At 62.4% G+C, this 55,505-nt stretch carries 60 protein-coding genes (2 of these 60 running past the window's edge); 40 read left to right on the top strand and 20 right to left on the bottom strand.

Going from position 1 to position 55,505, the window contains the following annotated elements:
• Positions 1-861, top strand: partial view of a porin gene (locus tag M3P21_RS06270; protein WP_249707748.1) — the 3' portion only. Its footprint begins 267 nt before the window's first position; the window shows 861 of its 1,128 coding nt (coding positions 268-1,128); its start codon lies beyond the left edge, outside the window; its stop codon occupies positions 859-861.
• Positions 862-1,043: 182 nt separating this feature from the next.
• Positions 1,044-2,375 carry a trigger factor gene (gene tig / locus M3P21_RS06265; RefSeq protein WP_249707747.1) on the top strand — a complete coding sequence of 444 codons (1,332 nt, stop codon included), beginning with the start codon at positions 1,044-1,046 and terminating at the stop codon, positions 2,373-2,375.
• A 91-nt stretch (positions 2,376-2,466) separates the two neighbouring features.
• On the opposite strand, the gene M3P21_RS06260 is transcribed toward tig, so the two are convergent.
• From M3P21_RS06260 to M3P21_RS06250, 3 genes are all read right to left on the bottom strand, one after another.
• Positions 2,467-3,339 (bottom strand): acyl-homoserine-lactone synthase, encoded by an 873-nt coding sequence (locus M3P21_RS06260; protein WP_249707746.1) that lies wholly within the window; start codon positions 3,337-3,339, stop codon positions 2,467-2,469.
• A 116-nt stretch (positions 3,340-3,455) separates the two neighbouring features.
• Entirely contained in the window at positions 3,456-4,157 is a 702-nt protein-coding gene (locus M3P21_RS06255; RefSeq protein WP_308445920.1) for a LuxR family transcriptional regulator, read from the bottom strand.
• A 38-nt stretch (positions 4,158-4,195) separates the two neighbouring features.
• Entirely contained in the window at positions 4,196-4,672 is a 477-nt protein-coding gene (locus M3P21_RS06250; protein ID WP_308445919.1) for a helix-turn-helix domain-containing protein, read from the bottom strand.
• A 152-nt stretch (positions 4,673-4,824) separates the two neighbouring features.
• Here M3P21_RS06250 and aqpZ point away from each other — a divergent pair, with 152 nt between their 5' ends.
• The gene (aqpZ, locus tag M3P21_RS06245; protein ID WP_249707745.1) at positions 4,825-5,514 is read left to right on the top strand and encodes an aquaporin Z; all 690 of its coding nucleotides are present in this window, start codon (positions 4,825-4,827) and stop codon (positions 5,512-5,514) included.
• Positions 5,515-5,556: 42 nt separating this feature from the next.
• On the opposite strand, the gene M3P21_RS06240 is transcribed toward aqpZ, so the two are convergent.
• The 4 genes from M3P21_RS06240 to rpsF form a co-directional block, all read right to left on the bottom strand.
• Entirely contained in the window at positions 5,557-6,036 is a 480-nt protein-coding gene (locus M3P21_RS06240; protein WP_249707761.1) for a lytic transglycosylase domain-containing protein, read from the bottom strand.
• Positions 6,037-6,215: 179 nt separating this feature from the next.
• The gene (gene rplI, locus M3P21_RS06235) at positions 6,216-6,836 is read right to left on the bottom strand and encodes a 50S ribosomal protein L9 (RefSeq protein WP_249707744.1); all 621 of its coding nucleotides are present in this window, start codon (positions 6,834-6,836) and stop codon (positions 6,216-6,218) included.
• Between the two features lie 12 nt (positions 6,837-6,848).
• Complete coding sequence (rpsR, locus tag M3P21_RS06230; RefSeq protein ID WP_005982441.1) at positions 6,849-7,076, bottom strand: 30S ribosomal protein S18; 228 nt, start codon at positions 7,074-7,076, stop codon at positions 6,849-6,851.
• 26 nt (positions 7,077-7,102) lie between these two features.
• The gene (gene rpsF / locus M3P21_RS06225) at positions 7,103-7,456 is read right to left on the bottom strand and encodes a 30S ribosomal protein S6 (protein ID WP_249707743.1); all 354 of its coding nucleotides are present in this window, start codon (positions 7,454-7,456) and stop codon (positions 7,103-7,105) included.
• 290 nt (positions 7,457-7,746) lie between these two features.
• Here rpsF and M3P21_RS06220 point away from each other — a divergent pair, with 290 nt between their 5' ends.
• From M3P21_RS06220 to M3P21_RS06210, 3 genes are all read left to right on the top strand, one after another.
• Entirely contained in the window at positions 7,747-8,265 is a 519-nt protein-coding gene (locus M3P21_RS06220) for a hypothetical protein (protein WP_249707741.1), read from the top strand.
• Between the two features lie 141 nt (positions 8,266-8,406).
• Positions 8,407-8,979: a YceI family protein gene (locus M3P21_RS06215; protein WP_249707739.1), complete on the top strand. Its 573-nt coding sequence runs from the start codon at positions 8,407-8,409 to the stop codon at positions 8,977-8,979.
• A 179-nt stretch (positions 8,980-9,158) separates the two neighbouring features.
• Positions 9,159-9,569, top strand: a complete 411-nt coding sequence (locus M3P21_RS06210) for a GNAT family N-acetyltransferase (RefSeq protein ID WP_249707738.1) — start codon at positions 9,159-9,161, stop codon at positions 9,567-9,569.
• Between the two features lie 18 nt (positions 9,570-9,587).
• Here the strand turns inward: M3P21_RS06210 and M3P21_RS06205 are convergent, their stop codons facing one another.
• Positions 9,588-10,817: a cytochrome b/b6 domain-containing protein gene (locus tag M3P21_RS06205; protein WP_249707737.1), complete on the bottom strand. Its 1,230-nt coding sequence runs from the start codon at positions 10,815-10,817 to the stop codon at positions 9,588-9,590.
• Between the two features lie 159 nt (positions 10,818-10,976).
• Between M3P21_RS06205 and fabD the strand changes: the two genes are divergently transcribed.
• The 26 genes from fabD (at position 10,977) to cysE (ending at position 32,842) form a co-directional block, all read left to right on the top strand.
• Positions 10,977-11,909, top strand: coding sequence for an ACP S-malonyltransferase (fabD, locus tag M3P21_RS06200; RefSeq protein ID WP_249707736.1), 933 nt, complete (start codon positions 10,977-10,979; stop codon positions 11,907-11,909).
• A gap of 84 nt (positions 11,910-11,993) precedes the next feature.
• A complete protein-coding gene (gene fabG / locus M3P21_RS06195) occupies positions 11,994-12,731 on the top strand; it encodes a 3-oxoacyl-[acyl-carrier-protein] reductase (protein WP_249707735.1) in 738 nt (245 codons plus the stop codon).
• A gap of 207 nt (positions 12,732-12,938) precedes the next feature.
• The gene (locus M3P21_RS06190; RefSeq protein ID WP_005982462.1) at positions 12,939-13,172 is read left to right on the top strand and encodes an acyl carrier protein; all 234 of its coding nucleotides are present in this window, start codon (positions 12,939-12,941) and stop codon (positions 13,170-13,172) included.
• A gap of 160 nt (positions 13,173-13,332) precedes the next feature.
• Positions 13,333-13,872, top strand: a complete 540-nt coding sequence (locus M3P21_RS06185) for a GNAT family N-acetyltransferase (protein WP_249707734.1) — start codon at positions 13,333-13,335, stop codon at positions 13,870-13,872.
• 109 nt (positions 13,873-13,981) lie between these two features.
• On the top strand, positions 13,982-14,725 hold the full coding sequence (locus tag M3P21_RS06180) for a 1-(5-phosphoribosyl)-5-[(5-phosphoribosylamino)methylideneamino]imidazole-4-carboxamide isomerase (RefSeq protein ID WP_249707733.1): 744 nt from the start codon (positions 13,982-13,984) through the stop codon (positions 14,723-14,725).
• Between the two features lie 195 nt (positions 14,726-14,920).
• The gene (gene fabF / locus M3P21_RS06175; RefSeq protein ID WP_249707732.1) at positions 14,921-16,186 is read left to right on the top strand and encodes a beta-ketoacyl-ACP synthase II; all 1,266 of its coding nucleotides are present in this window, start codon (positions 14,921-14,923) and stop codon (positions 16,184-16,186) included.
• Positions 16,187-17,341 carry an endolytic transglycosylase MltG gene (mltG, locus tag M3P21_RS06170; protein WP_249707729.1) on the top strand — a complete coding sequence of 385 codons (1,155 nt, stop codon included), beginning with the start codon at positions 16,187-16,189 and terminating at the stop codon, positions 17,339-17,341.
• A 236-nt stretch (positions 17,342-17,577) separates the two neighbouring features.
• Complete coding sequence (locus M3P21_RS06165) at positions 17,578-17,922, top strand: hypothetical protein (RefSeq protein WP_249707727.1); 345 nt, start codon at positions 17,578-17,580, stop codon at positions 17,920-17,922.
• The gene (locus M3P21_RS06160; RefSeq protein ID WP_249707726.1) at positions 17,858-19,201 is read left to right on the top strand and encodes a DNA-packaging protein; all 1,344 of its coding nucleotides are present in this window, start codon (positions 17,858-17,860) and stop codon (positions 19,199-19,201) included. The genes M3P21_RS06165 and M3P21_RS06160 overlap by 65 nt, the downstream gene beginning before the upstream one ends.
• 182 nt (positions 19,202-19,383) lie before the next feature.
• A complete protein-coding gene (locus M3P21_RS06155) occupies positions 19,384-20,562 on the top strand; it encodes a phage portal protein (protein WP_249707725.1) in 1,179 nt (392 codons plus the stop codon).
• Positions 20,555-20,779, top strand: a complete 225-nt coding sequence (locus tag M3P21_RS06150; protein ID WP_249707724.1) for a GTA head formation protein, RCAP_rcc01685 family — start codon at positions 20,555-20,557, stop codon at positions 20,777-20,779. The genes M3P21_RS06155 and M3P21_RS06150 overlap by 8 nt, the downstream gene beginning before the upstream one ends.
• Before the next feature lie 32 nt (positions 20,780-20,811).
• Entirely contained in the window at positions 20,812-21,363 is a 552-nt protein-coding gene (locus M3P21_RS06145) for an HK97 family phage prohead protease (RefSeq protein ID WP_249707723.1), read from the top strand.
• Positions 21,364-21,397: 34 nt separating this feature from the next.
• The gene (locus M3P21_RS06140) at positions 21,398-22,576 is read left to right on the top strand and encodes a phage major capsid protein (RefSeq protein WP_249707722.1); all 1,179 of its coding nucleotides are present in this window, start codon (positions 21,398-21,400) and stop codon (positions 22,574-22,576) included.
• 167 nt (positions 22,577-22,743) lie between these two features.
• A complete protein-coding gene (locus M3P21_RS06135) occupies positions 22,744-23,343 on the top strand; it encodes a head-tail connector protein (RefSeq protein ID WP_249707721.1) in 600 nt (199 codons plus the stop codon).
• Entirely contained in the window at positions 23,340-23,678 is a 339-nt protein-coding gene (locus tag M3P21_RS06130) for a phage head closure protein (RefSeq protein ID WP_249707720.1), read from the top strand. The genes M3P21_RS06135 and M3P21_RS06130 overlap by 4 nt, the downstream gene beginning before the upstream one ends.
• Positions 23,675-24,088, top strand: a complete 414-nt coding sequence (locus M3P21_RS06125; protein WP_249707718.1) for a DUF3168 domain-containing protein — start codon at positions 23,675-23,677, stop codon at positions 24,086-24,088. Before M3P21_RS06130 ends, M3P21_RS06125 begins: the two co-directional genes overlap by 4 nt.
• Positions 24,089-24,111: 23 nt before the next feature.
• Complete coding sequence (locus M3P21_RS06120) at positions 24,112-24,525, top strand: phage major tail protein, TP901-1 family (RefSeq protein ID WP_249707716.1); 414 nt, start codon at positions 24,112-24,114, stop codon at positions 24,523-24,525.
• A 3-nt stretch (positions 24,526-24,528) separates the two neighbouring features.
• A complete protein-coding gene (locus M3P21_RS06115) occupies positions 24,529-24,849 on the top strand; it encodes a gene transfer agent family protein (protein WP_249707715.1) in 321 nt (106 codons plus the stop codon).
• Positions 24,846-25,052, top strand: a complete 207-nt coding sequence (locus M3P21_RS06110; RefSeq protein WP_249707714.1) for a rcc01693 family protein — start codon at positions 24,846-24,848, stop codon at positions 25,050-25,052. The genes M3P21_RS06115 and M3P21_RS06110 overlap by 4 nt, the downstream gene beginning before the upstream one ends.
• The gene (locus tag M3P21_RS06105; protein WP_249707713.1) at positions 25,042-25,704 is read left to right on the top strand and encodes an RcGTA-type gene transfer agent tail tape measure protein; all 663 of its coding nucleotides are present in this window, start codon (positions 25,042-25,044) and stop codon (positions 25,702-25,704) included. The genes M3P21_RS06110 and M3P21_RS06105 overlap by 11 nt, the downstream gene beginning before the upstream one ends.
• A gap of 12 nt (positions 25,705-25,716) precedes the next feature.
• Positions 25,717-26,352 carry a DUF2460 domain-containing protein gene (locus tag M3P21_RS06100; RefSeq protein WP_249707712.1) on the top strand — a complete coding sequence of 212 codons (636 nt, stop codon included), beginning with the start codon at positions 25,717-25,719 and terminating at the stop codon, positions 26,350-26,352.
• A complete protein-coding gene (locus M3P21_RS06095; protein WP_249707711.1) occupies positions 26,352-27,239 on the top strand; it encodes a phage/gene transfer agent baseplate hub protein in 888 nt (295 codons plus the stop codon). Before M3P21_RS06100 ends, M3P21_RS06095 begins: the two co-directional genes overlap by 1 nt.
• Entirely contained in the window at positions 27,236-27,682 is a 447-nt protein-coding gene (locus M3P21_RS06090; RefSeq protein WP_249707710.1) for an NlpC/P60 family protein, read from the top strand. Before M3P21_RS06095 ends, M3P21_RS06090 begins: the two co-directional genes overlap by 4 nt.
• Entirely contained in the window at positions 27,682-31,623 is a 3,942-nt protein-coding gene (locus M3P21_RS06085) for a baseplate multidomain protein megatron (RefSeq protein WP_249707709.1), read from the top strand. The genes M3P21_RS06090 and M3P21_RS06085 overlap by 1 nt, the downstream gene beginning before the upstream one ends.
• A gap of 4 nt (positions 31,624-31,627) precedes the next feature.
• Positions 31,628-31,924: a DUF7742 family protein gene (locus M3P21_RS06080; RefSeq protein WP_249707708.1), complete on the top strand. Its 297-nt coding sequence runs from the start codon at positions 31,628-31,630 to the stop codon at positions 31,922-31,924.
• Positions 31,925-32,032: 108 nt separating this feature from the next.
• Positions 32,033-32,842, top strand: a complete 810-nt coding sequence (gene cysE, locus M3P21_RS06075; RefSeq protein ID WP_249707707.1) for a serine O-acetyltransferase — start codon at positions 32,033-32,035, stop codon at positions 32,840-32,842.
• 80 nt (positions 32,843-32,922) lie between these two features.
• Here the strand turns inward: cysE and M3P21_RS06070 are convergent, their stop codons facing one another.
• From M3P21_RS06070 to M3P21_RS06050, 5 genes are all read right to left on the bottom strand, one after another.
• Positions 32,923-34,230 carry a pyruvate dehydrogenase complex dihydrolipoamide acetyltransferase gene (locus tag M3P21_RS06070; protein ID WP_249707706.1) on the bottom strand — a complete coding sequence of 436 codons (1,308 nt, stop codon included), beginning with the start codon at positions 34,228-34,230 and terminating at the stop codon, positions 32,923-32,925.
• A 1-nt stretch (position 34,231) separates the two neighbouring features.
• Entirely contained in the window at positions 34,232-34,492 is a 261-nt protein-coding gene (locus M3P21_RS06065) for a hypothetical protein (protein ID WP_249707705.1), read from the bottom strand.
• A gap of 11 nt (positions 34,493-34,503) precedes the next feature.
• Positions 34,504-35,880 (bottom strand): pyruvate dehydrogenase complex E1 component subunit beta, encoded by a 1,377-nt coding sequence (locus M3P21_RS06060; protein ID WP_249707704.1) that lies wholly within the window; start codon positions 35,878-35,880, stop codon positions 34,504-34,506.
• Positions 35,881-35,895: 15 nt separating this feature from the next.
• Positions 35,896-36,885 carry a pyruvate dehydrogenase (acetyl-transferring) E1 component subunit alpha gene (gene pdhA / locus M3P21_RS06055; RefSeq protein WP_249707703.1) on the bottom strand — a complete coding sequence of 330 codons (990 nt, stop codon included), beginning with the start codon at positions 36,883-36,885 and terminating at the stop codon, positions 35,896-35,898.
• Between the two features lie 127 nt (positions 36,886-37,012).
• On the bottom strand, positions 37,013-37,312 hold the full coding sequence (locus tag M3P21_RS06050) for an FtsB family cell division protein (protein WP_249707701.1): 300 nt from the start codon (positions 37,310-37,312) through the stop codon (positions 37,013-37,015).
• Between the two features lie 215 nt (positions 37,313-37,527).
• Here M3P21_RS06050 and M3P21_RS06045 point away from each other — a divergent pair, with 215 nt between their 5' ends.
• Positions 37,528-37,959 carry a hypothetical protein gene (locus tag M3P21_RS06045; protein WP_249707699.1) on the top strand — a complete coding sequence of 144 codons (432 nt, stop codon included), beginning with the start codon at positions 37,528-37,530 and terminating at the stop codon, positions 37,957-37,959.
• Positions 37,960-38,016: 57 nt separating this feature from the next.
• Here the strand turns inward: M3P21_RS06045 and M3P21_RS06040 are convergent, their stop codons facing one another.
• The gene (locus M3P21_RS06040; protein WP_249707697.1) at positions 38,017-39,207 is read right to left on the bottom strand and encodes a lectin-like protein; all 1,191 of its coding nucleotides are present in this window, start codon (positions 39,205-39,207) and stop codon (positions 38,017-38,019) included.
• Between the two features lie 110 nt (positions 39,208-39,317).
• Complete coding sequence (locus M3P21_RS06035) at positions 39,318-40,229, bottom strand: LysR family transcriptional regulator (protein WP_249707696.1); 912 nt, start codon at positions 40,227-40,229, stop codon at positions 39,318-39,320.
• A 93-nt stretch (positions 40,230-40,322) separates the two neighbouring features.
• Here M3P21_RS06035 and M3P21_RS06030 point away from each other — a divergent pair, with 93 nt between their 5' ends.
• Positions 40,323-41,216: a Rossmann-fold NAD(P)-binding domain-containing protein gene (locus tag M3P21_RS06030; protein ID WP_249707695.1), complete on the top strand. Its 894-nt coding sequence runs from the start codon at positions 40,323-40,325 to the stop codon at positions 41,214-41,216.
• A 74-nt stretch (positions 41,217-41,290) separates the two neighbouring features.
• On the opposite strand, the gene M3P21_RS06025 is transcribed toward M3P21_RS06030, so the two are convergent.
• From M3P21_RS06025 to M3P21_RS06015, 3 genes are all read right to left on the bottom strand, one after another.
• Complete coding sequence (locus M3P21_RS06025; RefSeq protein WP_249707694.1) at positions 41,291-41,794, bottom strand: bactofilin family protein; 504 nt, start codon at positions 41,792-41,794, stop codon at positions 41,291-41,293.
• Positions 41,784-43,109, bottom strand: a complete 1,326-nt coding sequence (locus tag M3P21_RS06020) for a DUF5930 domain-containing protein (RefSeq protein ID WP_249707693.1) — start codon at positions 43,107-43,109, stop codon at positions 41,784-41,786. Before M3P21_RS06020 ends, M3P21_RS06025 begins: the two co-directional genes overlap by 11 nt.
• A 181-nt stretch (positions 43,110-43,290) precedes the next feature.
• Positions 43,291-44,097 (bottom strand): ferritin-like domain-containing protein, encoded by an 807-nt coding sequence (locus tag M3P21_RS06015; RefSeq protein ID WP_249707759.1) that lies wholly within the window; start codon positions 44,095-44,097, stop codon positions 43,291-43,293.
• Between the two features lie 232 nt (positions 44,098-44,329).
• Here M3P21_RS06015 and M3P21_RS06010 point away from each other — a divergent pair, with 232 nt between their 5' ends.
• Entirely contained in the window at positions 44,330-47,482 is a 3,153-nt protein-coding gene (locus tag M3P21_RS06010; protein ID WP_249707692.1) for an RCC1 domain-containing protein, read from the top strand.
• A 131-nt stretch (positions 47,483-47,613) separates the two neighbouring features.
• Here M3P21_RS06010 and M3P21_RS06005 read toward each other — a convergent pair whose 3' ends face one another.
• Positions 47,614-48,075 carry a peroxiredoxin gene (locus M3P21_RS06005; RefSeq protein WP_249707691.1) on the bottom strand — a complete coding sequence of 154 codons (462 nt, stop codon included), beginning with the start codon at positions 48,073-48,075 and terminating at the stop codon, positions 47,614-47,616.
• A 70-nt stretch (positions 48,076-48,145) separates the two neighbouring features.
• Between M3P21_RS06005 and M3P21_RS22635 the strand changes: the two genes are divergently transcribed.
• From M3P21_RS22635 to M3P21_RS05985, 4 genes are all read left to right on the top strand, one after another.
• On the top strand, positions 48,146-51,514 hold the full coding sequence (locus M3P21_RS22635) for a YhdP family protein (protein ID WP_249707690.1): 3,369 nt from the start codon (positions 48,146-48,148) through the stop codon (positions 51,512-51,514).
• 36 nt (positions 51,515-51,550) lie between these two features.
• On the top strand, positions 51,551-52,597 hold the full coding sequence (queA, locus tag M3P21_RS05995) for a tRNA preQ1(34) S-adenosylmethionine ribosyltransferase-isomerase QueA (protein WP_249707688.1): 1,047 nt from the start codon (positions 51,551-51,553) through the stop codon (positions 52,595-52,597).
• A gap of 104 nt (positions 52,598-52,701) precedes the next feature.
• On the top strand, positions 52,702-53,973 hold the full coding sequence (locus M3P21_RS05990; RefSeq protein ID WP_249707686.1) for an MFS transporter: 1,272 nt from the start codon (positions 52,702-52,704) through the stop codon (positions 53,971-53,973).
• A gap of 309 nt (positions 53,974-54,282) precedes the next feature.
• Entirely contained in the window at positions 54,283-54,864 is a 582-nt protein-coding gene (locus tag M3P21_RS05985) for a DUF924 family protein (RefSeq protein ID WP_249707757.1), read from the top strand.
• Here M3P21_RS05985 and M3P21_RS05980 read toward each other — a convergent pair.
• The gene (locus M3P21_RS05980) at positions 54,861-55,289 is read right to left on the bottom strand and encodes a hypothetical protein (protein ID WP_249707685.1); all 429 of its coding nucleotides are present in this window, start codon (positions 55,287-55,289) and stop codon (positions 54,861-54,863) included. The genes M3P21_RS05985 and M3P21_RS05980 overlap by 4 nt on opposite strands.
• Positions 55,290-55,493: 204 nt before the next feature.
• On the opposite strand from M3P21_RS05980, the gene lpdA reads away from it, so the two are divergent.
• On the top strand, positions 55,494-55,505 hold the beginning of the coding sequence (gene lpdA, locus M3P21_RS05975; protein WP_249707684.1) for a dihydrolipoyl dehydrogenase. It continues 1,383 nt past the right edge of the window; the window shows 12 of its 1,395 coding nt (coding positions 1-12); the start codon lies at positions 55,494-55,496; its stop codon lies beyond the right edge, outside the window.

Raw genomic sequence — 55,505 nt, 5'->3', positions numbered from 1 at the left:
CTGGGGCTTCCGAATTCAACCGAGACCAGCCAGCTTGGCAATGACTTCAGCGGCTGGACGCGCGAAGACATCCGCCATGTCGATTTCTGGCTGGAAGGCGACTGGGGCAAGGTTTCGGCCGGTCAGGGCAGCATGGTTGCCGATGGTGCGGCCGAGCAGGACCTGTCTTATGTCGGGATAGCGCTTTATGCTTATACGGCGGATTCCAATGCCAGCTTCTTCTTCCGGGATTCTGCAGGTGCGCTGACCGGGCCGACCGTTGCAGGCACCACGGATGACTTTGATGGCTCGCGCCGGGCGCGTATCCGATATGACACCCCGTCCTTCAATGGTTTTACCCTTGGTGCCGCCTGGGGTCGCAACGTGCTGGCTGACGATGACGACCGTGACTATTACGACATCGGCGCCTATTACTCGAACCAGTTTGCGGGTGCCAAACTGGATGCCGGGCTGGCCTATCAGGTGCGCGACGGGGATGGCAGCGCCAAGCGTCAGGATGTGATCGGTTCGGCATCGGTCCTGCTGGAGAGCGGGCTGAGCTTTACCGTGGCCGCAGGTACCCGCGATGTCGATTCCGACGCGGACACCGATCCGAATTACTACTATGCCAAACTCGCCTATGAAACCGAGGATTGGCTGCCAAATGTCGGCAAGACCGGCATTGGCGTGCATTATTGGGATGGGTCCGACTTCAATGCCGATGGCTCTGATTCCAGCGTCTGGGGCCTGGGTGTGGTGCAGCGGATCGACAGTTATAATGTCGATACCTACCTGACCTATCAGAACTATGCCTACGAGGATTCGACCGACGATTATGACGACCTGTCGACCGTCGTTCTGGGCGCGCGCTGGAAATTCTGAGCCGCACCCAGATTGAACATTGTCAGGCCGCTCCGGAAAACCGGGGCGGCCTGTTCTTTTGGCGCCCCAAATCCGGGGTGATGCGCCAGATGGCTCTTGCACAGGCGGGGCAGGGCCAATAGAAGGCGTCAAATTTGCCAGGCGCGCCAGGGTTGCGCGCCCCAACCTCATGGGGATACCAGATGCAGGTCACCGAGACTCTGAACGAAGGTCTGAAACGCGGCTATAACATCGTCGTCAGCGCCGCCGAGCTGGACGACAAGGTCAACGAAAAGCTGACCGAAGCACAGCCGGAAGTCGAGATGAAAGGCTTTCGCAAGGGCAAGGTGCCGATGGCGCTGCTGAAAAAGCAGTATGGCCAGCGACTGCTGGGCGAAGCGATGCAGGAAACCATCGATGGCGCGATGAACCAGCATTTCGAGGATAGCGGCGAACGCCCCGCGCTTCAGCCCGAGGTCAAGATGACCAACGAGGATTGGAAAGAGGGCGACGACGTGCATGTCGAGATGTCCTATGAGGCGCTGCCCGAGATCCCCGAGGTTGACCTGAAAGCCGTCGAGCTGGAAAAGCTGGTGGTCAAGGCCGATGACGCCGCCGTTGACGAGGCGCTGGCCAATCTGGCCGAGAACGCGCAGGATTTCAAAGCGCGCAAGAAAGGCTCCAAGGCCAAGGATGGCGACCAGATCGTGATGGATTTCGTCGGCAAGGTCGACGGTGAAGCCTTTGAAGGCGGCTCGGCCGAGGATTATCCGCTGGCGCTGGGCTCCAACAGCTTCATTCCGGGTTTCGAAGAGCAGCTGGTCGGATCGAAAGCCGGTGAGGAAAAAGACGTCACCGTGACCTTCCCCGAAGAGTATCAGGCCGAGCATCTGGCCGGTAAGGAAGCCGTGTTCACCTGCACCATCAAAGAGGTGAAGGAACCGGTCGCCGCCGAGATCAACGACGAACTGGCAACCAAGTTCGGCGCCGAGGATCTGGCCGCGCTGAAAACCCAGATCTCGGAGCGTCTGGAAGCGGAATATAGCGGTGCCGCGCGCGCGGTGATGAAGCGTGGCCTGCTGGACAAGCTGGACACTCTGGTCGCATTCGATCTGCCGCCGACTCTGGTCGACGCCGAAGCCAAGCAGATCGCCCACCAGCTGTGGCACGAGGAAAACCCCGAGGTCGAAGGCCATGATCACGACGAGATCGAGCCGACCGACGAGCACAACAAGCTGGCCTCGCGCCGGGTGCGTCTGGGCCTGTTGCTGGCCGAGCTGGGCAAAAAGGCCGAGGTCGAGGTGACCGACGCCGAAATGAGCCAGGCGGTGATGGCGCAGGCGCGTCAGTATCCGGGGCAGGAGCGTCAGTTCTTTGAGTTCGTGCAGCAGAACCCGCAGATGCAGCAGCAACTGCGTGCGCCGATCTTCGAAGACAAGGTCGTGGACTATGTCTTTGAGCTGGCCCAGGTCAGCGACAAAGAAGTCAGCAAGGACGATCTGCAAAAGGCCGTCGAGGCGCTTGAGGACGAGTGAACCTCAACACCCCTGACCGGAAATGCAAAGAGCCGCCCCAATAATCTTGGGGCGGCTCTTTCCGTTCGCGTGTGAGTGGCGAGACGGGGGGTTAGGCGCCTTTGGCCAGAACGCGGCCCGCGCTTGAGCGCATTGCGTTCTTTTGTTCGCTGGACAAGGTGCCAGACAGAGCGTCCATCAATCTCAGGGCAGCTTGGCGTTCGCTTTCGTTGATCGCCTCATCAAGCTGCTCGAAAAGATAGTTCTCAAGCTGGCTGCGCGGCAGGTCGTCCTTGTTTGCGGCTGTGGGGGCAAATACCTTTTCGACCTCGGGGGTTTTGGCGCCGAATTTGGATAACGCCGCTTCTTCATCGATGAAGACGTCGTGGTTGATCCCCGAAAAATCGCGCACCCGGCTGATCCGGTCTTCGGAACAATCCAGCAGGGCGGCAAGTGCTGGTACCTTGCCCATGCCGACCTTCTTGCCGACATAGCCGTATGGCGCATTGTCGGACCGTTTCAGAACGCGATCCATCACCGGATCGATCACGGTCACGATGTCCTTGATCCCCGATTGCCGCGCAAATTCAAGCGAGCCGATCATCAACTCACATGTGGCATACGAGACAGAGTTGCGATCCTTGCCGCGGGTCAGGCGATTCGTATCGACGCAGAAGCGGGTCGATTCCCAGACCGACGCGCTGCGAATCGGCGGTTCACCATCAAGGATCGCGGAAAACACATCCGAAAGCATGTGCGGGCCAGTGGTCTGAAGTGCGCGCACGCACGAGACGACATTGCCATCGTCATCCAGGCCAACGACATATGCAGGGTCGAGATGATCGAAATCGTCGATCTCTTTACCGTCTTCCACATTCACTTCCCATCCCAGTCGTCCCCCAAAGACGCGTGCACGGAGTTGGTACATGTCCTCCAGGATGTTCGTGAACAGGTGTTTGTTTAAAGCATCTATTACCAGTATCATGGTTTCCCCCTTGGCGAGTGGTTATGTAAACTGATAGTTACCCAACAAAACGCCAAGCACTATTCGGGGATTCCCGTAGTGATCGAACTTTTTGGTTTAGTTGAAGAAGTTCGTTTCTAGCTGGGGTAGATTAAACCGGTTGCTATCGCCCGACCGACCGCCTGCGGTGTCGTCAGAGCGCACAGTTTCTCGCGACTGGACCGCAGGTGCACTTCAACGGTTCGGTGGGAAATCGAAAGAATGTCCCCGATATCCTGCTGCGATTTGCCTGCTGCCACCCATTGCAGGATCTCCAGTTCGCGCGAAGACAGGGACGGGTGGTAGAGGATACGGCTCAGCTCATCCGAATGCATGACCGAGTCGTGGATATGGACCGCCATGGATTGCAGGTCTCCAATGACATTGCCGACCACCTTTTTCCATTCATCCTTGCTGCAATCGCGGGTGACACTCAGCAACCCGATATCGCCAAAAGGTCCGCGCACGGGAACGGTCATCCCCTGGTCGCCAATCCCGAAATCCGACGCATCCTGGAACACATGCTGAAAATCTTTGCTGCGCTCGAGCCTGCTCCAGTCGACCGGGGCAATGCTGCGCTGGCTCATGTGCAGGGTCGGATCGATCAGTTGAAACTGTTGCTGCTCATAATGCGTTTTCCACTCGTCGCCATAGGTGACGTGACCGTGGATCGTGCCAGCGGCAGGGTTCATGCCAGCATAAGCTGCATGGTCCATTTCGAACTGGTCGCACAATTGCTGCAGAAACTCTTCGTATTGAGTTTTCACATCAGGTGCCGCCCCGAGATCGATCAGCTTCACCGCATGTCCCCTTTCAAGCGGGCGGCGGTCCCTGGTCGTCACTTGGCTTCGTCGAACCGCCTTACAGGTGCATCTTGCGTCAATGTGCGCACAAAGGACAAGACTGCATGTTTATGTGCAGGCTTTAAACTGCGATAGATCGACAGCATTTCAACCGCATCATGCTCTTTCAGGAAACAGAATTCGTCGGTTGGTGCAGTTTTGTCACCAGTTTCGGGATCCGAGGCCCGAATCCCAACAAAAAAGTGGCTTATATGCACTTCCAGCGCCTCGGCAATCGCCCAAAGGCGCGATGCGCTCACCCGGTTGGCGCCGGATTCGTATTTCTGTACCTGCTGGAATCTAACGCCAATGGATTTCCCCAAATCCGCCTGGCTGACCCCCATAGCTACACGACGGGCCCGAATCCTCTGGCCCACGACATAATCAACAGTCTCCACCTCGTCACCTACTAAACCTATTACGTTTCCCCTCAGAACCGGCACCAGCCAAAAAAACACAGCCAAACCGGTCAACGAAGGCAACTTTGCATTATTGATTGTTATCAATCAACTATTTTCAGTTTTAAGTTGTCTTTATGATAACGTAGACGTGATCCTGTGGCCCTTCGGTCGCATGTTTTGGCAACAATCGCTTTGAATGGCGGGTATTAACGAGGGAGATAGACATGATGAACAAGTTGGTGGCCGAGTTTATCGGTACATTCTGGCTGGTTTTGGGCGGTTGCGGCAGCGCCGTGCTGGCCGCCGGTGTTGCTGATGTGGGAATCGGATGGCTTGGAGTGGCCTTTGCCTTCGGCCTTACCGTCCTGACGATGGCCTATACGGTCGGTCACATATCGGGTGGTCATTTCAACCCGGCGGTGACTCTGGGCCTGGTGTTGGGCGGACGGCATGAGGGCAAGGAACTGCTGCCTTATTGGGTCGCGCAGGTGCTGGGTGGGATCGTTGCGGCGCTGGTCCTCTACATCATCGCTTCCGGCCAGGCCGGATTCGAGGGTGTCGGCGGATTTGCGTCGAACGGCTATGGCGAGGCCTCGCCGCAGGGCTATGGGCTGATGGCCGCATTGGTCACAGAGATTGTGATGACCGCATTTTTTCTGATCATCATTCTGGGTGTCACTTCCAAGGGCGCATCGGTGGGCTTCGCGCCGCTCGCCATTGGATTGGGGCTGACACTGATCCACCTGATCTCGATCCCGGTGACCAACACATCGGTCAACCCGGCGCGATCCACCGGCGTGGCCCTGTTTGCAGACGGCCCGGCGCTGGCGCAGCTCTGGCTGTTCTGGGTGGCGCCGCTGATCGGGGCGGTCATCGGCGCGGTGATCTGGAAGATCATGTCGCCCGACGACTGAAACAAAACGCGCGCCGGGTCCTTTGCGGCCCGGCGCCTGCAGCTATTTGGGCTGCACCAGCCCGGTTTCCACCAGCATTCCGGCACGTTTGGCCTCGGGCCAGTAACCCTTGGCATATAGACGGATCGCATAGGCCTGATTGCCATTCGACAACAGCCACGCGCCGCGCAGGTATTTTCCGGCAAATTCCAGATTGGTATCCGCGTCCAGCAATCCGTCCGCCGAGCCTTTGTATCCCATCGAGCGGGCGGTCGCGGGCAGGATCTGCAACAACCCGTAATAGGGCCGGTTCACGGCCCAGGGTCGGTGGGTGCTTTCGCGAATGGCCAACTTGTGCACCAGTTCGCGCGGGATCTCATAGTGATCGGCCCATGTGTTGATCGACGCGCGCAGCTCGGGAGTCTCATTGGGGTAGAGCGGCGGATCGAAAGGCTCGGGGCGCTCGGTGCTGCGGGCCCGGTCGCCGCAGGCGGTCAGCAGAGCGGATGCCGCGAGCATCGCGAAGGTGGTTCGGCGGGTCATCTGTGGCATTGCGGTCTCCTGTTCGGGATCAGAGTAGCGCCGGTTCGGGACGGGGGGAACTCCGACCAAGGCGGTCTTCGCTGATTTTCGCCGGTATTGGGGCAGGGAAGGTGACCAAACACAAAATGCCGCGCAGGTTTGAACCCGCGCGGCATTGAGATCTGTCAAAGCCCAAAGGATCAGCTGGCGCTGTCATCCTCGGCGGGCGCTTCGGTGTCGGCAACCAGGTCATCATCGTCCGAGGCGGCAGAGCCGATATCGTCGAACAACTCGGAGATCTCGAACTCGGCTTCGGCTTCTTCTTCGGCCGCCAGTTCCTGGATCGACTTGCCCGAGGCCTGCAGTTCAGCCTCTTCCTGCGAACGTGCGACGTTCAGTTGGATCGAGGCCTCGACCTCGGGGTGCAGGATCACGGCGACCGAGTGGACACCCAGTTCCTTGATTGGTGCAATCAGTGCGATCTGCTTCTTGTCGACGGAGAAGCCATCGGCAGTGGCCGCATCGGCGGCATCGCGGGGCGTAACCGAACCGTAAAGCGCACCTGCGTCAGAGGCCGAGCGGATCACGATGAATTGCTGACCGTCGAGCTTTTCGGCCAGAGCCTCGGCTTCTTTCTTGGTCTCCAGGTTGCGCGCCTCGAACTGCGCTTTCTGGGATTCGAAAGAGGCGATGTTGGCTTGCGATGCGCTCAGGGCTTTGCCCTGGGGCAGCAGGAAGTTGCGGGCAAAGCCGGGCTTGACGTCAACGACGTCGCCCATCTGGCCAAGCTTGGCAACACGTTCCAGAAGGATAACTTGCATATCAGGTTCTCCTTACTTCACGGCGTAGGGCAGCAGGGCCAGGAAACGGGCGCGTTTGATGGCACGGGCCAGCTCGCGCTGCTTCTTGGCCGAAACGGCGGTGATACGGGACGGCACGATCTTGCCACGCTCAGAGATGTAGCGTTGCAGCAGACGGGTGTCCTTATAGTCGATCTTCGGCGCATTATCACCCGAGAACGGGCAGACCTTGCGGCGGCGGAAAAACGGTTTTGCAGCCATTTTAGAAGTCCTTTCTCAAGCTAAGATCAGCGGCGCTCGCGGCGGCCTTCGCGCTCGTCGCGCTTCTGCATCTGGACCGAGGGAAGCTCGGCATGCTCGTCGACCTTGATGGTCAGAACGCGCATCACGTCATCATGCAGGCGCATCAGACGTTCCATCTCCTGCACGGCCGGTGCGGAGGCATCGGTGCGCAGGTAGGCGTAGTGGCCCTTGCGGTTCTTGTTGATCTTGTAGGCCATCGTTTTGACGCCCCAGTACTCGTGGTCGACAAGGTTGCCACCATTGTCGGACAGCACGGCACCGAAATGTTCGATGAGGCCTTCGGCTTGCGTGTTGGACAGGTCCTGACGCGCAATCATAACATGCTCATACAGCGGCATGTGAACTCCTGTTTGTGTCAAGGCGCACTTCAAAGGCGGGGCGTTTGACCTTTCGCTGCCCCACCACGAGAGGATGCGCGGTTCATAAATCCTGCGAAAGGATGGCGCTATATACACCCTCTGGCGGGCCATGCAAGGGCAGAAACCGGCAGTGACTGCCGCTCAAATTCCCTGCATGCGCCCCAATCTTTCCCGCGCGCGCCGCAATCCTGACGCTTTCTATTCACAAGCTTGCAACCAAGGGGAGAATTTCCCGCAAATGGTTCATACGCGACAAGGATGCCAGAAGGATGAAAGCAGTGCGCAAGGATATGATGGAGCAGGCGGTTGCCCTTCCCAGCTTTGAGGAGGCGATGCCTTTGATGATTGCCTTCGCGCCAAATTGGCCTGCAAGAAAGGTGCTGTTCCGGATCTTCGGCACCGCACTGATCCTGGGATCGGCGCTGATGTGGCTGTTGCCGGGGGCGGACATGACCGCCGAGGCGGCGACTTTCAAACTGGGCGCGTCGGTGTTTTTCCTGCTCTGCGGGCTGGCGTTGCTGATGATGCACCATGTGGACAATCAGCCCGACGCCTATTTCGACCCGATCCGCCGCGAAGTACGGGTGCTGCAGAAGAACAATCGGGGCCGCCCGCAGACGGTCCTGCGTCGCAGCTACGAAAGCCTCGGCGCCGCCCGCTTTACCGAAAACCTGATGGAGGTGTTCGATGTGGATGGCACCATGCTGATGCGCCTGCCGATCGAGTCGCCCGAGGTGCGCGATGCGCTGCGCGCACAGCTTGCCGGGATGGTCAACATCACCGCCTGATCGGCGGATGTTCACCTGATCACATTCATTGTGAGCGGATAGAGACTTGCCGTCGCCCCTGGGCGGCGCAATTCTGTTGTCATGGCGCCGGGTTCAACGGCCCTGTACTGATGCGCAAACAATTGACCGGAGAAGACTCCAATGAAAACCACTCTTTTTGCCGCCGCCCTGGCAACCGCCGCGACCGCCGGCTATGCCGCGCCGGAGAAATACATTTTGGATTCGAGCCACAGCCAGGTGGTGTTCGACTACAACCACCTCGGATTTTCGACCACCTATGGCATGTTCTCGGGATTTGAAGGCGAGATCATGTTCGACGCCGAAAACCCGGCCGATTCCAGCATCTCGGTTGCAATACCGGTGATGTCCATGTTCACCGGCTGGGAAAAGCGCGAGGAACATATTATGTCCGACGATTTCTTTGGCGCTAGCGAAGGGGATCTGGTGACATTCACCTCGACCGGGATCGAAGTGACCGGCGAGGACACTGCCAAGATCACCGGCGACCTGACCATGAACGGCATCACCAAATCCCTGGTTCTGGATGCCAAGCTGAACCAGGCTGCCGAACATCCGATGGCATCAAAACCCTGGCTGGGCTTTGACGCGACCACCACGCTGGTTCGGTCGGAATTCGAGGTTGGGAAAATCGCGCCATTTGTCAGTGACGAGGTGAACGTCTTCATCTCGATCGAGGCGATGAAGGCGGAATAACCCGACCGGAAACCGTCCACGATGAACGCCGGGGGCCGCCCCGGCGTTTTTTTTGTGCGTTATGGGTCTGGCTCTGCGTGCGACCTGCGGAGTTGCTGAGCAATCCCGCATGGCCTATCTGAGCGGGTATGCGCGATACACTCACAATCCGGGACGCGGAGCCAGCCGACCTTGCCAGCGTGCTGGAACTGTATACGCATCTGACGCCGAACAACGTGCCGTTTTCACTGAAAACCGCCGAGGAGATTTTCCGTAAGTTCTTGGTGTATGAAGGAAGTGCAATCCTGCTGGGCGAGGTTGATGGAAAACCGGTGTCGTCTTGTACCTTGGTGATTATTCCCAATCTGACCAGGGGCGGAACCCCCTACGCTTTGGTCGAAAATGTCGTGACACATGCGGACAGCCGCAGCCGAGGATATGGCAAACGCATTCTGGATGCGGCGTCAGAGCGCGCCTGGGATCAGGGCTGCTACAAGGTGATGCTGATGACAGGCTCGTCAGCGCGCGCAACCTTGGATTTTTACGAAAGAGCCGGGTTCAAACAAACAAAGACCGGATTTCAGAAGCGGCGGGCGCATGAGGTCAGGTGATTGAAAGCATCTGCGACCTCAGTCGTCGCCGCGCTTTGCGGTCAGGGACACGTCGACCGCTACGCCAAAGGCCACTGAACTTTCGTCGGGCAGGCTCTGACCGACACCGAAATCCAGACGGTCGAGCAGAAGAGAGCCCGACATTTCAGCCGTGTCTCCGTCAAGTTTCAGGTCGAAGGGCAAGACCACATCCACCGATTGGTCGCGGATGGTGAGGGGTCCGCGCGCCTCGTAGCCGGTTTCGGTTTTGTGGATCTCGGCCGTGAAACTGGCGGTCGGAAACTGCGCGGCGTCAAAGAAATCGGGCCCCAGCGCCTGACTGGTGACCGACCCGAGCGTCAGCGACGGGATCGAGACCACAACCTCGACATCGCCTGCCTTACCGGGGGCGTCCGGCGCGTCGAATGTGATGGCGGCGGTCCAGTCGGCGAAACTGCCATCGACCATGCTGCCCAATTGGGTCACCGAAATACCCAGCGTGCCGTTTTCGACCTGCCAGTCCGATTGCACCTCGGCCAGCGCCGCGCGGTCCGCGTTATGATCCTCGCCATGGCCGAAGGCACCGATCATCGCGCCACCGGCAATTGCTGCACCCCACGCGACGAGGGCGGCAAGGGGCGGCAGGGCCGAGCGGTGCTGTTCGGGCGGTTCCGGGGCGGTGTTTGCGCCGGGCAGCATCCGGCGCAGGGTCTGGTCATGGTCGATGATGTGATGCTTCACCGCGCCCGCGATATGCAGCACCAGCGCGCCGATCAGCACCCATTGCAGAATCCAGTGCAGCCCACCGAACAGCGCGGCCACGCCCTCGCTTTTGGGCACGAAGGGCAGGGTCTGGCCAAAGGGCCACCAGATCGGTGCAAAGCCGGTGGTTGCGGCATGGTGAATCCAGCCGCTGAGCGGCACCAGCACCAGTGAGCCATAGAGCAGCCAGTGCACCGTCTCTGCGGCGAAGGCCTCGGGCTTGTTGTCGGCATTCAGCAACCCCGGATGGGGTTGCGTCAGCGTCCAGATGATCCGCGCCAGCGCCACGAAGAAGATGGTGACACCGATGGTCTTGTGCATCGAGAACAGCAGCGCCGCCCGCGCGACCTGCGCGTCCGTGGTGGGAATGTCGGGGTTGACGATGGCCTCGGCAAGGGAATTGGCGACCAGGCCCAGCGGGATCACCGTAAAGATCAGCAGGGCGGTCAGCCAGTGAAACGACTTGGTGACACTGCCGTAGCTGCGGCTGGTATTGGCGAGGGTCATGGGCTGCTCCTGACTGCGTGCTTGCGGCAACATTATCGTGCCCGGGGGGCGGGACAAGTCATGTCTGCGCACACGCAGCGTGTCTGGATGCAGAGCTTGTGCGGCGCGGGCTGGTTGTCTAAACGGGTCCGACAGGACAGAACGCAGGAAAAGACAGCCATGACATTAGCATTCGTTTTTCCCGGGCAGGGCGCGCAGACCATCGGAATGGGCAAGGCGCTGGCCGAGACCTATCCAGCGGCGAAAGCGGTTTTCGACGAGGTGGACGCGGCGCTGGGGGAAAAGCTGAGTGATCTGATCTGGGAAGGCGACATTGCCGAGCTGACGCTGACGCAGAACGCGCAGCCGGCGCTTATGGCAACCTCGCTGGCGGCGATGCGCGCTTTGGAGGCCGAGGGCGTGTCGATTGACCGGGCGTCGTTTGTCGCCGGACATTCGCTGGGCGAATATTCCGCGCTGGCAGCTGCCGGGGCGTTGAGCGTGGCGGACACGGCGCGGCTGCTGCGGACCCGCGGGCAAGCCATGCAAAGCGCGGTGCCGGTGGGCGAGGGCGCGATGGCGGCTATTCTGGGTCTCGATCTGGAGGCTGTGCGCGCGGTGGCCGATGAGGCGGCGCAGGGCGATGTGTGCCAGGCAGCCAATGACAATGACCCGACCCAGGTTGTGGTGTCGGGCGCGAAGGCGGCGGTGGAACGCGCCGCGGTGATCGCCAAGGAAAAGGGCGCCAAGCGGGCGGTGATGCTGCCGGTCAGCGCCCCGTTCCATTGCGCGCTGATGCAGCCCGCCGCCGATGTGATGGCCGAGGCGCTGGCGGCAGTCGAGATCAAGGCCCCCGCCGTGCCGCTGGTTGCCAATGTGCGGGCCGAGGCGGTGTCGGACCCGGATATGATCCGGCAATTGCTGGTCGAGCAGGTCACCGGCTCGGTGCGTTGGCGCGAGAGCGTGCAATACATGGCGGCGCAGGGCGTGACCGGCGTGTGGGAGATCGGCGCGGGCAAGGCGCTGTCGGGCATGATCCGCAAGATCGACCGTGAGATCACCTCAAGCGCGGTTGGCGCGCCCGATGATGTGGCCGCTGTGCTGGCGCAATAGACAGCGAAATGTGAAGCGGGTCGCAGAAGACTATGACAAAAAATGAAATCCTTGTGCTGAGGGATGCAGCGGGAGACGTGAGACATGTTTGATTTGACGGGAAAAAACGCGCTTGTTACCGGAGCGTCGGGCGGCATTGGCGGCGACATTGCGCGCGCGCTGCATGGGGCCGGGGCCACGGTGGGCCTTTCTGGCACCCGGGTTGAACCGCTGCAGGCGCTGGCCGACGATCTGGGCGTGCACGCGCATGTGCTGCCCTGCAACCTGGGCGACGGCGAGGCGGTTGCCGCACTGCCAAAGCAGGCGATCGAGGCGATGGGCTCGGTCGACATTCTGGTCAACAACGCGGGCATCACCCGGGACAACCTGTTCATGCGCATGTCCGACGAAGACTGGCAGAGCGTGATTGACGTCAACATGACCGCCACCATGAAACTGTGCCGAGGCGTGATCCGCGGCATGATGAAGGCGCGCTGGGGCCGGATCGTGAATATCTCGTCGGTGGTGGGGGCGATCGGCAATCCAGGGCAGGCCAATTACGCCGCCTCGAAGGCCGGAATGGTGGGCTTTTCCAAGGCGTTGGCGCATGAAGTAGCAACCCGTGGCATCACAGTGAACGCGGTGGCCCCGGGCTTTATCACCACCGCGATGACCGAGAAGCTGACCGATGAACAGAAGGCCGGGCTGCTGCAGCAGGTTCCCGCCGGTCGCATGGGCGAACCGACAGAGATCGCGGCGGCGGTTCTGTATCTTGCCAGCCCCGAAGCGGCCTATGTTACCGGAAGCACCTTGCATGTGAATGGTGGTATGGCCATGTTGTAGGCCTGAAATGGGGCGGGCGGCGAAACCGTTTGCCTTGTGTGCCGACTATGTTATAGGCGGCGCACATCCCGGGGCGGAGATCATGCGCCCCGTCCTTTTGCCCGGCTAGCCGGGACTTAAACCGCCCGGACCGGGCAAAACCAAGCCAACCCGAGCGGGCAAGGGCAGACAATCGGGCCGCAGGCCCAATGTGAATGAGGAATTGACATGAGCGACGTCGCAGATCGCGTTAAGAAGATCGTTGTAGAGCACCTGGGTGTGGAAGAGGACAAAGTGACCGAGAATGCGTCGTTCATCGACGACCTGGGCGCAGACAGCCTCGACACCGTTGAACTGGTCATGGCGTTCGAAGAAGAGTTCGGCATCGAGATCCCGGACGATGCGGCCGAGACCATCCAGACATTTGGCGATGCGGTCAAATTCATCAGCGAAGCCTCCTGAGCCAGCGCTGAAGACTGATTGGAACGGCGTCTCCTTCGGGAGGCGCCGTTTTTTGTTGTTTGTTTGCCGCGCTTTGCCGGTAATTCGACGCTCGGCCTCTTGTCCGAATCTCCGGCAGATCGCACGGTCTGCCTGAGGCACAAGATCAGACGAGCAGGAAATGATCCGATCGGTCCCGATGATAAATACAGCCCGGCTGACGCTGAGCGGAATGCGGCCCGAAGACTTCGACCGCTATGCCGAGATCTGGGCGGATCCGGATGTGATTCGCTATACCGGCGGGCAGCCGCGGTCACGCGGTGAGGCCTGGACCGCGTTCCTGCGCAATGCCGGACACTGGCAGATGACCGGGTTCGGACAATGGGCGGTGATCGAGCAGAAGACCCGCAGGATGATCGGGCAGGCGGGTTTTTTCTTTACAGACCGCGCCTTGGGCGAAGATTTTGACGTATTCCCCGAGGTCGGTTGGCTGCTGGCGCCCGAGGCGCGCGGCAAGGGCTATGGCTATGAGGCGGCACAAGCTGCGCATGACTGGTTCGACCGGGTCATTCCGGGGCCGCTGGTGGCGATGATCGATGCCGACAACCCGGTGTCGCATCATCTTGCCGGGCGCTTGGGGTACGCGCCGCTCAGGGATGCGGTGATCCATGAAAAGAGCTTCAGTCTGCTCTGCCGCAAAGGACCGCCCGCCCGCATTTGAGGCATAGGCCGCAAATGGCACATTCAATGCCGAAACTGGGTGATTTCCCCGCCGCGCTTCGCGTTATGGTATGGTGAAGATTGCGTTGGCTCAGTGGAAGGGACCGGCCATGATAATTTATCCGACAATGGAACTTCAGAACGGGCATTGCGTGACCCTGACAAAGGGACGCCTTGAGGACCCGATGCTGTGGCATGTCGACCCTGTCGAAACTGCCCGCGGATGGGCGGCGGCCGGGGCCGAATACATGCAGATCACCGATTTCGATGCCATCGATGGCAAGGATGACAATGGAGAGTTGATCGAGGAAATCATCCGTGCGGCGGGCATCCCGGTGCAGCTTGGCGGCGGCATGCGCAGCCGTGAGGCCATCGAACGCTGGATCGACAAGGGGGCTGGCCGCGTGGTGGTTGGCACGCTGGCGGCGATCGAGCCGGATATGGTCAAGGAAATGGCCAAGCGATATCCCGATCAGATCGTGCTGTCGGTCGATGTCTGGCGCGGCCAGGTGATGACCGAAGGCTGGCGCAGCACCAGCGCCTTCACGCCTGAAAGTTTCATCGAAGCGTTTGACGGCGTGCCGCTGGCCGCGATCATCGTGACCGATATTGACAGCGATATGGAGGATTTGGAGGCGCAGCTTGGCCTGATCTCCGCGCTGGCGAGCCATTCGCGGACTCCGGTGATCGCAAGTGGCGTGGTCCGGTCGAGCGATGACATTTCGCGCCTGGCCTATATCCACAACATTTCGGGTGCGCTGGTAAGCAGGGCGCTGTTCTTCAAGACGCTGGACCTGAGCGATGCTCTGGCCGTGGCGCGTCAGGCCAATGAACCGGTCGCGGAATTCCGCTGATCTGAGTGTGATGCCCTTTCGCTCGCGCGCTGCCAAAATCCGCGCGCGGGCTTGCCTGCATGACCGGAAGATTTGTGGTCCTGTGCCCGTTTAGGTGGCGGATGGACACTTCCGTGACGTGCCGGACACTTGCCCCCGGCCCCCCGCGCAGGCTAAGAGCAATGACGAACATCAAAAGCAGGCATGAGGCACTATATGCGCAGAGTCGTTGTAACCGGTCTCGGATTGGTCACTCCGCTGGCAAGCGGCGTTGAAGAAACCTGGTCGAGATTGCTGGACGGGCAATCGGGTGCGGGCCCGATCACACGGTTTGATGCCGAGGCTTCGGGGGTTGCGACAACCTATGCCTGCGAGGTGCCGCGCGGTGACGGAACCGACGGCAGCTTCAATCCCGATGACTGGATGCCGCCCAAGGAACAGCGCAAGATCGAGGATTTCATCCTCTATTCCATCGCGGCGGCGGATATGGCCTGCCACGATGCGGGCTGGACCCCTGAGGACGAGGCCGACCGGCTGCGCACCGGCGTGCTGATCGGATCGGGTATTGGCGGGTTGGGTTCGATTGCCGAAACCGCCAACCTGATCAAGGACCGAGGCCCGCGCCGGGTGTCGCCCTTCTTCATTCCGGGCGCGCTGATCAACCTGGCCTCGGGGCAGGTGTCGATCCGGTTCGGGTTCAAGGGCCCGAACCATTCGGTCGTGACCGCCTGTTCCACCGGGGCCCATGCCATCGGTGATGCCAGCCGGATCATTCGGGCGGGCGATGCGGATGTCATGATCGCGGGTGGTGGAGAAGGCTGTATCTGCGAGATCGGGATTGCCGGTTTCAATGCTTGCAAGGCGCTATCGACCAAATATGGTGACGATCCGCAATCGGCCAGCCGCCCCTATGACGTGGATCGCGACGGGTTCGTCATGGGCGAGGGCGCGGGCATTGTTGTGTTGGAAGACTATGAGCATGCCAAGGCGCGCGGTGCCAAGATCTATGCCGAGGTGCTGGGCTATGGCATGTCGGGCGACGCCTATCATATCACTGCGCCCTCCGAAGATGGTGACGGGGCCGAGCGGTCGATGAATGCCGCGCTGGCCAGCGCCGGGTTGACGGCTGCGGATCTGGATTACATCAACGCGCATGGCACCTCGACCATGGCGGATACGATTGAGCTGGGCGCGGTTGAGCGGCTGCTGGGCGATCATGCGGGCGAGGTCACCATGTCCTCGACCAAATCCGCCACCGGGCATCTGCTGGGCGCGGCAGGCGCGATCGAGGCGATCTTCTCGATCCTGGCGATCCGAGATCAGGTGGCCCCACCAACGATCAATCTGGACAATCCGGCTGTGGATACAAAGGTCGATCTGGCCCCAAATGCCAAGCGGGAACGCAAGATTGATGTGGCTCTGTCGAATTCCTTTGGGTTTGGCGGCACCAATGCGAGCGTGATCTTCGGAAAGGCCAGCTAAATGTGGCGTTCTCTCGCCTCGAACATGCTGACGGTTCTGCTGGTTGGCCTGTTTCTGGTCGCCGGTGTGGTGCTGTGGGGGCAATCGCAATACCGCGCCGAAGGGCCGCTGGACAGCGCGATGTGCCTGCGCGTTGAATCCGGGTCGAACATGACCCGGGTCAGTAACGATCTGGCTGAACAGGGCGCGGTGACCAATGCGCGCATTTTCCGGATTGGGGCAGATTATCAGGACAAGGCGGGCGATCTGAAGGCGGGTAGCTTTCTTGTGCGTGAAGGCGCGACGATGGAACAGATCGTCGATCAGATCACCAAGGGCGGTGCCAGCACCTGCGGTACGGAGATCGTCTATCGCATCGGTGTGACGCGCAACCAGATGGAGATTCGCGAGTTGGATCCGCAGAGTCTGCAATTTGTGGAACTGGCCGAGTTCGAGCCGGGTGCTGATGCCGCCCCGGAGATCTATGGAGAGAAACGCGACCAGTCAGACACCCGTTATCGGATCGCGATGGCCGAGGGCGTTACCACGTGGCAGGTAGCCGAGGTGCTCAAGGGCTGGGATGTGTTGAGCGGCGAGGTTGGCGAATTGCCCGGTGAGGGCATGCTGGCCCCCGACAGCTACGAGGTGATACCGGGCACCGAGGTGGCTGCGGTTCTGCAAGAGATGCAGGACAAGCAGGTGCTGCGCATCAATGCGGTCTGGGAGAGCCGTCAGGACGGGTTGCCGCTGGCCTCGCCGGAAGAGATGCTGATCCTTGCCTCGATTATCGAAAAGGAAACCGGGCTGCCCGAAGAACGCGGGCAGGTTGCCAGCGTTTTTGTCAACCGGCTCAATCAAGGCATGAAGCTGCAGACCGACCCGACGGTGATCTACGGGATCACCAAGGGGCAGCGGGTGCTGGGGCGTGGGTTGCGGCGCAGTGAGCTTCGCCGTTTAACGCCCTGGAATACTTACCTGATCGACGGTTTGCCGCCATCGCCCATCGCCAATCCCGGATTGGCCAGTCTAGAGGCCGCCGTGGCCCCGGACGAGACCGGGTTCATTTTCTTCGTCGCCGATGGCACCGGCGGGCATGCTTTTGCGGAAACCCTGCAGGAGCACAATCGCAACGTTGCCAAATGGCGCGAGATCGAGGCGCAGCAACAGGCGAACTGAGCGCGGTCAAGACGATTGCAAACCGCTTGGCGCTGAAGTCAAAATTAGGAATTTCTTAACTGTGCCGGTCGGTTAGCCGTTGCGCGTGTTGCGTGATGTCTTGACTCTCCGCGCTTTATCACGTATAAGTTGTGTCATGCTAGAAGACATGGGTTTGCGGCCCCGGGACAGTCCCGGTGGCCGTTTTTTCATGTCTCTCGTGCGGAGATCACTCACGCATGAGGTCACGAGCAAACATGACTTTGATTACCCCGGAGGAGCGGATTTCGCGGACGGCAGACCTGTTGGCGTCGTTCGAGGAAACCATTCGCGGTCTGCGTAACGCGGCGGAAGACCTGCGCAAACAGATCGAGGCCGGGGAGGATGCAGATCTTGCTGGCGGAGCCAGGCAGTTGGGACATGTGAGCGGGTTAATCCGCGACTGCCAAAAAGTGGAGAAGAGTTTTGTCGAACTACATCAGGCCCAAACCGGAATTGCCCAGGGCGGGTACGCCCTCGACCTTGAGCAGGCTCGATTTGAAGTCGGGTGCCGACTGGCTCGCCTCCGCGCCTGCTGCCGTCAGGGAGGAATTCCTGAGTGACATCGGGGAGGGAGGGCTTTGTGCCCTCCCTTACTTATTCGAGTTCTGGGCGCTGCCGCATCAATTGCCCCCAGAAGGCGACTGGCGGGCCTGGGTGGTTATGGGCGGTCGTGGCGCGGGCAAGACCCGCGCGGGGGCGGAATGGGTGCGCTCGATGGTCGAAGGCGCGAGGCCACTGGATCAGGGCGCGGCGCGGCGGGTGGCGCTGGTGGGCGAGACCTATGATCAGGTGCGCGATGTGATGATATTTGGCGATAGCGGGATATTGGCCTGCTCGCCGCCCGATCGCAGGCCGAAATGGAAAGCCTCGGAACGCAGGCTGATCTGGCCGAACGGGGCGGAGGCGCAGGCGTTTTCGGCCTCGGACCCCGAAGCGCTGCGCGGGCCGCAGTTTGATGCGGCCTGGGTGGATGAACTGGCGAAATGGAAGAAGGCGGGCGAAACCTGGGACATGTTGCAGTTTGCATTGCGGTTGGGCGAGGCACCGCGGGTTTGTGTCACAACGACGCCTCGGAATGTGGCGGCGTTGCGGGATCTGCTCGCGTCGCCCTCAACGGTCATGACCCATGCGCCGACCGAGGCAAACCGGGCCAATCTTGCTGCTTCGTTCCTTGAGGAGGTGCGGGCGCGGTATGCGGGAACCCGGTTGGGACGGCAGGAGCTGGAAGGCGTTCTGATGTCCGATATCGAGGGCGCGCTCTGGACGTCTGGAATGTTGGAGGGGGCGCTGGTTGCGGTGCCGCCCGACTTGGACCGGGTTGTTGTGGCGCTGGATCCTTCGGTAAGTTCAGGCGCTTCGGCGGACGAATGCGGGATCGTGGTGGTTGGTGCCAAAGTGCAGGGGCCGCCGCAGGACTGGCGGGCCTATGTGCTGGCGGACCGGACAGTGAAAGGTGCTGGGCCTGCGGGCTGGGCACGGGCAGCGATTGCCGCGATGGAAGAGTTCGGGGCGGAGCGGCTGGTGGCCGAGGTCAATCAGGGCGGCCAGCTTGTCGAAGAGGTCTTGCGTCAGGTCGATCCTCTGGTGCCGTTCAAACCGGTCCATGCGGCGCGCGGCAAGGCGGCGCGGGCCGAGCCGGTGGCGGCGCTTTATGAGCAGGGGAAGGTGTTCCATACCCGCGGGCTAGGTGCGCTTGAGGAGCAGATGTGCCTGATGACCGCGCGCGGGTTTGAGGGGCAGGGATCGCCCGACCGGGTGGATGCGCTGGTCTGGGCCTTGCATGAGTTGATGATCGCTGCGGCGGTGCAGTACAAACGGCCGCGGTTGCGGGTTTTGTGACCTTTCTGAGATTATCAGAAGTTACATGAAAACAGGGCGCTCCGGATTGGGGCGCCTTTTTCTTTTGGCGTTGCGTGCGGGCGGAACGGTGGGTTCCGAAGCTTTCAACTTCTTTGCGGGATAACGGTGTCAACGAAGCGGTGAGGCGTCACTGGCGCGGTGGGCAATGAGGAGCATCACGGATGGTATTTGATTTCTTGCGGCGCGGGGCAAAGGCGGAGGCACCTGAGGCCAAGGCAAGTGCGGCCGGGCCGGTGGTTACATGGCACAGCGCGGGCCGCGTGGCGTGGAGCGCGCGGGACACGGCCTCGCTGACACGCACCGGGTTTGCGGGCAACCCGGTCGGGTTCCGCTCGGTCAAGCTGATCGCCGAGGCGGCCTCGGCGCTGCCGCTGGTCCTGCAGGATGCGGAGCAGCGCTATGAGACGCATCCGCTGCTGTCGCTGATCCGGCGGCCCAATGCGGCGCAGGGCAAGGCTGATCTGTTCGAGGCGCTGTTTGCGCAGTTGCTGTTGGCGGGCAATGCCTATGTCGAGGCCGTGCAGGGCGAGGGCGGTCTGCCGCTGGAGCTGCATGTGCTGCGCTCGGATCGGGTGAGCGTGGTACCGGGGCCGGATGGTTGGCCGGTGGCTTATGAATACGCCGTGGGCGGGCGAAAGCATCGGTTCGATGTATCGGGTCTCAACCCGGCGATCTGCCATATCAAGAGCTTTCACCCGCAGGACGACCATTATGGTTTTGCGCCGATGCAGGCAGCGGCGATGGCGGTGGACGTACACAATGCGGCCTCGCGCTGGTCCAAATCGCTTTTGGACAATGCGGCGCGGCCTTCGGGGGCGCTGGTCTGGAACGGGTCGGATGGCCAGGGCGTCATGGCCGAGGATCAGTTCCGCCGGTTGAGCGACGAGATCGAGGCGAATTATCAGGGCGCGCGCAATGCCGGGCGGCCGATGGTTCTGGAAGGGGGCCTTGATTGGAAGCCGATGGGGTTCTCGCCCTCGGATATGGAGTTTCAGAAGACCAAAGAAGCCGCCGCCCGCGAGATCGCGCTGGCCTTTGGGGTGCCGCCAATGTTGCTGGGCATCCAGGGGGACGCGACCTATTCGAACTATCAGGAGGCCAACCGGGCGTTTTATCGCCTGACCGTGCTGCCTCTGGTGATGCGGGTGGCGGCGGCGCTGTCGGACTGGCTGTCGGGGTTCAGCGGCGAGGCGGTCGAGCTGAAGCCGGATCTGGATCAGGTGCCGGCGCTGGCCACCGAGCGGGATGCGCAATGGGCGCGGGTGAACAACGCGGATTTCCTGAGCGGTGCAGAGAAACGCGCGCTGCTGGGGCTGCCTGTAGGAGAGGCGGATGGCTGAGGGGCCGGGATACGTGCCTTTTGACTGTGCGCCGGGGCTGCGGCTGGCGGCGCATGAGCGGGTCGCAGCGATCCAGCACGAGCATCTGTGCCAGCGGCTGGACCAGATGGAAGAGCTGATGCAGCGGCTGGAAAAGCGGTTGTGGCTGACGGTCTACGGGGTTGCAGCGGTGATCCTGGCGCAGGCGTTTCAATCGCTGGTGGTGGTTGCGCCATGATTTTCAAGGGTTTGCAAGGAGGTGTTCGCGAAATGAACACAGAGTTGGAACACAAGTTTGCCCGCTTTGGCGAAGGCCTGAGCGTTGCCGAAGACGCCACGATCGCGGGCTATGCCAGCCTGTTCGGGCAGGTGGATCAGGGCGGCGACCGGGTGATGCCGGGTGCCTATGCTAGGTCGCTGGAAAAGCTGGGCGCGGCGGGTCAGCGTGTCAAGATGCTGTGGCAGCATGATCCGGCCCAGCCGATCGGTGTCTGGGAAGAGGTGCGCGAGGATGCGAACGGCCTCTGGGTCAAGGGGCGGTTGCTGCAGGACACCCAGAAGGGGCGCGAGGCGGTGGCGCTGATCAAGGCGGGGGCGATTGATGGGCTGTCCATTGGCTATCGCACCACCAAGGCGCGCAAGGATGAGAGCGGCCATCGGCTGCTGACGGAACTGGAGCTTTGGGAGGTGTCCTTGGTGACCTTTCCGATGCTGCCCAGTGCGCGGGTGACGGCCAAGGGCGTGACGCCCGACGAGGCCGAGGCCTGGCGCGACATTGCCGATGTGCTGGATGGCGCAAGGCAGGACCTGGCGCAGCGATAGCGCCGCGACAAACAGCAGGAAAAGGGGTGTTCCCATGAGCAGGACCGATGCGTCGGCCTTGACCGGAGCGGCTGTGCCGCCGGTGCAGGAGGTGAAGCGGGCGATGGCTGGCTTTGTCAGCGAGTTCAAAGGGTTCCGGACGGAACTTGAAACCAAACTCAAACAAACAGAAGAGCGAGTGAGTATGCTGGATCGTAAATCTCAACTGGCGGGCCGTCCGCCTCTGGCGGGTTCCATCGAGGCGGGTCTGCCGCATCAGAAGGCCTTTGGCGACTATCTGCGTTCGGGCGATGATGACGCCCTGCGCGGTCTGGAGATGGAGGCAAAATCCATGTCCACGGCGGTCAGCGCCGATGGCGGTTTCCTGATCGACCCGCAGACCTCGGATGTGATCAAGTCGGTGCTGAAATCGACCGCGTCGATCCGCTCGATCGCGTCGGTGGTGAATGTCGAGGCCAACTCGTATGACGTGCTCGTCGACCATTCCGATGTCGGCGCTGGCTGGGCGGCTGAAAACACGCCTTCGGCTGAGACCGGCACGCCGAGCATCGACCGTATCTCGATTCCGTTGCATGAGCTGTCGGCCCTGCCGAAAGCTTCGCAGCGCCTGCTGGATGACAGCGCGTTTGAGATCGAAAACTGGCTGGCTGGTCGCATCGCCGACAAGTTTGCCCGCGCCGAGGCGGGGGCCTTTATCACCGGCGACGGCGTCGACAAGCCGCGCGGCATTCTGGATCACGCCAAGGTGGACAATGATGTCTGGGCCTGGGGCAATCTGGGTTATGTGCCGACCGGTGTTGATGGTGATATCGAGGCGGATGCGATTGTCGACCTCGTCTATGCGCTGGGTGCGGAGTACCGCGCCAATGGCAGCTTTGTGATGAATTCCAAGACTGCGGGCACCGCGCGCAAGCTCAAGGATGCTGATGGCCGCTTCCTGTGGTCCGATGGTCTGGCAGCGGGAGAGCCTGCGCGTCTGATGGGTTACCCGGTGGTGATCGCCGAGGACATGCCCGATCCCGGCACCGACAGCTACTCGATCGCCTTTGGTGATTTCGCGGCGGGCTACACCATTGCCGAGCGTCCAGATCTGCGCGTGCTGCGCGATCCGTTCAGCGCCAAGCCGCATGTGCTGTTCTATGCCAGCAAGCGTGTGGGCGGTGACGTGAGCGATTTTGCCGCGATCAAGCTGCTGAAATTCGGCACCGCGTAAGCGGAACCGAAGTGCGGGCCGGGGAACCGGCCCGTGTGCGGGCGTGCGCCGTGAAAGCCTTTCACGTTGTCTAGCTGCTCCCCTCCGTTCGAGCGACGTGGGGTGGTGCGCGTCCGCATCAATCAGGGAACGCGACCCGGAGGGGTCCGAGTTTGCGGAGTGAATCTATGATGTTGACCGAAGAAACCTCGATCCCGGATGCGGCGTTGCCGGTGGATCAGTTCAAGGCGCATTTGCGGTTGGGCACCGGGTTTGCCGAAGGGGATCTGCAGGATGGAGTTCTGCGCGGGTTTCTGAGGGCTGCAATCGCGGCGATCGAAACGCGCACGGGCAAGGTGCTGATCACGCGATCATTTTCGCTGGTTCTGAACCGGTGGCGCGATCCGTCCGGCGAGGTGCTGCCGGTGGCGCCGGTCACCGAATTGCGCTCGGTGGTTCTGGTGAACGCGTCGGGTGATGAGAGCATATTGAGTGCCGAAAGCTATCGGCTGGAGAAAGACAGCCAGCGGCCGCGGATGATTGCGGCCGGGGGAGCGATGCCGATGATCGTGCAGGGCGGATCGGCGCGGATCGCGCTGACTGCCGGGATGGCGGCGGATTGGGGCGGTTTGCCCGCCGATCTGGGTCAGGCGGTGTTGTTACTGGCCGCGCATTATTACGAGTACCGGCAGGAGACGGCCCTGGGTGATGGCTGCATGCCATTTGGTGTGACCAGCCTGATCCAGCGCTATTGCCGGATGCGTCTGGGGCTGGGAGCGGGGCAATGAGCGCGCCGCGTCTCAACCGCAAGCTGGTGCTGGAGGTGCCCTCGCGGGTGGCGGACGGGGCCGGTGGGTTCAGCGAGAGCTGGCTGGCGCTGGGCACGCTCTGGGGCGAGGTGAAAGCGCGCAGCGGCACGGTGCGCGCGCAGGCCGGGGCCACGGTTTCGCGGGTCAGCTACCGGATCGTGCTGCGCGCCGCGCCCCAGGGCTCGTCCATGCGGCCCGAGGCAGATCAGCGGCTGCGCGAGGGCGATCGGATCTATGCGATCCGGGCGGTGGCGGATCTGGGATCGGACGGGCGCTATCTGACCTGTTTCGCGGATGAAGAGGTATCGGCATGAGCTATGGCATGGCGGCGGCATTGCAGGTGGCGGTGTTTCAGCACCTCTCGGCGGATGCAGAGATCAGCGCGCGGGTCGGCACTGCGATCTATGACGCGCTGCCCTCTGGGACGGTGCCCGAGACCTATATTGCGCTGGGCCCGGAAGAGGCACGCGACCGCTCGGATGTGAACGGACGCGGTTCGGAGCATCGCTTCACGGTCTCGGTGGTTTCCGAAGCGGCGGGGTTTGCCGCGTCCAAGGAACTGGCGGGCCTGATCGGGGATGCGTTGGAGGATGCGCCTCTGACGCTGGGCCGGGGGCGGCTGGTGGGGCTGTGGTTCGAGCGCGCGGTGGCGCGGCGGACCGGCTCGGGCGGGGCCGTGCGGCGGATCGACCTGCGCTTTCGCGCGCGCGTCGAAGACAACTGAACTTTAGCTTTGGAGGCACGGATATGGGTGCTCAGAACGGCAAGGACCTGTTGGTCAAAGTGGATATGAATGGCGGTGGTCTGTTCGAAACGATTGCGGGGCTGCGCGCCACGCGGGTGAGTTTCAACGCCGAGAGCGTCGATGTGACCAGTCTGGAAAGCCAGGGTGGCTGGCGCGAGCTGTTGTCGGGGGCCGGAGTGAAATCGGCGGCGATCTCGGGTTCGGGCGTGTTCAAGGACGCCAATACCGATGAGCGGGCGCGGCAATTGTTTTTCGACGGTGAGACGCCCGAGTTTCAGGTGATCATCCCCGATTTTGGCATTGTCGAGGGGCCGTTTCAGGGGACCTCGATCGAATATGCCGGCAGCCATAATGGCGAGGCCACCTATGAGATGTCGATGGCCAGCGCCGGGGCGCTGAGCTTTACGGCGCTCTGAGACATGGCCAATCCGTGGGCGGGCGAAGTGGCCATTGAGATCGATGGCGAGCGGCGGGTGCTGAAGCTGACACTGGGAGCGCTGGCCGAGCTTGAGGCCACGCTGGAAAGCGGCTCGCTGGTGGATCTGGTGCAACGCTTTGAGGGCGGCGCGTTTTCAGGCCGCGATGTGCTGGCACTGATCGTGGCGGGGCTGCGCGGCGGGGGTGCGGATGTGACCTCTGCTGATCTGCTGCGGGCCGAGATCGCTGGCGGCCCCATGGGGGCGGCCAGGGCGGCGGCAGAGTTGATCGCGCGGGCCTTCATGGTGCCGGGCGAGACATGAGCGGGTTCGACTGGCCCGATCTGATGCGGGCTGGGATGCAAGGGCTGCGCCTGTCTCCGCAAGCGTTCTGGCAACTGACACCGGCGGAACTGCGGTTGATGCTGGGACAGGCGGCGGCGGGGCGACCTTTGGACAGGACGGGGTTGGATGCGCTGCTTGCGGCCTATCCGGATGCCGGGAATGGAGAGGATGATGACGGATAGCGACGGAATTTCTGATCTGCAGGAAAGCGGAGAGGCGCTGGGCGAAACGCTTGGCAGCACGGCGGCGATGGCCGCAGGTTTTGACACCGAGCTGCGGCGGGTGCGGTCTGCGCTTGCCGCGACCGGCAAGGATGTCGAAACGCTGGAGCGCGGCATGTCCAAGGGGCTGCGCCGGGCCTTTGACGGGATGGTGTTCGACGGGATGAAGCTGTCGGATGCGTTCTCGACCATCCGGGACTCGATGATCCAGACGGCCTATTCGGCAGCGATCAAGCCTGTGACCAACCATGTTGGGGGGCTGCTGGCGGATGGGGTTGGCAATATCATGTCGGGCATCTTGCCATTTGCGAATGGGGCAGGGTTCGCGCAGGGCCGGGTGATGCCTTTTGCCAATGGTGGCGTGGTGTCCGGGCCGGTTAATTTTCCGATGCGCGGTGGCATGGGGCTGATGGGCGAGGCCGGGCCTGAGGCGATCATGCCGCTGGCGCGCGGTGCCGACGGCAAGCTGGGCGTGCGCCAGTCGGGTGGCGGTCGGTCGGTGAATGTCGTCATGAACATTTCGACGCCGGATGCCCAGAGCTTCCGGCGCAGCCAGGGCCAGATCGCGGCGCAGATGGGCCGCGCACTGAGCCAGGGCAATCGCAATCGCTAGGGGAGAGCAGTCATGGTCAACTTTCACGAGGTACGGTTTCCCGCCTCGCTGAGCTTCGGCTCGGTGGGCGGGCCTGAGAGGCGGACCGATGTGGTCACGCTGGCCAACGGGTTCGAAGAGCGCAACTCGCCCTGGGCGCATTCGCGCCGGCGGTATGATGCCGGGCTGGGGATGCGGTCGCTTGACGATGTCGAGACGCTGATTGCGTTCTTCGAGGCGCGGCGTGGGCAGCTGTGCGGCTTTCGCTGGAAGGATTGGTCGGACTTCAAGTCGGCATCGTCGTCGGCAGAGGTGTCCTATGGCGATCAGGTGATTGGTGTCGGCGATGGCGCGCTGCGCACGTTCCGTCTGGCCAAGCTCTATCGCTCGGGTGAATTCACCTATGAAAGGCCCATCCTGAAACCGGTGCGCGGCAGCGTTCGGGTCGGCATCGAGCAGGACGAGCAGCGCGAGGGGGTGGATTTCGAGATCGACGAAACCTCGGGTCTGGTGAGTTTTGCTGTCGCGCCTGCGGCAGAGACGCAGATCACCGCCGGGTTCGAGTTCGACGTTCCGGTGCGGTTCGACACCGACCGTATCCAGACCAGCGTGGCGAGCTTTCAGGCAGGCGATGTGCCGAATGTACCAGTGGTGGAGGTTCGGGTGTGATGGCGGGTCTGACAGAAGAGTTGCAGGATCATCTGGAGAGTGGGCTGACCACCCTCAGCCGCTGTTGGGAGATCCGGCGCAAGGACGGCACGCGGCACGGGTTCACCGACCACGATTGCGATCTGGAGTTCGACGGGCTGCAGTTCCGGGCTGATACCGGCCTGACGGCCGCAGCCCTGCAGCAGGGCACGGGACTGTCGGTGGACAATTCCGAGGCGGTGGGCGCGTTGAGCGATGCCTCGATCCGGGCCGAGGACATCGAGGCAGGCCGCTATGACGGGGCCGAAGTGACCGCCTGGCTGGTGAACTGGGCAAATCCTCAGATGCGCTTGATGCAGTTTCGTGGCGCGCTGGGCGAGCTGCGCCAGGCAGGCGGTGCGTTTCAGGCCGAGCTGCGCGGCTTGACCGACCAGCTGAACCGTCCTTTGGGGCGGGTCTTTCAGAAGCCGTGTACGGCGGTTCTGGGGGATCGCTCTTGCGGGTTCGATCTCGACAAGGCGGGCTATGCCACCGCGTTGGAGGTGGTTGAGATAGAAGAAGGTGTGAAGTTCCGGTGGGGTGAATTGCCGGGGTTTGCCCCGGCCTGGTTTGAAAGGGGCAGGCTGGACGTTCTTGACGGCGCTGCCAAGGGGCTCTGGGGCACGATCAAGACGGACCGCATTCGCAACGGTCACCGCCAGATCGAGCTGTGGGAGCCATTGCGCGCTGCAGTGGCATCGGGCGACCGGGTGCGGCTTGTGGCGGGATGCGACAAGCGGATGGAAACATGCCGGATGAAGTTCAACAATCTGCTCAACTTTCAGGGTTTCCCGGATCTGCCGGGCGAGGACTGGTTGATGGCAGTGCCGAAACGCTCGGGCTCGAACAAGGGCGGGAGCCGCAGGTGAGTGCGCGTGGAACAGAAATCGTGCGGGTTGCGCGGGGTTGGCTGGGTACACCCTATCGGCATCAGGCCGCCGCTCGTGGTGCCGGGTGCGATTGTCTGGGGCTGATCCGCGGCGTCTGGCGCGAGTGCTATGGTGCTGAACCCGAGACAGCCCCGGCATACAGCATGGACTGGTCCGAGCCGCAGGGTGAGGAACGGATGTGGGCGGCAGCGCGCCGCCACCTGATCCCCTGTGAGACGGGGCCTTGGTTGCCCGGTGAGGTGCTGCTGTTCCGGATGCGGTCGGGGTCAGTGGCGAAACATGTGGGCATCCTGTCCGAGCTGGGGCCTGTGCCCCGCTTCATCCATTCCTATTCCGGGCATGGGGTGGTGGAGAGCGCGCTGAGCGCGCCCTGGCGGCGCAAGGTGGTGGCCCGGTTTGAATTTCCTGTGGAGGTGAAGTGATGGCGACGATCGTCCTATCTGCGGCCGGAGCGGCCATTGGCGGGTCCATCGGGGGCACCTTTGCGGGCCTGTCCTCGGTGGCGATTGGGCGCGCGGTTGGCGCGACGGTTGGCAGACTTATCGACAACCGATTGCTGGGGCAGGGCGCCGAACCGGTCGAGACCGGCAAGGTGGACCGGTTTCGTTTGACTCAATCGGGTGAGGGTGCGGTGGTTTCGCGGCTGCATGGCAGGATGCGGATCGCCGGACAGATGATCTGGGCCTCGCAGTTCCGCGAACATGTCTCAACCAGCGGTGGCGGAGGCGGCGGCAAGGGCGCGCCCAAACCACCGGAACCGAAAGTGACCGAATACAGCTACTCGGTGTCGCTGGCACTGGCGCTGTGCGAAGGAGAGATCGCGTCGGTTGGGCGCGTCTGGGTCGATGGCGAAGAAATCGAGCATGACCGGCTGAACATGCGCGTCTATACCGGCAGCGCCGATCAATTGCCTGACCCGACGATGGAGGCGGTCGAAGGCACCGGCGCGGTGCCTGCCTATCGAGGCACCGCATATGTGGTGATGGAGAACCTGCCTCTGGGCCAGTTCGGCAATCGGGTGCCGCAATTTTCGTTCGAGGTGGTGCGACCGGCGCAGGCGGAGGCCGAGGATTTTCGCGAGGACCTGGGCCAGGCCGTGCGCGCGGTGGCGATTGTGCCGGGGACCGGGGAATACTCGCTGGCCACAAGGCAGGTCAACTACAGCAAGGGTTGGGGGCAGCATTGGGCGGCAAATGTCCATTCGCCGACCGGGCGGACCGATTTCGTACAATCCATGAAAGCCTTGCGCGAAGAGGTTCCGGCATGCGGTGCCGTCTCATTGGTGGTGTCCTGGTTCGGCGGCGACCTGCGCTGCGGTGAATGCCGGGTCGAACCCAAGATCGAGCGGCGCGAGATCGACGGAGCCAACATGCCGTGGCGCGTGTCCGACACGGGCCGGTCCGGGGTGGCCGAAGTGCCGCGCAAGGATGGTGAGCCGATTTATGGCGGCACCCCGGCGGATGATTCTGTGGTTGAGGCGATTAAGCATCTGCAAGCGCAGGGAAAACGGGTGATGTTCTATCCTTTCATCCTGATGGATCAGGATGAGAGTAACGCGTTGTCCGACCCCTGGAGCGAGGCCGAAAGCCAGCCTGTTCTGCCCTGGCGCGGGCGGATCACGCTGAGCGAGGCTCCGGGCCGTGCGGGCAGCCCGGACAAGACGGCGGCGGCGGATGACGAGGTGGCTGCGTTCTTTGGAACCGCCCAAAGGTCGCATTTCCAGATCGCCTCGGGCCGTGTGTCTTACAGCGGCCCGCAGGAATGGAGCTTTCGCCGGTTCATCCTGCATTACGCGGCGCTATGTGCGGCGGCGGGGGGTGTTTCGGCGTTCTGCATCGGTTCTGAAATGCGGGGGCTGACCCAGATCCGAGGCGCGAACGGCTTTCCCGCGGTTGACGCGCTGCGGCAGTTGGCGGCGGATGCGCGCGCGATTCTGGGGCCTGATACAAAGATAAGCTATGCGGCGGACTGGTCGGAGTATTTCGGCTATCAGCCGGGCGATGCGCCCGGTGATCGGTATTTCCATCTGGACCCGCTCTGGGCGGATGAAAACATCGACTTCATCGGGATCGACAACTACATGCCGATGGCCGACTGGCGCGACGAGGATGACCACCTGGACGCGCAGGCGGGGACAAACTCGATTTATGACATCGGTTATTTGCAGTCGAATATCGAGGGCGGCGAGGGGTTTGATTGGTATTATGCCTCATCCGAGGCACGGGCGGCGCAGGTCCGCACGCCGATCACAGATGGCGATCATGACGAGCCGTGGGTCTGGCGCTACAAGGATTTGCGGAACTGGTGGTTGCAGCGCCATTTCGAGCGGATCGGCGGGGTTCGGCAGGCGCAGCCAACCGACTGGGTGCCGGGGTCAAAACCGTTCTGGTTCACCGAGCTGGGCTGCGCGGCCATCGACAAGGGTCCGAACCAACCCAACAAGTTTCTGGATCCGAAATCCTCTGAATCCAGATTGCCACACCATTCCAACGGTTTGCGCGACGACTTTGTTCAAATGCAGTATCTGAAGGCGGTTCTTGGCTATTGGGCGCAGCCTCAGCACAATCCTGTCGCAAGTGACTATGACGGGCGCATGATCGACATGGCGAATGCCTATGTCTGGGCTTGGGACGCCCGGCCATTCCCGGTCTTCCCCAATAATCGTGAGCAATGGAGCGATGGTGGCAACTATGCGCGCGGGCATTGGCTGAACGGGCGGGTGAGCAACAGGTCGCTGGCATCTGTTGTGTCCGAGATTTGTCGCGCGTCCAATCTGGTGGACGATCTGGATGTCTCGGAACTCTGGGGCGTGGTGCGCGGCTATGTGCTGGATCAGGTCGAGGACGCGCGCGCGGCGTTGCAACCTCTGATGCTGCGCTACGGCTTCGATGCGATCGAGCGCGACGGCAAGCTGGTCTTCCGACTACGCGATGGCAAGCAGGCCATCAAAATCCTGCCCGAACAGTTTGCCGCGAGCGGCGAGTTGGACGGCGATGTTGAATTGCGCCGCGAAGGTGAGGTGGACATGACCGGGCGGGTGCGGTTGCGCTTCGTGCAAGCGGGCGGCGATTTCGATGCGATCTCGGAAGAGGCGATTCTGCCCGATGATGCGACCCATGCAGTGGCGACAAGCGAGATACCGCTCGCCCTGACACGCGCCGAAGGGCGTCAGACGGTGGAACGCTGGCTGGCCGAGGCACGCGTATCGCGCGACACGGCCCGGTTTGCGTTGCCACCGTCGAAATTGGCGCTGGGCGCGGGGGATGTCGTGCAATTGCCGGCACCAGACGGCAATACGGCGCGCTACCGCGTGGACCGGGTCGAACAGACCGATCTGCAACTGATCGAGGCGGTGCGGGTCGAGCCCGGCATTTATGAGACCACCGAAATGGCCGAGGATGTGCCCGCGCTGCGCGCCTTTGCGCCGCCCTTGCCGGTCACGCCGATGTTCCTGGACCTGCCTTTGATGACCGGGGACGAGGTGCCGCATGCGCCTTATCTGGCGGTTGCGGCCGATCCCTGGCCGGGCTCGGTCGCGGTATACCGGTCGTCCAGTGACGAGGATTACGAATTGGGCGAGATCATCGCGGCGCAATCGGTGATCGGGCGGACAGAGACCCCACTGTTCCGGGCGCGGCCCGGGTTGTGGGATCGCGGCGCGGATCTGCAAGTGCGGCTGATTTCCGGGGAACTGGAGTCGCGGGGCGCAGAGGCGTTGCTGAACGGCGCGAATCTGGCGGCAATCGGCGACGGGTCGAGCGGCAATTGGGAACTGCTGCAGTTCGCGGAAGCCGAACTGATTGCACCCGAGACCTATCTGTTGCGCAACCGGCTGCGGGGGCAGTTGGGCAGTGACGCGCTGATGCGCGATGTCTGGCCCGAGGGATCGGTCTTTGTGCTGCTCGACCGCACGGTCACGCAACTGGGTCTGTCGAGTTCCGAGCGCCGGATCGCGCGTCATTTCAGGATCGGACCTGCGGGGCGTGGCTATGATGATCCCGTATACCTGTATCGGGTCGAAGCCTTTGACGGCAACGGGTTGCGGCCCTATGCGCCGGTGCATCTGCGGGCTGATCCTGTTGCCCAGGGCCACAAGCTGAATTGGATTCGCCGCACCCGGATCGATGGCGACAGTTGGGACGCGCCGGAGGTGCCATTGGGTGAGGAAAGCGAGTCCTATCTGCTGCGGGTTCTCCGGGGTGGTTCGGTGCTGCGCGAGGCGACGCTCGGCGCGCCGGAATGGGTCTATACCGCTGCCATGCAGGCGCAGGACGACACACAGAGCGGTGTGCGGATCGAGGTGGCGCAGGTTTCGGCGCGTTTCGGGTCGGGGCCATTTGCGGGCCTGAATTGGGGGCAGTAAGCCGGTGTTGCCGGTTCTGCATGGTGATGTCAGCAATGCCGCGCGCGCCTTGCTGACGGTCGCACCCGGCGCGCGCCGGCGGGCCGGTGCCCGGCTGGTGGCGGAGGCCGCCGAAGCCGCTGCCCATGTGGCGCAAACCGGGCGGCTGCACCCGCGATATGGTAACGGATCGCTGATGGCGGCGGCGCGCAAAACCCGGCTTGCGGATGAGCCGGGTTTTGACGACCCGGATTACTGCGCCTGCGTGATCGAGGTCCTGCGGGCGGTGATGCGCTATCGCGGCGCAAAAGGGGCCATGTGAAAGACTGTCACGATTACAGAGCGTTGGCAGAAAATTGAACCTGGACCGCTTTCGGCAGGCCGCATTTTGCGCTACATATAAGAACTGCGCAATTTAGGAGGCAGAGCGATGGCCGAAACGCGTGCAAATATTTCTCCTGTCGATCCGGTCTGGGATCAGATCACCAAGGAGGCAGAGGAAGCAGTGCGGGACGAACCCCTGATGGGGGGGTTGGTGCATGCCTGTATCCTGCACCACCGGTCGTTGGAAAAAGCGCTGTCTTATCGGATCGCGGCCAAACTGGCCTCAAACGAGATGTCGATGGTGATCCTGCGCGAGATCGCGGATGACGCTTATGCCAGATCTTCGGAACTGGTCGAGGCGGCGCGCGCCGATCTGGTCGCGGTGTATGAGCGTGACCCCGCCTGCCACCGTTTGCTGCAGCCAGTGCTCTATTTCAAAGGCTATCAGGCGATGCAGGGCTATCGCATCGCGCATTGGTTGTGGAACCAGGGCCAGCACGATCTGTCCTATTTCTTCCAGATGCGGATATCCGAGATTTTCGGGATCGACATTCATCCCGCCGCACGGATCGGCAAGGGGATCATGATCGACCATGCGCATTCAATCGTGATCGGTGAAACGGCTGTGGTGGGAGATAATGTCTCGATGCTGCATTCGGTCACCCTTGGGGGCACCGGCAAGGAAGAAGAGGACCGTCACCCCAAGATCGAAGACGGGGTGCTGATCGGTGCCGGCGCCAAGGTGCTGGGCAATATACGCGTGGGCCGGTGCAGCCGGATCGCCGCCGGGTCGGTGGTTCTGTCCGAAGTGCCGCCTTGCAAGACGGTTGCCGGTATCCCGGCCAAGATTGTCGGAGAAGCGGGTTGCGACCAGCCTGCGGTCAGCATGAACCAGATGTTTCGATCCGGCTTGTGATGGCACGCCACCGCTGAACCGGGCTCAAGACTTGAAAACGCCGCCGGGCTTCGGCGGCGTTTTATGTGTTTGGCGATGCTTCAGGCCAGCATCATCATCGGGTTTTCCAGATTATCGACAATGGCTTGCAGCAGTTGCGCACCAAGCGCCCCGTCGATGACCCGGTGATCGACCGACATGGTGACCGACATCACGGTGGCCACGGTCAATTCGCCGTCCTCCCCGACAACCGGTTTCTTGACGCCCGTTCCCACCGCCAGAATACCGGCATGGGGCGGGTTCACGATGGCATCGAAATTGTCGATACCGAACATGCCAAGATTGGAGATCGCAAAGCTGCCGCCCTGATATTCATGCGGCGCGAGTTTGCGGTCGCGGGCACGGGCGGCGAGGTCTTTCATTTCCGCCGAGAGCGCCGAGAGCGATTTCATGTCGGCGTCTTTCAGGACCGGCGTGAACAGGCCACCTTCGATCGCGACGGCAACGGCGACGTCGGAGGGCTTCAGCTGGAAGACACGGTCTCCGGCCCAGACCGCGTTGCATTCGGGGACTTGTTGCAGCGCGTTTGCCATCGCCTTGATGATGAAGTCGTTGACGCTGAGCTTGGTGCCGCGCGATTCCAATTGCTTGTTCAATTGGCTGCGGAACTTGAGTAGTGCATCGAGCTTGATGTCGCGGCGCAGGTAGAAATGCGGGATCGACTGTTTCGCTTCGGTGAGGCGCGCGGCAATGGTCTTGCGCATGCCGTCGAGTGCGATTTCCTCATATTCGCGGCCCTCATACATGCGGGCGACCATGTCGGTCGAGGGGCCGCTTGCCGGGGCTACAGCAGGGGCAGCAGCGGCGGGAGCGGCAGCAGGTGCAGGTTTTGTGGCCGAAGGGCTGGCCCCTTCCACATCGGCTTTCACGATGTGGCCATGCGGGCCGGAGCCGCCGATCTGGCTGAGGTCGAGGCCCTTCTGGGCGGCGATGCGGCGGGCCAGCGGTGAGGCGAAGATGCGGGTGCCATCACTTGTCTGGGACGCGGCCGGGGCAGGGGCGGGCGCCGCGGAGCCCCCTGCGGGGGCCGCCTTGTCGCCCGCGTCAGCCGCTGGCGCGGCTTCCGGTGCCTTGGCCGGGCTGGCGGCGATGTCATCAGCGCTTTCGCCCTCTTCCAGCAATACGGCGATGGCGGTGTTCACCTTCACGCCCTCGCTGCCGTCGGGGACGAGGATCTTGCCGATTATGCCTTCGTCAACCGCCTCGAACTCCATCGTGGCCTTGTCGGTTTCGATCTCGGCCAGCAGGTCGCCGGACGACACGGCATCGCCCTCCTTGACCAGCCATTTTGCCAGCGTGCCTTCCTCCATGGTCGGGGACAGGGCGGGCATCAGGATTTCGGTGGGCATCTCAGCGGTCCTCAATCAAAGTAATTTGGTCGAAAGGCGCCCTGGGGCGCCCGGTGCCGCGCGCAAGCGTTTGGATCGCGGCGGTGATTTTCCGTTTGTTCTCGGCCATCCAGACATAGGCCGTCTGGTGGGTGGGGCGGGTGCCGATCAGGCGCATATCTGCGGCCAGCCGTTCGGGCACCAGCCCGGTCACCTCACGGCCATCGACCGTGAGGCTCACCCGGTAGCATTCCGTTGCTGGATCGCGGCCCCTGATCTCCATTCCGGCCCCTCTTAGCGGTAGGTCACTTCTTTGACGGCGGCGATCACCTCGTCCGTGGTCACCAGCGCCAGTTTTTCCAGATTGGCGGCATAGGGCATCGGCACGTCCTTGCCGGTGCAGTTGATGACCGGCGCGTCGAGATAGTCGAAGGCCTGTTGCATCACCACCGAAGAGATGTAGCTGCCGACCGAGCCTTGCGGCCAGCCTTCTTCGACCGTGACCAGACGGTTGGTTTTCATCACCGAGTTGATGATGGCACCGGTATCCATCGGGCGCAGCGTACGCAGGTCGATCACCTCGGCATTGATGCCGTCCTCGGCCAGCTTGTCGGCGGCTTCGAGCGCGAATTGCATCGAGATGCCGAAGCTGACAATGGTGACATCGCTGCCTTCGCGGTAGATCCTGGCCTTGCCGAAGGGGATCGTGAAATCATCCAGCACCGGTACGTCGAAGCTGCGGCCATAGAGGATTTCGTTTTCCAGGAAGATCACCGGGTTGGGGTCACGGATCGCGGATTTCAGCAGGCCCTTGGCGTCAGCAGCCGTGTAGGGCATGGCAACCTTCAGGCCCGGAACCTGCATGAACCAGGCCGCGTAGTCCTGGCTGTGCTGGGCACCGACGCGGGCAGCAGCGCCGTTGGGACCACGGAAGACCATATGCGCGCCCATCTGGCCGCCGGACATATAGAGCGTCTTTGCTGCCGAATTGACGATATGATCCATGGCCTGCATCGAGAAGTTGAAGGTCATGAATTCGACAATCGGTTTCAACCCGCCAAAGGCCGCGCCGACGCCGATGCCGGCAAAGCCGTGTTCGGTGATCGGCGTGTCGATGACGCGTTTGGAGCCGAACTCGTCCAGTAGGCCCTGGCTGACCTTGTAGGCACCCTGATACTCGGCGACCTCTTCGCCCATCAGGAAGACATCCGGGTCGGCGCGCATTTCCTCGGCCATGGCGTCGCGCAGGGCCTCGCGCACCGTCTGCGGTTTCAGCTCGGTTCCCTCGGCCCAGTCGGGGGTCAGATCGACCTGCGGGGCGGCGGGGGCGCTGGCAGCGGGGGCGGGCGCTTCGGAGCTCCCTGCGGGAGCCGCCTCATTGCCCGCGTCAGCCGCTGGTGCGGCCTCCGGCAGGGCGGAGGCGTCTTCGCCTTCCTCGACCAGGATTGCGATGGGCGTGTTGACCTTGACCGCCTCGGTGCCTTCGGCGACCAGAATCTTGCCGACGATGCCTTCGTCGACCGCCTCGAATTCCATCGTGGCCTTGTCGGTTTCGATCTCGGCCATGATGTCGCCGGAGGAAACGGTGTCGCCCTCCTTGACCAGCCATTTCGCGAGTGTGCCTTCTTCCATCGTCGGAGAGAGGGCGGGCATGAGAATTTCGGTTGCCATGTCTGGTGTGTCCCCTCAGGCGTAGATGTCGGTCCAGAGCTCGTCGAGCGCGGGCTCGGGGCTCTCTTTCGAGAAGTCGGCGGCCTTGTTGACGATCTGCTTGATGTCCTTGTCGATCGCCTTCAGGTCGTCTTCGCTTGCGTGTTTGCCGCTGAGCAGCAACTCGCGCACATGTTCGATCGGGTCGCGTTCCTCGCGCACTTTCTGCACTTCTTCGCGGGTCCGGTATTTGGCTGGGTCCGACATCGAGTGGCCCCGGTAGCGGTAGGTTTTTACTTCGAGAATATAGGGGCCCTTGCCCGCGCGGCAGTGTGCCGTTGCCTTTTCGCCTGCCGCCTTGACGGCCAGCACATCCATGCCGTCGACAATCTCGCCCGCGATGCCGAACGCCTCGCCGCGGTGATAGATATCTTTGGTCGAGGTGGAGCGTTGTTGCGAGGTGCCCATGGCGTATTGGTTGTTCTCGATCACGAAGACCACCGGCAGGGCCCACAGCGCGGCCATGTTGAAGGTCTCATAGACCTGGCCCTGGTTGGCCGCGCCATCGCCGAAATAGGTGAAGGTGACGCGGCCGTTATCCTTGTACTTGTCGGCAAAGGCCAGCCCGGCGCCGATCGGAACCTGAGCCGCCACGATGCCGTGGCCACCGTAGAAATGTTTCTCTTTCGAGAACATGTGCATCGAGCCGCCCTTGCCCTTGGAATAGCCGCCCTCGCGTCCGGTCAACTCGGCCATCACGCCGTCGGGGTTCATGCCGCAGGCCAGCATGTGGCCGTGGTCGCGATAGGATGTGACGCGCTTGTCGCCCTCTTCGGTGGCGGCCTCGAGCCCGACCACAACCGCTTCTTGCCCGATATAGAGATGGCAGAACCCGCCGATCAGGCCCATGCCGTAAAGCTGGCCGGCCTTTTCCTCGAATCGCCGTATCAACAGCATCTCACGGTAGTATTCTTTCAGCTCTTCGGCGGAAACGTTTGGTTTCTTTGTGCTTTTACGCGCTGCCATGGCCGGCGGATCCCCTTATGCTGAGATAGTTTAGCGTTAAACTATCTTTTAGAGCATTTCTTGCGCGATGGCGAGCCATAATGTTGCCGCCGGGGAAACGCGGCTGAAACCGGCTGAAAACACTCGGTCAGCGAATGACGATCTCGTCCGAGCGGAGCAACCCGAGAACCGAGCGCGCCTGTTGATCCAGCAGGTCGAGATCGAGGTAATCGTCGGACAGGCGTCGGGTCAGGTTCTCCATCCGGTCGACCTCTGCATCCAGCGTTGCCAGATCCCGTTGCAGCATGTTGCGTTCGGCGCTGATCTCGACCCGGCGGAACAGCCCGAAATCCCCTTGCACGGCGGCAAAGGTGAAATAGGTGCCGATGGCAAAGGCAAAGGCGAAGAAGGCCAGGGCGCCGAGGCTGGGTCGATTGGATCGGGTCACGTGTAAACCGCTTATGAAAACTGCCTGTCATGCGCCCTTTGCGGGCGTCTCAGGACAGTATGGCACAGGTGATTCGCCTTGTGAATCCAAGAAATGCAGGGGGTTGGCGGTTTTTTACCCACTGTTGTCCGGCCCGAGCGCTCCGCTCAGAATTAATCTAGGCCGGTCGGCAATCATGTTAATCTGGTCGTATTTTAGTTCCCTTGGGGAAGATCATGAATTTTTATGTTGGGGGATTGCTTTTGTTCCTTGCCTTGCCCGGCATGTCCTCCGCCTGCGAGCTTGCCTGGCCGAAGGCCAGTGTTCCGGTGCCACCGCATGTTCAGTCCTATATCGTCAAAGAGTGCAGCGCATCCGATGGCGTGTCAGATGTGAGTGTGCAGGCCTGCGTGCACGGCGAACGCTTTGGCTACCGCGTGGTGGTGACCATGCTGAAGGACGCGCGTATCGGCGCGCGGGCGGCAGAACGGTACCGGCTGTGCAATGCGCGCCAAGTTGGCAATCGCGCCAGATTTCATCGCCGCATGGCGCTCTGCATCGGTGAGGTGTTCGAGTGTATCTGGTGGTTTGAGCAGGCGGGACGCCGCCCGTCAGTGATCGGGAGACGGGTGGGCGCGCTGCCAATACGGATGCTGGTTGCGGGTTGATGGCGGCATATGAGCCTGGGTTGGTGAAATCCGCGCTTGCCGTGCGGTGGTCCGGGATTACTCGAACTCGACGATATACCCTCTGGCCTGTTCCAGCCCCGACGCATCGCCCCATTGCGGTGGCCTGTCGTCGCCCCAGTGGTGGAACCGCGCGACGCCCTCGTTTCCGCCCTGATTGTCGGGTTGATGTTCGTACCAGTTGGTATAGCGCAGCGGAGCGCCATCGACCCAGATCCAGCCCTCTGCGGGGGCCTGCGCCCCGGGCTGTCGGAGCAGCCCGATCCACGGGCCGGTATAGTGGCCGGGTTTCCATTCTTCCCACAGCGCCTCTTCCTCGCGGATCAGACCGACGATGAAATCGTTCTCCTCCTGCGAGGTGATCGAGACCAGCGCGCCGCCCATGGCCCGCGCCTCGGCATCTGCTTCGGCCCAACTGCCGCCATCGGTGTGCACGACCGAATAATCATGCCCGCCAAACGCTTCGGTTCTGATGATATCGCGCTCGGCAATGGCCTTTTGCGCGGCGGCCTCAAGCGCCTGCCGGTCCAGCGCGTCCCGCGCGGCAGACACCCCGTCCGTGGGCCCGCCCTCCCAAACGTGGTGATAGACCGCAACGCCTGCCGCCGCCCCCACGCAGAGCAGCGCCGCCAGTGCCATGCCCGTTCCGCGCCCACGTAACCGGCTTTTGAGAACCGTCAGTGCCGAAAGCTGCGCACCGTTTTCCGCACCGATCTGATAGGCCCGGACCAGGCGGGGAATGTTCTTGAGCCGCTGGTTGCCCAGTGACCGGACCTGCAGAGTCAGCTTGCCCTCGATCTGGTCGCGCACGGCGCTGGACACGCAGATGCCGCCGGGGGCGGCCAGCGATTCCAGCCTTGCGGCGATGTTCACGCCGTCGCCCAGCAGATCGCCGTCGCGCTCGATCACATCGCCGACGCTGATGCCGATCCGGAAGGTGATGCGCTTGTCCTCGGGCAACGTGTCGTTGCGGTGCCGCAGCGCCTCCTGGGTTTCGAGCGCGCAGCGCACGGCCTCGACGGAACTGGCGAATTCGGCCAGCACGCTGTCGCCTGCGGTGTTCGCGATCCGACCGCCGTAATGGGCGATCAGCCCGTCCATGATCTCGCGATATTGCGCGAGGGTGGTGGTGGTGAATTCCTCATCCGCCGCCATCAGGCGACTGTAGCCCGCCACGTCGGCGGCAAAAAGGGCCGCGAGTTTTCGCTGGAGGCCTGTCTCCTGCTGCAATTGGTCCATCCCTGTTCCCGCCTGTCGTCACGACCAGTTTGAACCCCGGCCGCATGAACAGACCCTATACCAGTGGTGAGTATTTGCACCAATTCCCGTCGCCGGACCCGTCATTGCGCAGGACGCCGGTCGACAAATGCGGTCAGTTCACTCTCAAGCGCGTTCCAGACCCGGCGGATCAGCTTGTTGTTGCGGATGGCTTCGGGCGCGGTCAGCCAGATCGGCAAGCTGGGCAGCGGAAAGGACAGCGGAATCTCCTCCAGTTCCGGATCGGCGCGCCCGGCTACTGCCTGACCAAAACCCAGCCCGCATCCGGCACGGACCAGTTCCCAATAGGCCGTCTGATGATCGCATCTGGTGGCAAAAAACTCCCGGTCCACGGCGAAGCCCGCATCGCGGAAGCCCTGAATGATCTGATCGTTGCGATCATAGCCGACAAAATCATGGGCCATGATATCGGCATCTTCCACGGGGCGTCCCGCCCGGTCCAGATAATCCCTGTGCCCGAACAGACCCATCTCGACCTCGCCAATATAGCGGGTCACCACGTCAAGCTGTTCCGGGCGGATCATGCGCACGGCGATATCGGCCTCTCGGAACAGCAGGTTCTCGCTCGTGTCCGAGGCCACAAGTTCCAGCGATATCTCGGGGGCCTCGCGCCGCAGCCGCGCAAGGATCGTGGGCAGCACGTGATGGGCCATGAAGACTGACGCGGTGATGCGCACGGTGCCGGTTTCGGCATGGGCCGCGCCTGCCGCGCTCAACTCAAGCTGGCGGGCCGCCTCGTGCATCCTGCGCGCCGGGGCCAGCAGGTCATGCGCCGCCTCGGTTGGTTGCATACCAGAGACGGTGCGCGTGAAGAGATCAACGCCAAGCGTGTCTTCGAGGGTTGAGATATGCCGCCCGATGGTGGGCTGGGTCAGCCCCAGACGACGCGCGGCGGCAGAGAGCGATCCGGTATCGGCCACCGCAAGCAGCGTTTGGACATGTGCCCAGTCAAGGCGGGAGAGGGGTAGTAACATACAAAAATGTATACCAATTGGACAAATTTCCGCAATTACAAAACGTGGCTGAATATCTCATTTTATGCCTGACCCTAGCGAAGGAGTGGCGAGATGGGTGATATGGTTCTGATCCTCGGCGCAAATGGCCGCTTTGGCCGCAATGCTGCGCAAACGTTCCGGCAGGCGGGCTGGCAGGTGCGGCTGTTCGACCGCAAGACGGACGATCTGAGTGTGGCGGCAACGGGTGTGGATGTGATCGTCAACGCCTGGAACCCACCTTATGATCAATGGGCCGGCACTGTGCCGGGCCTGACGCGTCAGGTGATCGCCGCTGCCCGCGTCAGCGGCGCGATGGTGATCCTACCCGGCAATGTCTATGTGTTCGGCGAAGATGCGCCCGCGCGGCTTGACGAAAAGACGCCGCATCGGGCCACCAATCCGCTGGGCCGCGTTCGGATTGACATGGAAGCGGCCTATCGCAGATCGGGCGTCCAAACGCTGATCCTGCGGGCCGGGGATTTCATCGACACGGTGCCTTCGGGCAACTGGTTTGACAAGGTCATGCTGGCGGGGCTCGGACGGGACAGGTTCACCTATCCTGGCGATCCGGATCAGCCGCATGCCTGGGCCTTTCTGCCCGATCTGGCCCGCGCGGCGGTGGCGCTGGCCGGGATGCGCGCGCATCTGGACCGGTTCGAGGATGTGCCGTTTCCGGGCTACACGCTGACGGGCCGGTCGCTGTTTGAAGCCGTGCAAAAGGCCCATGGCGCGCGGCTGAAGCTGCACCGGTTCAACTGGTTGCCGGTCCGGTTGCTGTCCCCGGTCTGGAAGATGGGCCGCCATCTGGTCGAAATGCGCTACCTCTGGTCGAAACCCCACGCGCTGGAGGGCACCCGGTTTGCCACGCTGCTGCCGGATTTCGAGAACACGCCGCTGGATGCCGCCCTGAGCACGGCGCTGGTCCCCGCGCCAGAGGGGCAGGGCGGGTTGGCGCTGGCGTCCTGACAGGTCCCGGCCACAAAAAAACGCCGCAGAGCTTATCTGCGGCGTGATTTGAACTGGGATGTGTCCCGGTGCTTTCAGGCGGTCTCGGCCTTGGCGGCAGCCGGGTTGGCGCCGGGCTTGGTCGAGCGACCGGGGTTCAGCGGGTCGTCCTGACGCTGCACCGAGCCTTCGAAATGCGCACCGCTTTCGATCGCGATGGTCTTGTGGATGATGTCACCTTCGACCCGTGCGGTCGAGGTCAGGCGCACCTTGAGGCCACGGACACGACCCACGATGCGGCCATTGATCACCACGTCATCGGCGGTGACTTCGCCCTTGATTGTGGCCGATTCTCCGATCGTCAGCAGATGGGCGCGGATATCACCTTCGACCGTGCCTTCGACCTGGATGTCGCCGGTGGTCTTGAGGTTGCCGGTCACATGCAGGTCCGAGGACAGCACCGATGCGGGGGCCTTCGGCTTGGGGGCGGTGGGTTTGTAGTCGCTCTGTGCAGGCGCTGCCGGGGCCGCCGTGGGTGCAGCGGACGCGGGCTTGTCCGCTTCGGAGCCGGGCTCGTTGATTTTGCTCTTAGAAAACATCTCTTGCAGCCTTGATGTAAGTCATTGGGTTCGTGGGCCTGCCATTGACACGCACTTCATAGTGCAGATGCGTGCCGGTCGACCGTCCGGTGCTACCCATATCAGCTATGTGATCGCCGCGCGAGACCCTTTGGCCGACCTTTACGCGGATCTTGGAGTTATGAGCGTAAAGTGTCTCAATGCCGAATTCATGCTTGATCTTGACCAGCCGGCCAAAGCCCGATTGCCAGCCTGCATGGCTGACCACACCGTCGGCTGTGGCATAGATATCAGTGCCATGGGCGCCCGCGAAATCAGAACCGTTATGCATCCGGCGACCGCCTGTCTTGGGGTCGCGTCGGGTCCCGAAGCCGCTGGTATAGCGCACCGCAGCGCGGACCGGGCTGGCAAAGGGCGCTTTCTGGGCGGCGATGCGATAGAGGTTCAGCTGATCCATCTGCTGCAGCAGGCGATTGGCGCGAATCTCGTCGGGCGAGATCTCTTCACCGCGTGTGCTGAAGGACAAAGGGGTCAGCGGACCGCCGACACCGCTATAGCCACGCCGCACCTGCTCGATGATCCGGTCGGTGGGCATGCCGGCGCTGCGGAACATCTTGTCCAGCGGTTCGACCGAGATCACCATCGCCTCTTCCAACTGGCGGAAAATCTGCTCGTTCTGCTCGCGCATCAGCGAGATTTCCAGTTCCAGCGTGTCGCGGGCCTCAAGCGCCGATTGTGCATCAGCGATGATCTGGTCGCGCTCGGCAGCGGTCCGGCTGAGCGCGTCAGCGATCAGGTCCATCTGCGCGGGGGCGGCAGAGGCCAGTTTCTGCGCGTCGTCACTTTCGGCCTCAAGCTGCATCTGCGCCAAGGTGGCGCGCGCCGCTTCGCGTTCTTTCATCGCGGTGCGCAGGGTGGTCTGGATCACCTCGATCCCGGTTTCCAGCTCGTTGCGGCGGATTTCCGAGGTCAGCAATTCCGATTGCATCGCCGAGACCTGCGCCAGCGCCGCATTGAACCGCTCCTGCGCGGCCAAGGCTTCTTCGGCGCGGGCATTGCGTTCCTCCGACAGCGCGTTGAGCCGGTCCTGATAGGTGGCCTGATCGCGGCGCGCCTGTTCGCGGAAATTGCCCGAGCCGATGCTGTCCATCAACAGGATCGCGGTGGCGACAATGGTCCAGGCCACCAGCGCCGAGGCACCGGCAAAAGCCACAAGCTGGGTTTCGGGTCGGAGGCGGATAAAGCGGGTGTCGCTGTCGGATTTAAGGAAGACACGGCGTTCCGGGAAGCGTCGTTCCAGAAACGCATGAATTTTGATCGCCAGCTTTGTACGCACGCGTAAGTCCCTGTCTGCCCCCAAAGGCGGCCCATCGGTTTGGTCCTGCGAGCCTTGGTGCGACTGAATAGCCACATGTTAACAATTGAGCAAGCGCAACGCCTTGCGGTTGGTCTCAAAGTGGGGCTTCTCGCCTGTGGTGCGCGGAAAATTGCCGATTGTTGAGGGTTATCTGCCAGTATCAGCGCAGATAGGCCGGAAACTCTTCGGCGAGCGGCCAGTAAAAGTCAGGTGGCAAACCGGCCTCGGCGCGCTTTTCTTCGTTGAAGGGTGGTTTCAACCCGCCTTTGAAATACTGCCGGACCAATGCGTGAAACACCTCTTTGGGGTCGCAATTGTTGCGCCCGCAGCAGAAATTGAACCATTTCGAGCCATAGGCCACATGACTGACCTCTTCGGCGTAGATGGTCTTGAGGCTGTCCACCGCCGCCGCTTCACCGGCCTTCTCGAAAATGGCGATCATGCCCGGCGTAACGTCCAGCCCGCGCGCCTCAAGCACCATGGGTACGATGGCCAGCCGCCCCAGCAGGTCCTCTGCCGTATCGGAAGCGGCCCGCCACATGCCGTGATGGGCAGGCATATCGCCATAAAAACTCCCCATGTTTTCAAGGCAGTCACTGATGAGGTTAAAGTGCTTTGACTCTTCGTCGGCGGCTTTGACCCAATCATCATAGAACCCCATCGGCATCGGGGTGTCGGCAAAGCGGGCGATGATGTCCCAATGCAGGTCCACCGCGTTCAGCTCGATATGCGCCACCGCATGCAGCAGCGCGACCCGCCCTTTGGGCGAGCCCGGCTTGCGTTTGGGCACGTCGCGCGGGCTGAGCAGTTCGGGCCGTTCGGGGCGGGCAGGATGGTCCGGCGGGGTGGCGCGCCCGATCTCGATCACCTCGCCGGTTGAACGCGCGGCAGCCCAACGCGCTGCGTGGGCCCGCGATTTGGCAGCCTTTTCGCGGCCATCTGCGGTGGTCAGCACATCGACCGCCATGGCGCTCAGCGTCTTCGGGAGAGGGGTCTCGGGGCGGGTCAAGGTGATGGGTGCTCCGGTGTGGTCTGAAACGATACGAGGGGCGGGGTATCAAAAACACGCGGCTGATGCCAGCGGATCGCCGAAACCGTTAACATCTTCTGGACAAGCCGTCTTTTGCGGTCTAGGAGTGCCGCGAAACTCAGCAGTCCTGCCAGGCGACCCCTTTCACTTCAGAATAGGAGGCCTGCAGATGGCACGGCTTGTTTCCCGCACCCCCAACGGTGTTTTGGTGGGCGATCAACGCAAGGATCAGATCCTTCTTCTTCAGGACATAGATGGCGACGGCACCGCCTCGGGCGCGGATGAGGCGACCGTGTTCTTTGATGGCGACAACGCCTCGGGGCTGGTGGCACCGACCGGCAATGTGTTCACCATCCATCAGGCCAGGGACAAATCGGTTTATTTCGGCGATGGCACCACCGACAGCGTCTATCGCCTGACTGATCGGAACGGCGATGGCGACGCGCAGGACGCGGGCGAGGCGCAGCTCTGGTTTTCGGCGGACAACGCGGCAGGGTTTTCGACCGTCACGCCAAACGGCATCCACCAAGGCGGCGACGGCGCGATCTATATCGCCAATGCGGGCGTTTCTTCGACCCCGCAGGACGCGATTTACCGAACGGTTGATCTGAATGGCGATGGCGATGCCAATGACGCGGGCGAGGCGACGCTCTGGCTGGATCTGCAAACCGTCATCGACACGACGGTGCCTTTTGACCTCAGCTTTGATGGGGATGTGGCCTATCTGAACGATCTGACCGGTGCGGCCACGGATGTGATCCACCGGATCGAGGACAAGAACGGTGACGGCAGCATTCAGGCGGATGAGGTCACGCCCTTCATCTCGGACGACATGAATTTCGGCGCACCGGTGGATATCGCCAGTGCTGTGGCGGTGGACGGGTCGCTTTATACGCTCACCTGGTTCCCCGAGACGGGCGAGGCGCTGAAGGTCTACCGACTGAGCGATCTGGACGGATCGGGGCAGATCGACTCGGTGCATGAAGCGCGCGAGGTCTGGAACGCCAACCAGATGCCTGACGGGATCGCGGCCGAGATCGGGTTTTCCATCACCGCGGATGAGGATGGCAACCTGACGCTGGTTGGCAACAATTTCGCCCGCGAGGGCAATGTGATCCGACTGAGCGATGTGAATGGCGATGGCGATTACTTTGATGGGGGCGAGACCACGCTGTTTGGGTCCAGCACCTATGACGACCAGCTGACCCGTCCGCGTGCATTGGAAACCTATGAGGGCAAGGCGCAGGTCACCGCCGGGACCGTGGGCGCGGGCAACCATTTCTCGGTCTTCCTCGATCAGGACAGCAACACGCTTTATGCAAGCGGCGAGAACGTTGTCGGTCAACTGGGCAACGGCAGCACCGGGTTCGACATCAAGACGCCGCTGGCGGTCGAGATGCCCGAAGGGTTCGAGGCCAGGATTGTCTCGGTCTCGGCGGGGCTGCTGCACACCACCGTCCTGACCGAGGATGGCGATGTCTACGCCTTCGGCTTCAACAATCGCGGCCCGCTGGGGACCGGCGATGAAGAGACCCGTACAACAGCGGTCAAGATCGACGCGCTGGATGACGTCGAGATCGCCAGCATCGAGAATGGCAATGGCGTGTCTTACGCGATCTCCGACACCGGGCAGCTTTATGGCTGGGGCAACAACAGCAACGGGCAGCTGGGTCTGGGCGATCAGCAGGAACGCCTGACCCCGCAGCTGATCGAGGCGCTGGCCAATGAAACCGTGGTCACCGTGTCCTCGGGCAATTCCCATACGCTGGCGCTGACGGCGGATGGTCAGGTCTGGGCCTTTGGCAGCAACACCGACGGCCAGCTTGGATCACCCGACGCGCTTGAGGCGGACGGCACACCCGCCCGGCGCGCGCTGGAGCCGGTGCTGGTCGAGGGGCTGCCCGAGAACATCCTCTCGGTGACGGCAGATACCAAAACCTCTTACGCGGTCACCGATGATGGCCGGGTCTTTGGCTGGGGCGAAAGCCGCAACGGGCAACTGCTGCAGGGCGAGGACAATGGCGACGGCACCTTTGCACCCGACACCTCGGACGTGCTGGCGCCCGTCGAGCTGACCGGGCTGCCGGGCAATGTGGTCGAGGTCAAGGGCGGCGCCCGCTGGGCGATGGCGCTGACCGAGGATGGCGATGTCTATGGCTGGGGGCCCAATGACGAAGGCCCGACCGGCGGGCTGGACGGCGATCCGGGGCTTGAGAGTGACGCGAGCTTCTATCCGACCCTGATCGTTGAACTGGACGATGTGAGGATCGTTGAACTGCAAAGCGGCCCGAACTCGATCATTGCGGTGAGTGACGCAGGCGAAATCTTTACCTGGGGCTCCAATTCCGATGGCCGTCTGGGCTTTGTCTCTGATGGGTCGGTCTATGCGCCGACGAAGATCGAACTGGGGGGCGAGGCTGATCCGTTTCTGGTCTCGGCCACGCCCGGTGACAATGCCCGCGATGTGGGCAATGACAGCGCGCTGACGCTGACATTCACCGAAGACGTCGCGGCGGGCGAGGGCACGCTCACACTGGTCAATCGCGGGGATGGCACAAGAACCGAGATCGACGTGAGCGATGCGCGGCTCGTACAGGTTGACGGCAACACCGTGACGCTCACGCCGCCCGAACATCTGGCGGCGGATGCGCGCTATGTGGTGGAAATCACCGATGGGGCCTTTGTCGATCTCGATGGCAATCCTTATGCGGGCATCGGTGAGGGGGATACCTCCAGCTTCAACGTCACGACTGATGTGACGCCGTCACTGGCGCAGGCGGAACGGGGCACATTCGGAGACGATCTGCTGCGCGCCGGTGCGGGCGATGACCGTATCAACGGGCGTTTTGGCGATGACATCGTCTCGGGCGGCGCGGGGAATGACAGGCTCAAGGGCGGTTTCGGCAATGATGAGCTGAATGGCGGCGCGGACGATGACCGGCTGATTGGCGGGTTCGGATCGGACACCCTGAAAGGCGGCGAAGGCAACGACGTGCTCAAGGGCGGCATCGGTCGGGATGTGCTGGCAGGTGGCGCGGGTGATGACGTGCTCAAGGGCGGTTGGGGACGGGACAGCTTTGTCTTTGACGGCGGCCATGACGTGATCCGCGACTTCGACACCGGGTTCGAGTTCCTGTGGTGGAGTCTGCCGGGCGATTCGATCGTATTGGATATCGAAGGTGTCGACAGCTTTGGTGACGTGCTGGCCTCGGCCTCGCAGGTCGGACGCCACACCCGGCTGGAATTCAACGACGATGACAGCCTGCTGCTGCGCAATGTCTGGGTGGCAGAGCTGGACAGCGATGATTTTGCCTTCGTCTGACGCAAAAGCCCCGGGCGCGTTCTACAGGCGTCCGGGGCTGCAATATTAAAAGACCAACGGTTTGCGCCGTGCGTTCTCTGACGCCCGGGACCCGCTGCGCTGGCCTGCCCGTATCATGACAGGGAGAGATCTCAGAGGGTTTTGACCGCCTCCAGCACCTCTTCCACATGGCCGGGGACCTTCACCTTGCGCCAGATGCGCCCGATGTGGCCGTCAGCGTCGATCAGAAAAGTCGCGCGTTCGATCCCCATGGATTTGCGCCCATACATGTTCTTTTCCACCCAGACGCCATAGCGCTCGCAGATATCCGAGTCCGCATCCGACAGCATCGTAGTGGTCAACCCGTGTTTGGCGACAAATTTGTCGTGTTTGGCGACGGTATCCCTGGAAACTCCCAGAACCTGCGCGCCGGCATCGGAAAAAGCCTGCAACTGCTCGGAAAAGCCGATGGATTCCTTGGTGCAGCCCGGCGTATCATCGCGGGGATAGAAGAACAGGACAACCTTGGTGCCGCGCAGGTCGGACAGCGTGACCTCGCCACCCCCGTCGCGGGGCAGGGTAAAGTCCGGGGCGGTATCGGAAAGATCGGGCATAGATGTACTCCGGCAGGAAAATTGTGACAGACAATCGGCATATTAGGTCGCCAAAGTGAAGCGGAAAGGCGTGACGGACAAAAAGAACACCTCTCCGGGCGAAAAGCGTCGCCGCTCGCGCGTGGCGCATGTCTCGATCTGGTCGATGCGGGGGTTCCTGTTTCTGGTCTTGCTGGCCGGGTTTACCGCGATCGTCACGATGGGCCGCGATCTGGACGCGCCGGACTGGCTCCGGCAGCGGGTCGAGTTGCGGCTGGAACGCGCGATGGACGGCGCGCAGGTGGAATTTGGCCAGGTCAGTTTCGTGATGGATAAGGGCTGGCGTCCGCGTCTGCGCCTGCGCGATGTGACGCTGACTGCCGCTGACGGAACGACCATCGCGCGGCTGGCCGATACCCAGGCCAGCCTTGCGATGCGGCCGCTGCTGCGCGGCAGGGTGCAGCCCAAGCGGATCGCGCTGGACGGGTTGTTCGTTCTGCTGCGGCGCGATGTCGAGGGTAATTTCGCGCTGACCTTCGGCGATGGCGCGGCACCGCTGGAACGCGCGCCGACTCTGTCCGGGTTGATCGAGCAGTTCGACGAACTGTTCGAACTGCCGCAACTGTCCTCGCTGGTCTCGGTCGACATGAACGGGCTGACACTGGGCTATGAGGACGTCCGCCATGGCCGCGCCTGGACGCTGGATGGCGGGCGCATCCAGGTTTACCGCACCGATGACGTGCTGCGCATGGCAACCAGTTTCTCGCTGCTGGGCGGGCGCGACTATGCCAGCAGCATCGAGGCCAACTACACCAGCAGCATCGGCTCGCGCGAGGCGTCTTTCGGCATCTCGATCAGCGATCTGGCCTCCGAGGATATCGCGGTGCAAAGCGTGGCGCTGGCCTGGCTCGAGGTGCTGCGTGCGCCCATCTCCGGTTCCCTGCGCGGCGGCATCAATGCTGCCGGCGTGTTGCAGCCGGTCTCGGCGACGCTGCAGATCGGGCAGGGCGTGGTGCAGCCCACCAACGAGACCCGCCCGATCCCGTTCCGCCATGCGCGCACCTATTTCACCTATGATCCCGGCGCGCAGGTGCTGCGCTTTGACGAAATGGCGGTCGACAGCGCCTGGGGGATGGCCTCGGGGGCGGGCACCGCCTATCTGAACGGCGCCGACCGTGGGCAATTGGACAATATCGAGGCGCAGTTCCGGCTGAGCGGCCTTCAGGTCAACCCCAAAGACGTTTACGCCGAGGCGCTGCAGCTGGATGCGGCTGATCTGGATTTCCGGCTTGATCTCAGCCCGTTCCGCTTGCGTCTGGGGCAGATGAACATCCGCCACGAGGACCGCAACCTGCACCTGCACGGTGATCTGGCCGCCGCACCCGAGGGCTGGGACCTGTCGGTGGATGGCACGCTGGACCGGATCACGCCACAACAATTGCTGCATTACTGGCCCGAGGGGCTGGCGGTGAAGCCGCGCAAATGGGTCACCGAGAACCTGCACGCGGGTCAGGTCACCGACGCCGAGCTGGCGCTGCGGCTGCATCCCGATCAGCCGCCCGACATCTATGCGGGTTTCGATTTCGACAAGGCCGAAGTGAAATTCGCCCGCCACTTGCCGCCGCTGACGCAGGCGCGTGGCCGGGCCGACCTGTTCGGGCGGCGCTTTACCGTGACTGCCAGCGCCGGGCAGGTCGTCAGCGATGCGGGCGCGGTGATCGACGCCACCGGGTCCTCGTTCATCATTCCCGATATCGGGATCAAGAAAGCGGCACCCGGTATCGCACGGCTGTCGGCACGCGGTCCGGTGACCGGCGCGCTGTCACTGCTGAACCGACCGCCGCTGAGCCTGATGGACAAGGCCAAGCTGCCCGTTGATGCGGTGCAGGGCAATTTCGAGATGACCGGCACGCTGGCCCTGCCGCTGAAACCCAAGGTGAAACTGCCGGATATGGAGTTCCACTTTGCCGGAGAGGTCACCGATGCCGCCAGCGATGTTCTGGTGCCGGGGCAGTCGGTCAGCGCCGCCTCTCTTGAGTTGTCCGGCGACCAGAGTGGTGTCAGCCTGTCCGGCCCGGCCCTGTTCGGCGCGGTCCCGATGCAGATCGACTGGCGCCAGCCGATCGGCAAGGGCCCCGAAACGCGCAGCCGTCTGACCGGCTGGATCGAGCTGTCGCGGGCATTGCTGGACGAATTGAACGCGGGCCTGCCGCAAGGCATGGTCTCCGGCAAGGGCCGGGCGGATATCACCTTCGAGGTCGGTGGCGGCACACCGCCAGAACTGGCGGTCACATCCGATCTGGTCGGCGTGGTGCTGGCGATCCCGGAGCTTGGCTGGCGCAAGCCCGCCGGTACGGCGGGCAGGCTTGACCTCAACACCGTGCCCAAACCGGGCGCGGATATCGACCGGATCGCGCTTCAGGCCGCCGGGCTGCGCGCCACCGGGCAGATCAGTTTCGGTGCTGACAAACAGTTCGAGCGTGCGCGTTTCAGCAGTTTCGAGTTGCGCAACTGGATCGCGGCACCGGTCGAGTTGATCGGGCGCGGGCGTGGTGCTCCTGATATCCGCCTGCTGGGCGGGCGGGTCGACATGCGCAATGCCAGCTTCGGGGGCGCGGGCGGTGGCGGTGGTGGCGGCAGTAGCGGCAGCGGGCCGCGCATCCTGGCCAATCTGGATCGACTGCAGATCACCGACAGCATCGCGCTGACCGGGTTCCGGGGCGAGTTCGTCACCGGGGGCGGCCCAAGCGGCAATTTCACCGCTGCCATCAATGGCGGCACGCCGATCAGCGGGCAGGTGCTGCGCCGGAGCGGGCGCAGCGGGTTTTTCCTGCAGTCCAACGATGCGGGCGGCGTGTTCCGCTCCGCTGAATTGCTCACCCAGGCGCGTGGCGGCTCGTTCCAGCTGACGCTGGAACCGGTCGAAAGTGCGGGGCATTACGACGGGCAACTGCGCGTGCGCAACACAAGGATCAAGGATGCACCCGCCATGGCGGCATTGCTGAACGCGATCAGCGTCGTCGGGCTGATTAACGAGATGTCGGGGCAGGGCATCCAGTTTTCCTCGATGGATGGAAGGTTCCGGCTGACACCTACCGAAGTGATCGTGCTGGAAGGCAGCGCGGTCGGCCCGTCGATGGGCATATCGGTCGATGGCCGTGTCGATACCGAACGGCGCTGGTTGAACCTGCGCGGCGTGATTTCTCCGGTCTATCTGCTCAACGCTATCGGTCGGGTGATCAGCCGCAGCGGCGAGGGCCTGATCGGGTTCAACTACACGCTCTCCGGTCCGATGACCGACCCGCGGGTGGGGGTGAACCCGCTTTCGGCGCTGACACCCGGCATTTTGCGCGACATCTTCCGTGGCGAGCCACGCCCCAGCGTGCCGGGTGAAAAGCGCACCCGCCCAAAGGAAACGACGCGCGACTCGCTCACCCGGCGCCATGGCGAAGATCGCTAGTTTTCAATCGCGCGGCATCGCCGTATAGGGCGGCTCATGAAACTCAGCGATTTTGATTTCCACCTGCCCGAAGAGCTGATCGCGACCCGACCCGCCAGCCCGCGCTCGTCCGCGCGGATGTTGGTAGCCGAGGGGGACCGGATCAGCGACGCCCATGCCCATGACCTGCCCGGCTGGCTGCGCCCCGGCGACCGGCTGGTGTTGAACGACACGCGGGTGATCCCGGCGCGTCTTAGCGGGCTGCGCCATCGCGACAGCGCACAAGGCCCGGTCTCGGCCCGGATCGAGGCGACCCTGTTGGAGCCGCGCGCCGATGGCGGCTGGTCGGCATTGGTGAAGCCACTGAAGAAGGTCAAGCAGGGCGAAGAGATCAGATTCTCGGACGCGCTGAGCGCCACGCTTGCTGTGGTCGAGGACGGTCAGGCGGTGCTGCGCTTCAACCTGACGGGCGAGGATTTCGATGCGGCACTGGCTGAGGCGGGCGCGATGCCGCTGCCGCCCTACATCGCCAGCAAACGCCCGGCGGATGCGCGCGACAAGACCGATTATCAGACTGTCTGGGCCCGCCATTCCGGCGCGGTTGCCGCCCCTACCGCCTCGCTGCATTTTGACGATGCGCTGTTGGCGGCCCTTGCTGGGCGCGGCATCGAGTTTAGCCATGTGACCCTGCATGTGGGTGCGGGCACCTTCCTGCCGGTCAAGGTCGAGGATGTGACCACCCACAAGATGCATGCCGAATGGGGCCGGGTCAGCCCGCAGGCCGCCGCAGAGATTGCTGAGACCAAACGCAATGGCGGTCGGGTTATCCCGGTCGGCACCACCGCGCTGCGCCTGATCGAAAGTGCGGCGCGCGGCGGAGACATCGCACCCTGGGAGGGGGAGACCGACATCTTCATCTATCCCGGCTTTGACTTCCGGGTCACTGATGCGCTGATGACCAATTTCCACCTGCCCAAATCGACCCTGCTGATGCTGGTTTCGGCCCTGGTCGGGCAGGATCGCGCCCGCGCGATCTATGATCATGCGATAACCCAGCGCTACCGGTTCTTCTCTTACGGGGATTCCTCGCTGCTGATCCCCTGAGCAAGGGCCGGAACCGACAGGTGAATTGTCGTAGACAAACGCGTCCGCGCCGCGCAGAGATGGCAGCGTGATCGCGAGACTGGCCGTATAATTGGAGGCTGCGGATGCTTCAGGTTCTTTCCAGCGCTTGGGCGCTTTTGCTGGGCATGGGCCTGCTGATGGTGGGCAACGGGCTTCAGGGCACGCTGCTGGGGGTGCGGGGCGAGCTGGAGGGGTTCTCGACGCTCGAGATGTCCTTTGTGATGTCCGCCTACTTCCTGGGCTTCCTTGGCGGGTCGCGCCTGGCGCCCGAGATGATCCGCCGGGTCGGGCATGTGCGGGTCTTTGCGGCACTGGCCTCGTTCATCTCGGCGGTGATGATCATGTATCCGCTGATGACCAACCCGGTGGCCTGGGTGCTGGGCCGCGTGGTGATCGGGTTCTGTTTCTCGGGCGTGTATGTGACGGCCGAAAGCTGGCTGAACAACGCCGCTGACAATGAAAACCGGGGCAAGGCGCTGTCGCTTTACATGATCGTGCAGATGACGGGCATCGTCACCGCACAGGCGCTGATGCTGGTGGGCGGACCGGAAGGCTACCAATCCTTCGTCATCGCCTCGATCCTCGTCTCGATCTCGTTCGCGCCGATCCTGCTGTCGATCTCGCCGACACCGGCCTTTGACACTGCCAAACCGATGAGCCTGCGCCAGATCCGCCAGATCTCGCCGCTGGGATGCGTGGGCATGTTCCTGCTGGGCGGCGCGTTTTCGGCGCAGTTCGGCATGTCCGCCGTCTATGGCTCTGTCGCCGGGCTGTCATTGACGCAGATTTCGATCTTTGTGGCGACCTTCTATATTGCGGCCCTGTTGGTGCAATACCCGCTGGGCTGGCTGTCGGACCGGATGGACCGGCGGCGGCTGATCTTTCTTGTTGCCGGGGGCGGCGCGGGTGGTGCCGTGCTTGCCATGCTGTTGGGTAGCCATTTCGCCATTCTGCTGCTGGCGGCTTTCGTGATCGGTGGCATGTCGAACCCGCTCTATTCGCTGCTGCTGGCGCATACCAACGACTTTCTGGACCATGACGACATGGCGGCGGCCTCGGGCGGGCTGGTGTTCATCAACGGCCTCGGCGCGATTGCCGGTCCGCTGATCACCGGTTGGCTGATGAGCGATCAGGTCTTCGGCCCGCCGGGTTTCTTCCTGTTCATCGCGGTGCTGCTGATCGCACTGGCGCTTTATGCTGCCTTCCGGATGACCCAGCGTGCCGCTGTGCCGGTCGAGGAAACCGGGACCATGTCGCCGATGGGTCCGATAGCGACTCAGGTGGCGATGGAGGTCGCCCAAGAGGTGGCAATCGAGGCCGAATTGGAGGAACAGGAGGCCGATCAACCGGCCTGATTGCCCCGAATGTCCGGCACCAGCGGCGACAATGCGCGATCCGGATCACGCATTGTTTCACTTTTTCGGGCGGTTATGCCGGAATGTCACAGTGCAATTTGGAAACAATCGCGCGCGCCGGACGGTCTGTTACCGCAAACCGTTCATAAAAATGTTAATAACTTCACATTCAGGGTGAAAATTTGTGCATTTCCCCGGAAACAATCGCAACAGTCAGGCCTTGTTGCAATTCGTGACTGTATCGGGGCTGCAAAAAAAGTGTTACTCTGCATATGCCTTTGGGGGGCTAACGAAAGGTGGAGTGAGGACATGGTAGGTCCTGAAGAAGTACTGAGTTTTTGGTTAGACGAAATCGGTGAAGACGGGTGGTACCGACAAGACGAGGCGCTGGATCAGCAGATTCGCGAAAAGTTCTTGTCCGCCTGGGAGGCAGCATGTGAAGGGCGCTTTGCCCTTTGGCTGACATATCCCAGCGGCGCGCTTGCATACATTATCCTGATGGATCAGTTCCCGCGGAACATGTTCCGGGGCGAGGGACGGGCATTTGCCTCGGACCGTGCCGCCCTGGCAGCAGCGAAATGCGCGGTGGACAAGGGTTGGGATATGCGGATCGACGAACCCGCACGGCAGTTTTTCTACCTGCCGATGATGCATTCGGAAAGCCTCTGTGATCAGGAGCGCTGCGTGCGTCTTCTGTGTCAGCGGATGCCCGAAACGGGTGCGGCGAACATGTTGCACGCGCAGGCGCATCGCCAGATCATCCGACAGTTTGGCCGGTTTCCTTACCGCAACGAAGCGCTGAGCCGCGAGACGACGCCGCAGGAAATGGCGTTTGTGTCCAGTGGCGGGTATGGCGCAACCGTTCGCGAATTGCAGTCCGCCGCCGTCTAAGACGGCGCCGGGACGCAACCGCGCAAGGCGGCCAGCCGCGTGGCGACGGCATCTGCTGTCGCTGTAATGGCCTCGTCCAGCAACTGGCCGGGCCTGTCGGACAGATCATCGATTCGCATTTGCGCTTCGCTGAGTTGCACGCTCAGCGCATCCAGCTGGGACTGGATCTCGGCCAATTGTGGCAGATCGTTCAGCGACGTCTCTTTGTCGAGCGCATCCAGATCGCCCCGCAATCCTTCAAGCTGCGCCACGACCTCCTGCATCCCGGTGCGCACGGGGGTCATCGCCTGCACGGTCTTCTCAACCGTGTCGGCGATCTGGTTTGCACCGTCGACGGTCTTCCATGCCAGAAACAGGCACAGCGCCAGCAGGATCAGCGTTGCGTTGAGCAGCGCCAGCACAAGATCTTTCAGTGTTTTCGCCATCTTTCAGGGGCCTCCGGCAAGGTCGCGGTGCAATGGGTGTGGCCGCGTTCTAGCCAGCATCAGAGGATGCGTATAGGGTGATGTCCAGCGGATATCCGCAACTTAACCCCGCGACGCATTTTCTTTCCCCAAGGGTTGTTGATGCGCCGCGAAAACTAGTTTAATGCTAAACTAAATTTCACGGACCGGCGCCGAGAGGGAAACATGGCTGCACAA

Origin of the sequence: Ruegeria spongiae (assembly GCF_023502395.1) — a bacterium.
GTDB lineage: Bacteria > Pseudomonadota > Alphaproteobacteria > Rhodobacterales > Rhodobacteraceae > Ruegeria_C > Ruegeria_C spongiae.
This window is presented reverse-complemented; position numbering and strand designations above follow the sequence as displayed.

Bases quoted from the DNA above. Each gene is read 5' to 3' on its own strand.
- M3P21_RS06260 (WP_249707746.1), bottom strand. From the start codon at position 3,339: ATGATACTGGTAATAGATGCTTTAAACAAACACCTGTTCACGAACATC.
- M3P21_RS06190 (WP_005982462.1), top strand. From the start codon at position 12,939: ATGAGCGACGTCGCAGATCGCGTTAAGAAGATCGTTGTAGAGCACCTG.
- fabD (WP_249707736.1), top strand. From the start codon at position 10,977: ATGACATTAGCATTCGTTTTTCCCGGGCAGGGCGCGCAGACCATCGGA.
- rplI (WP_249707744.1), bottom strand. From the start codon at position 6,836: ATGCAAGTTATCCTTCTGGAACGTGTTGCCAAGCTTGGCCAGATGGGC.
- M3P21_RS06155 (WP_249707725.1), top strand. From the start codon at position 19,384: ATGGTATTTGATTTCTTGCGGCGCGGGGCAAAGGCGGAGGCACCTGAG.
- M3P21_RS06215 (WP_249707739.1), top strand. From the start codon at position 8,407: ATGAAAACCACTCTTTTTGCCGCCGCCCTGGCAACCGCCGCGACCGCC.
- pdhA (WP_249707703.1), bottom strand. From the start codon at position 36,885: ATGGCAGCGCGTAAAAGCACAAAGAAACCAAACGTTTCCGCCGAAGAG.
- M3P21_RS06060 (WP_249707704.1), bottom strand. From the start codon at position 35,880: ATGGCAACCGAAATTCTCATGCCCGCCCTCTCTCCGACGATGGAAGAA.
- fabG (WP_249707735.1), top strand. From the start codon at position 11,994: ATGTTTGATTTGACGGGAAAAAACGCGCTTGTTACCGGAGCGTCGGGC.
- M3P21_RS06205 (WP_249707737.1), bottom strand. From the start codon at position 10,817: ATGACCCTCGCCAATACCAGCCGCAGCTACGGCAGTGTCACCAAGTCG.
- M3P21_RS06115 (WP_249707715.1), top strand. From the start codon at position 24,529: ATGGCCAATCCGTGGGCGGGCGAAGTGGCCATTGAGATCGATGGCGAG.
- aqpZ (WP_249707745.1), top strand. From the start codon at position 4,825: ATGATGAACAAGTTGGTGGCCGAGTTTATCGGTACATTCTGGCTGGTT.
- M3P21_RS06110 (WP_249707714.1), top strand. From the start codon at position 24,846: ATGAGCGGGTTCGACTGGCCCGATCTGATGCGGGCTGGGATGCAAGGG.
- M3P21_RS06140 (WP_249707722.1), top strand. From the start codon at position 21,398: ATGAGCAGGACCGATGCGTCGGCCTTGACCGGAGCGGCTGTGCCGCCG.
- M3P21_RS05990 (WP_249707686.1), top strand. From the start codon at position 52,702: ATGCTTCAGGTTCTTTCCAGCGCTTGGGCGCTTTTGCTGGGCATGGGC.
- rpsF (WP_249707743.1), bottom strand. From the start codon at position 7,456: ATGCCGCTGTATGAGCATGTTATGATTGCGCGTCAGGACCTGTCCAAC.
- M3P21_RS06135 (WP_249707721.1), top strand. From the start codon at position 22,744: ATGATGTTGACCGAAGAAACCTCGATCCCGGATGCGGCGTTGCCGGTG.
- M3P21_RS06010 (WP_249707692.1), top strand. From the start codon at position 44,330: ATGGCACGGCTTGTTTCCCGCACCCCCAACGGTGTTTTGGTGGGCGAT.
- mltG (WP_249707729.1), top strand. From the start codon at position 16,187: ATGTGGCGTTCTCTCGCCTCGAACATGCTGACGGTTCTGCTGGTTGGC.
- M3P21_RS06095 (WP_249707711.1), top strand. From the start codon at position 26,352: ATGGCGGGTCTGACAGAAGAGTTGCAGGATCATCTGGAGAGTGGGCTG.
- tig (WP_249707747.1), top strand. From the start codon at position 1,044: ATGCAGGTCACCGAGACTCTGAACGAAGGTCTGAAACGCGGCTATAAC.
- M3P21_RS06085 (WP_249707709.1), top strand. From the start codon at position 27,682: ATGGCGACGATCGTCCTATCTGCGGCCGGAGCGGCCATTGGCGGGTCC.
- M3P21_RS06130 (WP_249707720.1), top strand. From the start codon at position 23,340: ATGAGCGCGCCGCGTCTCAACCGCAAGCTGGTGCTGGAGGTGCCCTCG.
- M3P21_RS05985 (WP_249707757.1), top strand. From the start codon at position 54,283: ATGGTAGGTCCTGAAGAAGTACTGAGTTTTTGGTTAGACGAAATCGGT.
- cysE (WP_249707707.1), top strand. From the start codon at position 32,033: ATGGCCGAAACGCGTGCAAATATTTCTCCTGTCGATCCGGTCTGGGAT.
- M3P21_RS06015 (WP_249707759.1), bottom strand. From the start codon at position 44,097: ATGGCGGTCGATGTGCTGACCACCGCAGATGGCCGCGAAAAGGCTGCC.
- queA (WP_249707688.1), top strand. From the start codon at position 51,551: ATGAAACTCAGCGATTTTGATTTCCACCTGCCCGAAGAGCTGATCGCG.
- M3P21_RS06180 (WP_249707733.1), top strand. From the start codon at position 13,982: ATGATAATTTATCCGACAATGGAACTTCAGAACGGGCATTGCGTGACC.
- M3P21_RS06065 (WP_249707705.1), bottom strand. From the start codon at position 34,492: ATGGAGATCAGGGGCCGCGATCCAGCAACGGAATGCTACCGGGTGAGC.
- M3P21_RS06120 (WP_249707716.1), top strand. From the start codon at position 24,112: ATGGGTGCTCAGAACGGCAAGGACCTGTTGGTCAAAGTGGATATGAAT.
- M3P21_RS06025 (WP_249707694.1), bottom strand. From the start codon at position 41,794: ATGTTTTCTAAGAGCAAAATCAACGAGCCCGGCTCCGAAGCGGACAAG.
- M3P21_RS06150 (WP_249707724.1), top strand. From the start codon at position 20,555: ATGGCTGAGGGGCCGGGATACGTGCCTTTTGACTGTGCGCCGGGGCTG.
- M3P21_RS06125 (WP_249707718.1), top strand. From the start codon at position 23,675: ATGAGCTATGGCATGGCGGCGGCATTGCAGGTGGCGGTGTTTCAGCAC.
- M3P21_RS06045 (WP_249707699.1), top strand. From the start codon at position 37,528: ATGAATTTTTATGTTGGGGGATTGCTTTTGTTCCTTGCCTTGCCCGGC.
- rpsR (WP_005982441.1), bottom strand. From the start codon at position 7,076: ATGGCTGCAAAACCGTTTTTCCGCCGCCGCAAGGTCTGCCCGTTCTCG.
- M3P21_RS06240 (WP_249707761.1), bottom strand. From the start codon at position 6,036: ATGACCCGCCGAACCACCTTCGCGATGCTCGCGGCATCCGCTCTGCTG.
- M3P21_RS06035 (WP_249707696.1), bottom strand. From the start codon at position 40,229: ATGTTACTACCCCTCTCCCGCCTTGACTGGGCACATGTCCAAACGCTG.
- M3P21_RS06030 (WP_249707695.1), top strand. From the start codon at position 40,323: ATGGGTGATATGGTTCTGATCCTCGGCGCAAATGGCCGCTTTGGCCGC.
- M3P21_RS06145 (WP_249707723.1), top strand. From the start codon at position 20,812: ATGAACACAGAGTTGGAACACAAGTTTGCCCGCTTTGGCGAAGGCCTG.
- M3P21_RS06100 (WP_249707712.1), top strand. From the start codon at position 25,717: ATGGTCAACTTTCACGAGGTACGGTTTCCCGCCTCGCTGAGCTTCGGC.
- M3P21_RS06165 (WP_249707727.1), top strand. From the start codon at position 17,578: ATGACTTTGATTACCCCGGAGGAGCGGATTTCGCGGACGGCAGACCTG.
- M3P21_RS06070 (WP_249707706.1), bottom strand. From the start codon at position 34,230: ATGCCCACCGAAATCCTGATGCCCGCCCTGTCCCCGACCATGGAGGAA.
- M3P21_RS06220 (WP_249707741.1), top strand. From the start codon at position 7,747: ATGAAAGCAGTGCGCAAGGATATGATGGAGCAGGCGGTTGCCCTTCCC.
- M3P21_RS06005 (WP_249707691.1), bottom strand. From the start codon at position 48,075: ATGCCCGATCTTTCCGATACCGCCCCGGACTTTACCCTGCCCCGCGAC.
- M3P21_RS06185 (WP_249707734.1), top strand. From the start codon at position 13,333: ATGATCCGATCGGTCCCGATGATAAATACAGCCCGGCTGACGCTGAGC.
- fabF (WP_249707732.1), top strand. From the start codon at position 14,921: ATGCGCAGAGTCGTTGTAACCGGTCTCGGATTGGTCACTCCGCTGGCA.
- M3P21_RS05980 (WP_249707685.1), bottom strand. From the start codon at position 55,289: ATGGCGAAAACACTGAAAGATCTTGTGCTGGCGCTGCTCAACGCAACG.
- M3P21_RS06105 (WP_249707713.1), top strand. From the start codon at position 25,042: ATGACGGATAGCGACGGAATTTCTGATCTGCAGGAAAGCGGAGAGGCG.